The organism is Nordella sp. HKS 07 (genome assembly GCF_011046735.1).
Classification (GTDB): domain Bacteria; phylum Pseudomonadota; class Alphaproteobacteria; order Rhizobiales; family Aestuariivirgaceae; genus Taklimakanibacter.
This window is the reverse complement of record NZ_CP049258.1, coordinates 678,631-733,338: the sequence shown is the minus strand read 5'-3', so window position 1 is coordinate 733,338 and position 54,708 is coordinate 678,631. Positions and strand designations below refer to the sequence as shown.

60 protein-coding genes and 1 other RNA gene (2 of these 61 cut by a window edge) are annotated in these 54,708 nt (G+C 62.8%); 40 read left to right on the top strand and 21 right to left on the bottom strand.

The window, feature by feature from the left end; translation table 11 throughout:
• The 4 genes in view from G5V57_RS03540 to G5V57_RS03525 are tightly spaced (at most 38 nt apart) and all read right to left on the bottom strand, a layout consistent with a single transcriptional unit that may run on beyond the window.
• Nucleotides 1-217, bottom strand: partial view of a GNAT family N-acetyltransferase gene (locus tag G5V57_RS03540; RefSeq protein WP_165166218.1) — the 5' portion only. 212 nt of this gene lie to the left of the window's left edge; 217 of the gene's 429 nt are visible here — the first part of the coding sequence; its start codon is at nt 215-217; the stop codon falls past the left edge of the window.
• 5 nt (nt 218-222) lie between these two features.
• A complete protein-coding gene (locus G5V57_RS03535) occupies nt 223-1,002 on the bottom strand; it encodes an SDR family NAD(P)-dependent oxidoreductase (protein WP_165166217.1) in 780 nt (259 codons plus the stop codon).
• 16 nt (nt 1,003-1,018) lie between these two features.
• A complete protein-coding gene (locus G5V57_RS03530) occupies nt 1,019-1,771 on the bottom strand; it encodes an SDR family oxidoreductase (protein ID WP_165166216.1) in 753 nt (250 codons plus the stop codon).
• A 38-nt stretch (nt 1,772-1,809) separates the two neighbouring features.
• Nucleotides 1,810-2,955, bottom strand: a complete 1,146-nt coding sequence (locus tag G5V57_RS03525; protein WP_165166215.1) for an MFS transporter — start codon at nt 2,953-2,955, stop codon at nt 1,810-1,812.
• A 194-nt stretch (nt 2,956-3,149) separates the two neighbouring features.
• Between G5V57_RS03525 and G5V57_RS03520 the strand changes: the two genes are divergently transcribed.
• Nucleotides 3,150-3,887, top strand: coding sequence for a matrixin family metalloprotease (locus G5V57_RS03520; RefSeq protein WP_165166214.1), 738 nt, complete (start codon nt 3,150-3,152; stop codon nt 3,885-3,887).
• A 12-nt stretch (nt 3,888-3,899) separates the two neighbouring features.
• Here the strand turns inward: G5V57_RS03520 and G5V57_RS03515 are convergent, their stop codons facing one another.
• Both G5V57_RS03515 and G5V57_RS03510 read right to left on the bottom strand, forming a co-directional pair.
• On the bottom strand, nt 3,900-4,244 hold the full coding sequence (locus tag G5V57_RS03515) for a cupin domain-containing protein (protein ID WP_165166213.1): 345 nt from the start codon (nt 4,242-4,244) through the stop codon (nt 3,900-3,902).
• Between the two features lie 4 nt (nt 4,245-4,248).
• Complete coding sequence (locus tag G5V57_RS03510) at nt 4,249-6,147, bottom strand: propionyl-CoA synthetase (protein WP_165166212.1); 1,899 nt, start codon at nt 6,145-6,147, stop codon at nt 4,249-4,251.
• A gap of 128 nt (nt 6,148-6,275) precedes the next feature.
• Between G5V57_RS03510 and G5V57_RS03505 the strand changes: the two genes are divergently transcribed.
• Complete coding sequence (locus G5V57_RS03505; protein WP_246737509.1) at nt 6,276-7,079, top strand: inositol monophosphatase family protein; 804 nt, start codon at nt 6,276-6,278, stop codon at nt 7,077-7,079.
• A 242-nt stretch (nt 7,080-7,321) separates the two neighbouring features.
• On the opposite strand, the gene rpsU is transcribed toward G5V57_RS03505, so the two are convergent.
• From rpsU to G5V57_RS03485, 4 genes are all read right to left on the bottom strand, one after another.
• A complete protein-coding gene (rpsU, locus tag G5V57_RS03500) occupies nt 7,322-7,555 on the bottom strand; it encodes a 30S ribosomal protein S21 (RefSeq protein ID WP_137856333.1) in 234 nt (77 codons plus the stop codon).
• Between the two features lie 117 nt (nt 7,556-7,672).
• The gene (locus G5V57_RS03495; RefSeq protein WP_165166211.1) at nt 7,673-8,767 is read right to left on the bottom strand and encodes a 5-(carboxyamino)imidazole ribonucleotide synthase; all 1,095 of its coding nucleotides are present in this window, start codon (nt 8,765-8,767) and stop codon (nt 7,673-7,675) included.
• Nucleotides 8,767-9,258 carry a 5-(carboxyamino)imidazole ribonucleotide mutase gene (gene purE / locus G5V57_RS03490; RefSeq protein WP_165166210.1) on the bottom strand — a complete coding sequence of 164 codons (492 nt, stop codon included), beginning with the start codon at nt 9,256-9,258 and terminating at the stop codon, nt 8,767-8,769. The genes G5V57_RS03495 and purE overlap by 1 nt, the downstream gene beginning before the upstream one ends.
• Entirely contained in the window at nt 9,255-9,500 is a 246-nt protein-coding gene (locus tag G5V57_RS03485; protein WP_371744723.1) for a YdcH family protein, read from the bottom strand. Before G5V57_RS03485 ends, purE begins: the two co-directional genes overlap by 4 nt.
• A gap of 80 nt (nt 9,501-9,580) precedes the next feature.
• On the opposite strand from G5V57_RS03485, the gene G5V57_RS03480 reads away from it, so the two are divergent.
• Complete coding sequence (locus G5V57_RS03480) at nt 9,581-9,757, top strand: YdcH family protein (RefSeq protein WP_165166209.1); 177 nt, start codon at nt 9,581-9,583, stop codon at nt 9,755-9,757.
• Nucleotides 9,758-10,005: 248 nt separating this feature from the next.
• Here G5V57_RS03480 and G5V57_RS35105 read toward each other — a convergent pair whose 3' ends face one another.
• From G5V57_RS35105 to tkt, 4 genes are all read right to left on the bottom strand, one after another.
• Nucleotides 10,006-11,052: a cupin domain-containing protein gene (locus G5V57_RS35105; RefSeq protein WP_371744722.1), complete on the bottom strand. Its 1,047-nt coding sequence runs from the start codon at nt 11,050-11,052 to the stop codon at nt 10,006-10,008.
• 71 nt (nt 11,053-11,123) lie between these two features.
• Nucleotides 11,124-12,143 carry a class I fructose-bisphosphate aldolase gene (locus tag G5V57_RS03470; protein WP_165166208.1) on the bottom strand — a complete coding sequence of 340 codons (1,020 nt, stop codon included), beginning with the start codon at nt 12,141-12,143 and terminating at the stop codon, nt 11,124-11,126.
• Nucleotides 12,144-12,145: 2 nt separating this feature from the next.
• Complete coding sequence (gene pgk / locus G5V57_RS03465; RefSeq protein ID WP_165166207.1) at nt 12,146-13,345, bottom strand: phosphoglycerate kinase; 1,200 nt, start codon at nt 13,343-13,345, stop codon at nt 12,146-12,148.
• A gap of 84 nt (nt 13,346-13,429) precedes the next feature.
• On the bottom strand, nt 13,430-15,466 hold the full coding sequence (gene tkt / locus G5V57_RS03460; RefSeq protein WP_165166206.1) for a transketolase: 2,037 nt from the start codon (nt 15,464-15,466) through the stop codon (nt 13,430-13,432).
• Nucleotides 15,467-15,633: 167 nt separating this feature from the next.
• Between tkt and G5V57_RS03455 the strand changes: the two genes are divergently transcribed.
• On the top strand, nt 15,634-15,918 hold the full coding sequence (locus G5V57_RS03455; RefSeq protein ID WP_165166205.1) for a DUF4164 family protein: 285 nt from the start codon (nt 15,634-15,636) through the stop codon (nt 15,916-15,918).
• A gap of 6 nt (nt 15,919-15,924) precedes the next feature.
• Complete coding sequence (locus G5V57_RS03450) at nt 15,925-16,278, top strand: cell division protein ZapA (RefSeq protein ID WP_165166204.1); 354 nt, start codon at nt 15,925-15,927, stop codon at nt 16,276-16,278.
• A gap of 30 nt (nt 16,279-16,308) precedes the next feature.
• On the opposite strand, the gene G5V57_RS03445 is transcribed toward G5V57_RS03450, so the two are convergent.
• Nucleotides 16,309-16,881, bottom strand: coding sequence for an ABATE domain-containing protein (locus G5V57_RS03445; protein ID WP_165166203.1), 573 nt, complete (start codon nt 16,879-16,881; stop codon nt 16,309-16,311).
• Between the two features lie 69 nt (nt 16,882-16,950).
• Here G5V57_RS03445 and G5V57_RS03440 point away from each other — a divergent pair, with 69 nt between their 5' ends.
• The 4 genes from G5V57_RS03440 (at nt 16,951) to G5V57_RS03425 (ending at nt 19,526) form a co-directional block, all read left to right on the top strand.
• Nucleotides 16,951-17,664 (top strand): 3-keto-5-aminohexanoate cleavage protein, encoded by a 714-nt coding sequence (locus G5V57_RS03440; protein WP_165166202.1) that lies wholly within the window; start codon nt 16,951-16,953, stop codon nt 17,662-17,664.
• 73 nt (nt 17,665-17,737) lie between these two features.
• Nucleotides 17,738-17,896: non-coding RNA, 6S RNA (gene ssrS / locus G5V57_RS03435), on the top strand.
• Nucleotides 17,897-18,098: 202 nt separating this feature from the next.
• Nucleotides 18,099-18,698: a 5-formyltetrahydrofolate cyclo-ligase gene (locus tag G5V57_RS03430; protein WP_165166201.1), complete on the top strand. Its 600-nt coding sequence runs from the start codon at nt 18,099-18,101 to the stop codon at nt 18,696-18,698.
• A 6-nt stretch (nt 18,699-18,704) separates the two neighbouring features.
• On the top strand, nt 18,705-19,526 hold the full coding sequence (locus G5V57_RS03425; RefSeq protein WP_165166200.1) for a TIGR00282 family metallophosphoesterase: 822 nt from the start codon (nt 18,705-18,707) through the stop codon (nt 19,524-19,526).
• A 1-nt stretch (nt 19,527) separates the two neighbouring features.
• Here G5V57_RS03425 and G5V57_RS03420 read toward each other — a convergent pair whose 3' ends face one another.
• A complete protein-coding gene (locus G5V57_RS03420; protein WP_165166199.1) occupies nt 19,528-19,851 on the bottom strand; it encodes a hypothetical protein in 324 nt (107 codons plus the stop codon).
• Nucleotides 19,852-20,020: 169 nt separating this feature from the next.
• Between G5V57_RS03420 and G5V57_RS03415 the strand changes: the two genes are divergently transcribed.
• On the top strand, nt 20,021-20,770 hold the full coding sequence (locus tag G5V57_RS03415) for a YebC/PmpR family DNA-binding transcriptional regulator (RefSeq protein WP_165166198.1): 750 nt from the start codon (nt 20,021-20,023) through the stop codon (nt 20,768-20,770).
• Nucleotides 20,771-20,783: 13 nt separating this feature from the next.
• Here G5V57_RS03415 and G5V57_RS03410 read toward each other — a convergent pair whose 3' ends face one another.
• Nucleotides 20,784-21,632, bottom strand: coding sequence for an alpha/beta fold hydrolase (locus tag G5V57_RS03410; RefSeq protein WP_165166197.1), 849 nt, complete (start codon nt 21,630-21,632; stop codon nt 20,784-20,786).
• Nucleotides 21,633-21,673: 41 nt separating this feature from the next.
• On the opposite strand from G5V57_RS03410, the gene ruvC reads away from it, so the two are divergent.
• The 18 genes from ruvC to glmM all read left to right on the top strand — a co-directional run bounded on the left by ruvC (nt 21,674) and on the right by glmM (nt 37,947).
• Nucleotides 21,674-22,201 carry a crossover junction endodeoxyribonuclease RuvC gene (ruvC, locus tag G5V57_RS03405; RefSeq protein ID WP_371744720.1) on the top strand — a complete coding sequence of 176 codons (528 nt, stop codon included), beginning with the start codon at nt 21,674-21,676 and terminating at the stop codon, nt 22,199-22,201.
• Nucleotides 22,202-22,268: 67 nt separating this feature from the next.
• On the top strand, nt 22,269-22,526 hold the full coding sequence (locus tag G5V57_RS03400; protein ID WP_165166196.1) for a type II toxin-antitoxin system Phd/YefM family antitoxin: 258 nt from the start codon (nt 22,269-22,271) through the stop codon (nt 22,524-22,526).
• A complete protein-coding gene (locus G5V57_RS03395; RefSeq protein ID WP_206530284.1) occupies nt 22,523-22,951 on the top strand; it encodes a type II toxin-antitoxin system VapC family toxin in 429 nt (142 codons plus the stop codon). Before G5V57_RS03400 ends, G5V57_RS03395 begins: the two co-directional genes overlap by 4 nt.
• Nucleotides 22,948-23,565, top strand: coding sequence for a Holliday junction branch migration protein RuvA (gene ruvA, locus G5V57_RS03390; RefSeq protein ID WP_165166194.1), 618 nt, complete (start codon nt 22,948-22,950; stop codon nt 23,563-23,565). Before G5V57_RS03395 ends, ruvA begins: the two co-directional genes overlap by 4 nt.
• A gap of 44 nt (nt 23,566-23,609) precedes the next feature.
• Complete coding sequence (locus tag G5V57_RS03385; RefSeq protein ID WP_165166193.1) at nt 23,610-24,044, top strand: hypothetical protein; 435 nt, start codon at nt 23,610-23,612, stop codon at nt 24,042-24,044.
• The gene (gene ruvB / locus G5V57_RS03380) at nt 24,041-25,093 is read left to right on the top strand and encodes a Holliday junction branch migration DNA helicase RuvB (protein WP_165166192.1); all 1,053 of its coding nucleotides are present in this window, start codon (nt 24,041-24,043) and stop codon (nt 25,091-25,093) included. The genes G5V57_RS03385 and ruvB overlap by 4 nt, the downstream gene beginning before the upstream one ends.
• Entirely contained in the window at nt 25,086-25,529 is a 444-nt protein-coding gene (ybgC, locus tag G5V57_RS03375) for a tol-pal system-associated acyl-CoA thioesterase (protein ID WP_305849380.1), read from the top strand. The genes ruvB and ybgC overlap by 8 nt, the downstream gene beginning before the upstream one ends.
• Nucleotides 25,530-25,736: 207 nt before the next feature.
• A complete protein-coding gene (tolQ, locus tag G5V57_RS03370; RefSeq protein WP_165166191.1) occupies nt 25,737-26,447 on the top strand; it encodes a protein TolQ in 711 nt (236 codons plus the stop codon).
• A 2-nt stretch (nt 26,448-26,449) separates the two neighbouring features.
• Nucleotides 26,450-26,935, top strand: a complete 486-nt coding sequence (gene tolR / locus G5V57_RS03365) for a protein TolR (protein WP_165166190.1) — start codon at nt 26,450-26,452, stop codon at nt 26,933-26,935.
• 3 nt (nt 26,936-26,938) lie between these two features.
• The gene (locus G5V57_RS03360; protein WP_165166189.1) at nt 26,939-27,880 is read left to right on the top strand and encodes an energy transducer TonB; all 942 of its coding nucleotides are present in this window, start codon (nt 26,939-26,941) and stop codon (nt 27,878-27,880) included.
• A gap of 14 nt (nt 27,881-27,894) precedes the next feature.
• Nucleotides 27,895-29,223, top strand: coding sequence for a Tol-Pal system beta propeller repeat protein TolB (gene tolB / locus G5V57_RS03355; RefSeq protein WP_165166188.1), 1,329 nt, complete (start codon nt 27,895-27,897; stop codon nt 29,221-29,223).
• Nucleotides 29,224-29,344: 121 nt separating this feature from the next.
• A complete protein-coding gene (pal, locus tag G5V57_RS03350) occupies nt 29,345-29,845 on the top strand; it encodes a peptidoglycan-associated lipoprotein Pal (RefSeq protein ID WP_165166187.1) in 501 nt (166 codons plus the stop codon).
• A 304-nt stretch (nt 29,846-30,149) separates the two neighbouring features.
• Nucleotides 30,150-30,644 carry a peptidoglycan-associated lipoprotein Pal gene (gene pal / locus G5V57_RS03345; RefSeq protein ID WP_165166186.1) on the top strand — a complete coding sequence of 165 codons (495 nt, stop codon included), beginning with the start codon at nt 30,150-30,152 and terminating at the stop codon, nt 30,642-30,644.
• A 146-nt stretch (nt 30,645-30,790) separates the two neighbouring features.
• Nucleotides 30,791-31,804: a tol-pal system protein YbgF gene (gene ybgF / locus G5V57_RS03340; protein ID WP_165166185.1), complete on the top strand. Its 1,014-nt coding sequence runs from the start codon at nt 30,791-30,793 to the stop codon at nt 31,802-31,804.
• Nucleotides 31,791-33,062, top strand: a complete 1,272-nt coding sequence (gene tilS / locus G5V57_RS03335; protein WP_165166184.1) for a tRNA lysidine(34) synthetase TilS — start codon at nt 31,791-31,793, stop codon at nt 33,060-33,062. Before ybgF ends, tilS begins: the two co-directional genes overlap by 14 nt.
• A 130-nt stretch (nt 33,063-33,192) precedes the next feature.
• Complete coding sequence (ftsH, locus tag G5V57_RS03330; protein WP_165166183.1) at nt 33,193-35,124, top strand: ATP-dependent zinc metalloprotease FtsH; 1,932 nt, start codon at nt 33,193-33,195, stop codon at nt 35,122-35,124.
• Between the two features lie 254 nt (nt 35,125-35,378).
• On the top strand, nt 35,379-36,431 hold the full coding sequence (gene folP, locus G5V57_RS03325) for a dihydropteroate synthase (protein WP_165166182.1): 1,053 nt from the start codon (nt 35,379-35,381) through the stop codon (nt 36,429-36,431).
• Between the two features lie 169 nt (nt 36,432-36,600).
• Nucleotides 36,601-37,947, top strand: a complete 1,347-nt coding sequence (gene glmM, locus G5V57_RS03320; protein ID WP_165166181.1) for a phosphoglucosamine mutase — start codon at nt 36,601-36,603, stop codon at nt 37,945-37,947.
• 5 nt (nt 37,948-37,952) lie between these two features.
• Here the strand turns inward: glmM and G5V57_RS03315 are convergent, their stop codons facing one another.
• A complete protein-coding gene (locus tag G5V57_RS03315; RefSeq protein WP_165166180.1) occupies nt 37,953-38,897 on the bottom strand; it encodes a DMT family transporter in 945 nt (314 codons plus the stop codon).
• A gap of 206 nt (nt 38,898-39,103) precedes the next feature.
• Here G5V57_RS03315 and G5V57_RS03310 point away from each other — a divergent pair, with 206 nt between their 5' ends.
• The 4 genes from G5V57_RS03310 (at nt 39,104) to G5V57_RS03295 (ending at nt 44,517) form a co-directional block, all read left to right on the top strand.
• On the top strand, nt 39,104-39,664 hold the full coding sequence (locus tag G5V57_RS03310; RefSeq protein WP_165166179.1) for a porin family protein: 561 nt from the start codon (nt 39,104-39,106) through the stop codon (nt 39,662-39,664).
• A gap of 237 nt (nt 39,665-39,901) precedes the next feature.
• Nucleotides 39,902-41,029 carry a phosphoserine transaminase gene (locus G5V57_RS03305; protein ID WP_165166178.1) on the top strand — a complete coding sequence of 376 codons (1,128 nt, stop codon included), beginning with the start codon at nt 39,902-39,904 and terminating at the stop codon, nt 41,027-41,029.
• Nucleotides 41,030-41,098: 69 nt separating this feature from the next.
• Nucleotides 41,099-42,685: a phosphoglycerate dehydrogenase gene (serA, locus tag G5V57_RS03300; protein ID WP_246737508.1), complete on the top strand. Its 1,587-nt coding sequence runs from the start codon at nt 41,099-41,101 to the stop codon at nt 42,683-42,685.
• A gap of 158 nt (nt 42,686-42,843) precedes the next feature.
• A complete protein-coding gene (locus G5V57_RS03295) occupies nt 42,844-44,517 on the top strand; it encodes a mucoidy inhibitor MuiA family protein (protein WP_165166177.1) in 1,674 nt (557 codons plus the stop codon).
• Nucleotides 44,518-44,554: 37 nt separating this feature from the next.
• Here the strand turns inward: G5V57_RS03295 and G5V57_RS03290 are convergent, their stop codons facing one another.
• Nucleotides 44,555-44,800, bottom strand: a complete 246-nt coding sequence (locus G5V57_RS03290; protein WP_165166176.1) for a hypothetical protein — start codon at nt 44,798-44,800, stop codon at nt 44,555-44,557.
• Between the two features lie 218 nt (nt 44,801-45,018).
• On the opposite strand from G5V57_RS03290, the gene G5V57_RS03285 reads away from it, so the two are divergent.
• From G5V57_RS03285 to G5V57_RS03250, 8 genes are all read left to right on the top strand, one after another.
• Entirely contained in the window at nt 45,019-46,311 is a 1,293-nt protein-coding gene (locus G5V57_RS03285) for an adenylosuccinate synthase (RefSeq protein WP_165166175.1), read from the top strand.
• A gap of 1 nt (nt 46,312) precedes the next feature.
• A complete protein-coding gene (locus G5V57_RS03280; RefSeq protein ID WP_165166174.1) occupies nt 46,313-47,161 on the top strand; it encodes a hypothetical protein in 849 nt (282 codons plus the stop codon).
• Nucleotides 47,162-47,619: 458 nt separating this feature from the next.
• The gene (locus tag G5V57_RS03275) at nt 47,620-48,381 is read left to right on the top strand and encodes an outer membrane protein (RefSeq protein WP_165166173.1); all 762 of its coding nucleotides are present in this window, start codon (nt 47,620-47,622) and stop codon (nt 48,379-48,381) included.
• 257 nt (nt 48,382-48,638) lie between these two features.
• Nucleotides 48,639-49,028 carry a hypothetical protein gene (locus G5V57_RS03270; RefSeq protein WP_165166172.1) on the top strand — a complete coding sequence of 130 codons (390 nt, stop codon included), beginning with the start codon at nt 48,639-48,641 and terminating at the stop codon, nt 49,026-49,028.
• A gap of 472 nt (nt 49,029-49,500) precedes the next feature.
• On the top strand, nt 49,501-51,315 hold the full coding sequence (gene ftsH / locus G5V57_RS03265; RefSeq protein ID WP_165166171.1) for an ATP-dependent zinc metalloprotease FtsH: 1,815 nt from the start codon (nt 49,501-49,503) through the stop codon (nt 51,313-51,315).
• Nucleotides 51,316-51,459: 144 nt separating this feature from the next.
• The gene (locus tag G5V57_RS03260; protein ID WP_165166170.1) at nt 51,460-52,407 is read left to right on the top strand and encodes a hypothetical protein; all 948 of its coding nucleotides are present in this window, start codon (nt 51,460-51,462) and stop codon (nt 52,405-52,407) included.
• A complete protein-coding gene (locus G5V57_RS03255) occupies nt 52,404-52,655 on the top strand; it encodes an acyl carrier protein (protein ID WP_165166169.1) in 252 nt (83 codons plus the stop codon). The genes G5V57_RS03260 and G5V57_RS03255 overlap by 4 nt, the downstream gene beginning before the upstream one ends.
• 8 nt (nt 52,656-52,663) lie before the next feature.
• Nucleotides 52,664-53,530 carry an alpha/beta fold hydrolase gene (locus G5V57_RS03250; protein ID WP_165166168.1) on the top strand — a complete coding sequence of 289 codons (867 nt, stop codon included), beginning with the start codon at nt 52,664-52,666 and terminating at the stop codon, nt 53,528-53,530.
• 111 nt (nt 53,531-53,641) lie between these two features.
• On the opposite strand, the gene G5V57_RS03245 is transcribed toward G5V57_RS03250, so the two are convergent.
• A complete protein-coding gene (locus G5V57_RS03245) occupies nt 53,642-54,430 on the bottom strand; it encodes a hypothetical protein (protein WP_165166167.1) in 789 nt (262 codons plus the stop codon).
• A gap of 56 nt (nt 54,431-54,486) precedes the next feature.
• Nucleotides 54,487-54,708 carry the 3' portion of a hypothetical protein gene (locus tag G5V57_RS03240; protein ID WP_165166166.1) on the bottom strand. 573 nt of this gene lie beyond the right edge of the window, so the window shows 222 of its 795 coding nt (coding positions 574-795); its start codon lies off the right edge, out of view — the gene reads right to left on this strand; the stop codon is at nt 54,487-54,489.

The window sequence follows — 54,708 nt, the reverse complement described above, 5'->3', positions numbered from 1 at the left end:
GAGCGAAGAGCGAGGCGTTGCGCCGGTCGGCCATGGCGAAGGCGACGAGCCCGTCCTGTTCCTCCGCCACCCAGGCGCCGAGATCGCCCGCCGCCATTTCGGCGAGCGTTCCGTCCGGCGGGATGCCGCGTTCCGCCATCTGCTCCACGCTCATATGGTTCTCGCTGACTGAAATGCGGATCGCCGTCATCGCCGGCAGATCTTCGGGACGCGCCACGCGGATCATGAGCGCACCGGCACGGTGTAGTTGAGCGGCAGTCTGCCGCCATCCGCATAGATCGTCTGACCCGTGATGTAGCTCGCATCGTCCGAGACGAGGAAGGCCGCGATGGCGGCGATCTCCTCCGTCTCGCCGATACGTCCCAAAGGCGTGCGCGACAGAAGGCGGTGGCGCGCCTCGGGATCAGCATTCACTGTCGTCAGCATGTCGGTCATGATCGAGCCGGGGCCGATGGCATTGACGCGGATGCCATGCTCGGCCAAACCCAGCGCCATAACCTTGGTGAGCTGGTTGACGCCGCCCTTGGACGCCGAATAGGGCACTTGCGTCGCGATGGCGAAGACGGCGTTGACCGAAGACATGTTGACGATGGCGCCGGGCTTACGGCCCTCTCTCACCTGCTTCACCATCTGGCGTGCCGCCGCCTGACCCATCAGGAAATTACCTCTTAGATTGACGCGGATCACCCGATCGAAATCGGCTTCGGATATCTCAAGAATGTCACCTGCCGCGGTGATGCCGGCATTGTTGATGAGGATGTCGATCGCACCATGGCGCGTCACGACGATGCCCACGATGCGATTCACATCTTCGGCATCGCCGACATCGCAATGAAGATAGGAAGCACCGTCGCCCAGCGCGTTCGCGGCTTCCGCGCCACGCGCATCGTCGATATCGGTGAGGACGACACGGGCCCCCTCGGCGAGCAGGCGCTCGGCGCAGGCGCGGCCAATGCCTCTCGCCGCGCCGGTGATGATGGCGATCCTGTCCTTCAACTTCATGATGGGCCCAATGCTATCAGGGAAACGTGCCGCCCTTATCGGGGTCGATGATGAGCGAGGCCAGCGTCACGTGGCGCGGCCGCGTCAGCGCAAAAATGCCGGCCTCGACGATGTCACGGTTGGTGACGAGCGAATCCGCCGGGCGCTCCGCCGCCCAGTCCTCGGCATCGAGCGGCGAGATGTCGACGAGATTGGGCGGATAAAGCGCGCTCACCCTGATCGGGCGACCCTTCAATTCCTGTTTGAGGCCCTCGGTCATGCCCGTTTGCCCGTGCTTAGCCGCATGGAAGGCGATCGACTCGCCATGAAGCGGCACATTCGGAAGTCCCGAGATCGAGACGATGTTGAGGATGTCGCCCGCGCCCGAGGCCTCGAGCGGCTTGATGAGGCCGCGGGTAAACAGGAGCGTGCCGGTCACGGCGGAGGAGATGGTGGTGACAATGGAGAAGGCGTCGTGCTCGTCCATCCTGCCGGGCAGCCACTGCGCGCCATTGTTGATGAGAATGTCGATCTTCTCCATCTCGTCGCGCAGCTTCTTGGCGGTGAGCGTCACCTGGCCGGGATCGGCGAGATCGAAGACAAGAGTGCGGGGCCTTTTGCCGGTGCGCAAACCGATCGCCTCGGCGGCGGTGGTCACCTGCTCGGTGTTGCGACCGGTCATGATGACGTCGGCGCCCTGATCGGCGAGGATGACCGCGAAGGCGGCGCCCAGGCCGCGGCCGGCGCCGGTGATCACCACGGTCTTGCCCGTGAAAGCCGACTTGCCCATCGAAGTCCCCTTCTTCTGCCCGTTCGGCCGAGTCTCAGCTAATAGGAATCGGCGGCGCCAGCGGCACGGGCGCAAGCGGCAATGACGAGCGAGGCCAGCACGACGAGTCCAAGCGCCAGAGGCAGCCCGCCCAGCTCGGCGAGCAGGCCGATGAAGGGCGGCCCGGCGAGGAAGCCGGTATAGCCGAGCGTCGTCACCGCGGCGATGCCGCGTCCCGGCGCCTCGGGTTCGAGCCGGCCGCCACCGGCAAAGAGAATGGGCGCGGCATTGCCGAGCCCCATGCCGGTGAAGGCAAGGGCCGCGATGGCAATGACGGGCGAGGGAATGACCAGCGCAATCGCCAATCCCGCCGCCGCCATCAGGGCACTCCAGCGCAAGAGCCGGGTGGCGCCGATTTTCAGGCGAAGCCTGTCGCCGAGAAGGCGTGCCGCCGTCATGCCGGTGGTGAATGCCGCGAAACCCAGGGCCGCCGTGCTGGCCTCGATCATGAAACGCTGCCGGAGCATCAAACCGGACCAGTCTATGATGGCACCCTCCGACATCAGGGTCAGGAAGCAAAGTGCGCCGAGGCCGAGCGATGCGCGGGTGGGCCAGACGAAGATCGCACCCGCGGCGCCCTTGTCGACCGCCGAAGGCAGGTAGAAGGGAATACAGGCAAAGAACAGGGTAAGACCGAGAAAAGTGGTGAGCAGGACCTGGCTCGTTTCGCCGATCACCGTGAGAAGCAGGGCGCCCAGCACGGTTCCAATCAGGGCGCCCAGGCTGTAGGCGGCGTGGACGAAGGACATCGACGGTCGCCGCAGCGCCTTTTCGACCGCGACGCCATGCGCGTTCATCGCGACGTCCATGCCGCCCAGGGCGGCGCCGAAGAGGAGGGCGGCCGGCAGGAAAGTCACGAGGTTCGGCGCCAGCGGCGGCAGGATGAAAGCGAGGCAGAGGGCAATGCCGGTAACCGCCGTGACCTTGGCGCTGCCGAAGCGGCTCGTCATGCCGGCGGCAAGCGGCATGGCGATGATGCCGCCAATCGCGATGGCGAGAAGGGCAAGCCCGAAGATGCCGTTGCCGACAGCGAGCCGGTCCTTGGCCAGCGGAATATGCGGAACCCAGGCGCCGACAATCAGTCCGTAGACGAGGAAGGTGGTCGCGATGGCGCCGCGCGCCCGGCGGATGACTCTAGGTGACATGGCGTGAGGCGCGCCCCGGTACTGGTTCAAGCGAGTTCCCCTATCACTTTGCGCGTCAGGCGGCAAAATGCGGATTGCGCTCGCGCGCAAAGTGTAGAACAAACGTTCACCGCCCAGTGCTACGCGAGGGAATGAAGCGGCATGCCGGGCGCCAATATTGACTATGACAGTGGGTGATTGAGGGAATTCACGGCATGACGCTGCGCAGCCTTGCCGTCGCCGCTCTCCTTCTGATGGCGACGATGTCCGTCCCGTGTGTTGCAGGCGATCAACGGCTTCTGGTTCTGGAAGGATCCTGGGTCAAATGGGGTGCGCCGGAATGGGGCACGGGCGCCACCGTGTCTTATGGATTCGTGGCGACCGAAGTGAAATCGCCCTCGGCACGCAACTGCGCCGCGCTTCTGCCACTCGACGGACTGGAGAAGCGAACAGGTTTGCCGGACAGCCGCCTGCGCGCCGAAACCGCCGCTGCCTTCGCGGCGTGGTCCGGCGTGACCGGCCTCACTTTCATCGCGGCTCCCTCCGCTGCAAAGGCCGATATTCTCATAGGTGTCCAAGGCAAGCCGGCGGGACGAGCGTTTACCAATATCGAACTCGACCAAGGCCCGCTGGCTGCGGCGCCGGTGGCGGAGAGAGGACTGGTCGCCACGGAGCCGGCGGCGCACCCTGCCGCGGCGCATCGCATAAGGTCGATCCGGCAGGCGCTGATCTGTCTCAACCCATCGGCCAGATGGAAGATCGGCTTCGACGGCGATCTCGATGTCTACGATCTGCGCTATACGCTCATGCATGAGATCGGCCATGCTATCGGCCTCGATCATCCGGGTGCGGCGGGCGCAGTCATGGGCTTTCGCTATGACGAGAAGCTCAAAGGGCCGACAGCGAGCGACAGTGAAGCGGCGCAGAAGCTTTATGGACCGCGCTTGAGATAGCCTGGCAGCGGATTACTCGAGCCATTCGGTGATGAATTTGCCGCTCGAATGGAGGTCGATCGTCTCGAGCGCACCGGGACCGACGTTGGCGAACTTATGTGGCGTGTGCGCCGGCGCGATGAGGATCTCGCCTGCCGTCGCGATGATCTCCTGATCGCCCAGCGTGAAGCGGCCGGTGCCCTGGCGTACGATGAAAGTCTCGGCATAGGGATGGGTGTGCAGGCGCGGCCCGCCACCCGGCCCAGCGATATAGTTGAAGATGATGCAAATATCGCCGCCATGGTCTCCTAGTTGCACTTCGCCCTGCCAGCGTTTTGGATGCTCGGCCCAGTCTTCGCGCTTGATCAGCTTCGTCATGGGATCACGCGAGGCCCTTCGTCTTGAGCGCCTTGGTGATCTCGTCGAGGATCGCCGGGTCGTCGATGGTCGCCGGCATCTTCCATTCTTCGCGGTCGGCGATCTTGCGCATGGTGGCGCGCAGGATCTTGCCGGAGCGCGTCTTGGGCAGACGCGCGACGATCATCACCGTCTTGAAGCTCGCAACCGGGCCGATCTCCTCGCGGATACGCCGCACGCATTCGGCCTCGATCTCCTTTCCCGCGCGCGCCACCCCCGCCTTGAGCACGACGAAGCCCACCGGCACCTGACCCTTCAACTGATCGGCGATGCCGATGACGGCGCATTCGGCAACATTGGGATGGCCGGCGAGCACTTCCTCCATGCCGCCGGTCGAGAGACGATGGCCCGCCGTATTGATGATGTCGTCGGTGCGCGCCATGATGTAGAGATAACCGTCCTCGTCCATGTAACCGGCGTCGGCGGTTTCGTAATAGCCAGGGAAATGCTCGAGATAGCTCGACCGGAAGCGCGCGTCGTTGCCCCACAGGGTCGGCAGGCAGCCGGGCGGCAGCGGTGTCCTGACGCAGATGGCGCCGAGCGTGCCGCGTTTCACCTCATGACCGCCTTCATCGAGCACGCGCACGTCATAGCCGGGCATCGGAACGGTGGGGGAGCCGTACTTGACCGGCAATTGGCCAAGTCCGACCGGATTGGCCGCGATCGGCCAGCCGGTCTCCGTCTGCCACCAGTGATCTATAACCGGAACCTTGAGCCGATCCTCGGCCCATTTGACCGTGTCGGGATCGGCACGCTCGCCGGCGAGGAAGAGCGTGCGGAACTGCGACAGATCATATTTGCCGATGAAGCTGCCGTCCGGATCCTCCTTCTTGATGGCGCGGAAGGCGGTCGGTGCGGTAAACAGCGCCTTGACGCCATGCTCGGCGATGACGCGCCAGAACGTGCCGGCATCCGGCGTGCCGACAGGCTTGCCTTCGAAGAGGACGGCGGTGGCGCCGTGAAGAAGGGGCGCATAGACGATATAGGAATGGCCGACGACCCAGCCGACATCCGAGGCGGCCCAGAAGGTCTCGCCCGGGGCTATGCCATAGATGTTCGGCATCGACCATTTGAGCGCCACCAAATGCCCGCCATTGTCGCGCACCACGCCCTTGGGCTGGCCGGTGGTGCCTGACGTGTAGAGCACATAGAGTGGATCGGTGGCCTTCACCGGCACGCAATCCGCCTTGCGTTTCGCCTTGCGGGTCTCCGCCAGGCGCTCCGCCCAGTCCTGATCGCGGCCTTGTGTCAACGCAGCGACAAGCTCGGGCCGCTGCCAGACGAGGCCATGTGCCGGCTTGTGCGTGGCGAGCTCGATCGCTTTGTCGACAAGCGGCTTATAGGCGACCACGCGGCCGGGCTCGAGGCCGCAGGAGGCCGACATGATGAGCTTCGGCTTGGCGTCATTGATGCGGGTGGCAAGCTCGGCCGGTGCGAAGCCGCCGAACACGACCGAATGGACGGCGCCGATGCGGGCGCAGGCGAGCATGGCGAAGGCCGCCTGCGGGATCATCGGCATGTAGAGGAGAACGCGGTCGCCCTTGGCGATCCCGAGATCCTGGAGGAGGGCGGCGAGAGCAGCGACCTCGTCCCGAAGCTCGGAATAGGTGAACGACTGCTTCTTGCCGGTCAGCGGGCTGTCATAGATGAGGGCGGTGCGCGCGCCATTGCCGGCTTCGACATGGCGGTCGATGGCGTTCCAGCAGGTGTTGCATTCGGCGCCGACGAACCAGCGATCGAGACCGTCGACCTTGGCATAGACATGGTCCCAGGGCTTGATCCAGTCGATGTCGCGCGCCGCTTCGGCCCAGAAGGCTTTCGGATCGGACAACCAGCGCTGATAGGTCTTCTCGTAAGTGCTCATCGAAATCCCTGACGTTGCCGGAGCTTAGTCTTGGATATTGAGGCTCCTGGGACAACAGGAAAATGGTCTGGTTTTACCGCGGCGGACTTGCTAGGACACTGGCCTCTTCCATCAGGCAGGAATTCATCGTGGCCCAGTCGGCTAATCTCACCGTCATGATCGCGGCCGTGCGCAAGGCGGCGCGTGGCGTCCAGCGCGATTTCGGCGAAATCGCCAATCTCCAGGTTTCGGTAAAGGGGCCGGGCAATTACGTCACCGCCGCAGACAAACGCTGCGAGAAGGTGTTGCGCGACGAGCTCGAAAAGGCGAGGCCGGGCTATAGTTTCCTGATGGAGGAATCCGGCAGCGTGGCGGGCAGAGACGCCGATCACCGCTGGATCATCGATCCGATCGACGGCACCACGAATTTCATCCACTCGATCCCGTTCTTCGCACTGTCGGTGGCGCTCGAGCGCAAGGGCGATCTCCTTTGTGCCGTCACCTACAATCCGATCACCGATGAGCTGTTCACGGCCGAGCGCGGGCACGGCGCCTTCCTCAATAATCGCCGCCTGCGCGTCGCGGCGCGCAAGACGCTCGCCGACAGCGTCCTTGCCTGGGGCATTCCGTCTATCGGCGAGGCCGACCGGCACGACCAGTTCCAGCGCGAGTTGACGCGCCTACAGCCCAAGGTCGCGGCCATCCGCCAGATGGGTTCGGCGGCGCTCGAGCTTGCTTATGTCGCGGCAGGCCGTATCGACGTCATGCAGGGCCGGGGTCTCGAGCCCTGGGATACTGCGGCAGGCATTCTGATGGTGCGCGAGGCGGGCGGCATCGCCACCTCGGCGGAAGGCGAGAGGACGCCCTTCGAGACCGGAACTGTGCTGGCCGGCAATTCTGAGCTCGTGCCGCTGGTCAAGGCCGAGATCGGCAAGGCGCGCCAGGCGGTTTGAGCGCTGTTCAGGGACATGGTGGACACTTTCCGCGCCCGGCGCGGAAAGGATGAGGTTCCTAAACAAGCGCGGGATGCGAAAAAGTGGACACCGGTTTTTCGCAAGAATCCCGCGCTAATATATTTGAATCGATCACGTTTATGAGTTTGGATTGACTCAATCCAAACTCATCGTGATCTACGCCGCAAATGCGAAAGGCCGGGACATGCCCGGCCTCGTTCCTCACCGCCTTGACGGCGTGATTACGGCTTGACGATTTTCTTAGGCGCCGGGAGCAAGCCTTCGCGCTGCAGACGCTTGCGCGCCAACTTGCGGGCGCGGCGGACGGCTTCCGCCTTCTCGCGGGCCTTCTTCTCGGAGGGCTTTTCGTAATGGCCGCGGAGCTTCATCTCGCGGAAAATGCCCTCACGCTGCATCTTCTTCTTAAGGGCCTTGAGCGCCTGGTCGACATTGTTGTCGCGAACGATAACTTGCACGAGATTTGACCTCGGTTCCTTTAGAATGCGGTTGTGTCCAGAAATGCGGTCCAGAATAATCCAGGCCGTCCGAAAGGGCTTCCCCTATCGAATTGGCGGGCGAAATAGCACAGGGTTTTAGCCCTGTCGAGGGGTTAGCCGGTTAATATGGCCCATTTTCCGGCCTGGGCGGCCCTCCGCCTTGCCGTAGAGATGGAGCCCGGAATGGGGCTTCCGCGCCAGATTCCGCCAATTTTCGGCGTCCTCGCCCAGGAGGTTGGTCATGATGACGTCGCTATGGCGTTCGGGATCGCCCAAGGGCCAGCCGGCCACTGCCCTTATGTGCTGCTCGAATTGCGATACGACACAGGCATCCATGGTCCAGTGGCCCGAATTGTGGACGCGCGGCGCGATTTCGTTGACGATCAGCCTTTCGGCACCCTGACTGCGGGCGAAGAACAGTTCCACCCCGATGACGCCGACATAATCGAGCGCCGCTGTGATCCGGGCGGCGATCTCGCGGGCCGCCGCCGCGGTTTCGGTGGCGATAGCCGCCGGCACGATCGACTGATGCAGGATATGATTCGCATGCCGGTTTTCCGGTACGTCATAGACGGCGATCGCGCCGTCCCAGCCGCGCGCGGCGATGACGGAGACTTCCTTCTCGAACGCGACAAACCCTTCGAGGATGGCGGGGCGAGCGCCGATCTGTGTCCAGGCCGCAGCGAGCGCGGTATCGGCCTTGATCGCGGTTTGTCCCTTGCCGTCATAGCCGAAACGGCGGGTCTTCAGGATGGCGGGAAGGCCAATGCGGGCGACCGCCCGCTCCAGCCCCGCTTCGTCGTCGACGGCGGCAAAAGGCGCCGTCTCAAGCCCAATGCGGGTGAGGAAAGTCTTCTCGATGAGCCGATCCTGGCTGGTGGCGAGCGCTTCCGCACCCGGCGCCAGTGGCTTGAGGCGGCCGAGAATAGCGGCCGTTTCGGCCGGCACATTTTCGAACTCGTAGGTCACCACATCGATCACGGACGCAAAGGCTTCGAGCGCGTCGCGGTCGTCATAGGCCGCACAGGTATGGGCGGCGGCGACCTGGAAGGCCGGGCTGTCGGCCTCTGGCGCATAGATGTGGCAGCGCAGGCCGAGGCGGGCCGCGGCGAGCGCGAGCATGCGGCCAAGCTGGCCACCGCCCAGAATGCCGATGACGGAATTGGGCGGCAAGGGACGGTCAAGCCGCATCAGGCGCCATCCCTCGGGGCTTCTGCAACGGCAGCAGTCTGCTTGGAACGCCAGGTTTCCAACCGCGAGGCCAAGGCCTTGTCGTTGAGCGCCAATATGGCGGCCGCCAGGAGGGCGGCATTGACAGCGCCTGCCTTGCCGATCGCGAGGGTTCCCACAGGGATGCCGGCCGGCATCTGGACGATGGAATAGAGGCTGTCCTGGCCCTTGAGCGCGCGGCTCTCGACCGGCACGCCCAGCACCGGCAAGGGGGTCATGGCGGCGGTCATGCCGGGGAGATGTGCGGCACCGCCGGCGCCGGCGATGATGACGCTGAAGCCTTCCGCTTTGGCGCCCTTGGCGAAGGCGTAGAGCCGCTCGGGCGTCCGGTGGGCGGAGACGATGCGTGCTTCATGCGTGACGCCGAGCTCGGCCAGTGTGTCGGCCGCATATTTCATGGTGGTCGGCCAGTCGGACTGGCTGCCCATGATGATCGCGACTTTTCCGCTCATGCGATGATGTCCGGGATCAGCTTGTCCTCGACCTTCTGGATCTCGTCTTTGATCTGCAATTTCATTTTCTTCAGTCGGCGCAGCTGCAGCTGGTCCCCGGTGCCGGAGGCCTCTAGAGACGATATGGCGGCATCCAGGTCGCGATGTTGCTGGCGCAGCGTCATCAGCCTTGTCTGCAGAAGATTTTCTTCAGTCCCGTCGATCATCCGGCGCCTACCCCGTTTGCGCACCGATTTTTCCACACTCACCTATGCCCTTGTACGGGGTTCGACAAGTCCCCAAGTCTATGTCACACTCATATGGTCAATCACAGGAGGCTTTGATGAGCGTTCAAGCGCATCTCGGTGAACTGGCGGCAAAACACAAGGCTCTGGAAGCGGAGCTCGAGGACGCGATGTCCCACCCAGCTACTTCCGACGCAGAAATTGCCGAGCTGAAGCGCAAGAAACTCCGGATCAAAGACGAGATGACCAAACTGTCCGGCCAGAGGACGCACTAGATCACGATGAGTTTGGATTGAGTCAATCCAAACTCATAAACGTGATCGGTTCTTATATGTTAGCGCGGGATTCGTACGAAAAACCGGTGCCCACTTTTTCGCATCCCGCGCTTACCGGTCGGTAAGTCCGAAACGGTAACACTTTCGTTACTTCAGGCCGCGAGGCCTGAAGTAACACGAAAGACATGCTGGATTTTCCAAAGTTTCAAAATTGACGCCGAGCTATTTTTGGGCGCGTGAAGCCGGGGCTATGAGCTTCTGCTCTTCTCACGCAACCGATCGGGCAAGCCGTCATGCGGACCCGGGGGAGCCTGACGCTCGATCCTCCAGTGCCGCTCGCCGATCTCGGCATTGCGGCGGGGATGCATCGGATAATGGAGCCGGCTCCGGCTGCGTGTCGCCTCGCCGACGACCACCAGCCGCACGTCCCGGTCAGTGTTGTTGAGAAATGTGTGGGCAAGTCCGGTGCCGGCGGGAAAGGACGCGCCGTCGCCGGGCCTCAGCCGCTTCAGATAGCCGTCGGCCCACAGATCGGGCTCGCCCTCGACAACGAAGACAAATTCCTCCTCATCGGCCTCGGCATGCGGCCACGAGGCGCGCCGACCGGGCTTAAGTCGTTCATGATGGATGCCGAGGCGCATCAAGCCGTGTTTCTCGCCGAAGGATGCGCTGATCGTATGGAGTTCATCGGAGCCGTTGTAGCGAGTGTCGTCCGCACCTTCGATGTCGCGCCAATAGTCCACGAAGGCGGAAAAATCGACAGGGCAGGCCGACACCAATTGATCGGCCGGAGCCGTGTCATGGGGCAGTCCGTCATGAGGCCCCAAGGGGCGCACCGGATCGATTTTCCAGTGACGCATGCCGATTTCTTCATTGCGGCGCGGATCGAGAGGAAAGTGAATACGGCTTCTCTCGCGCGACGCCTCGCCGATCACCAGTAATCTGATCTCACGCTCCGTGTTGTTCAGAAAGGTGTGCGCAAGTCCCGTACCGGCGGGAAAGGACACGCCCATATCCGGCTTCAACCGCTTCACATGGCCATCGGCCCAAAGATCCGGCTCGCCTTCGAGAACGAAAACGAACTCCTCTTCGTCGGCTTCAGCGTGAGGCCAGGAGAGGCGCCGGCCCGGCGGCAGCCTTTCGTGATGGACGCCGAGACGCATCAGGCCGTGGGTCTCGCAGAACGAAGCGCTGAAGGATTGACGCTCGTCGGAGCCCGAATAATGCTGGTCTTCACTGCCCTCGATGTCGCGCCAATGGGCCACGAAGGTCGAAAAATCGATGGGGCCGGTCATGCGGAGATCTCCCTCAAGAGTTCATCGCACAATACCGGCCCCAAGAACAGGCAACAGTCAGCAGCCCGAGATCAGGCCGCCTTTTCCAGCTTCTGCGACCACTTGCCGGAAGCCGCGAGCGCATTCATCTCGGCGCGGTGGTTGAAGGCCTTCTGGGCGGCGGCGACATTCTCCGCCTTGCCCTTCCAGGTCTTGAGGGCGGCGGCCTGCAAAGCGCGGCCGTAGGAGAAGGTGAGCTTCCAAGGCAGGTTGCCGATCGCGTTCATGTAGTGGAGATGCGCCGTCGCGTCCTCATCCGACTGGCCACCCGACAGGAAAGCGATGCCCGGCACGGCGGCAGGCACGCAGCGCTTCAGGACCGTGACCGTCTTCTCTGCCACTTCCTCGCGCGACGCCTGCTTGGCGCAATCCTTGCCCGAGACGACCATGTTCGGCTTGAGAATGGTGCCTTCGAGCACGACGCCGGCATAATAAAGCTCGCGATAGAGCTCGTTCAGCGCCCATTCGCTCACCTTCATGCAGGTATCGATGTCGTGGCTTCCCTCCATCAGAACTTCCGGCTCGACGATGGGAACGAGGCCGCCTTCCTGGCAGAGCGCCGCGTAGCGCGCCAAGGCATGGGCATTGGCATGGATGGAGTTGTGCGTGGGCAAGCCCTGTCCGATATCGATCACGGCGCGCCACTTTGCGAACTGGGCGCCCAAGCCGACATACTCCTTGATGCGATCACGCAGGCCGTCGAGCCCTTCCGTCACCGTCTCCTTGGGCGAGGTCGCCAAGGGCTTGGCGCCGGCATCGAGCTTGATGCCCGGAATAGCCCCCGTCGACTTGATAAGGTCGACCAGCGGCGTGCCGTTCTTGCCCTTCTGGCGGATCGTCTCGTCGAACAGAATGACGCCCGAAATATACTTCGACATGCCGTCCTTGGCGGAGAACAGCATCTCGCGATAGTCGCGGCGATTTTCCTCCGTCGACGGCAGATTGATCGAATCGAAGCGCTTCTTGATCGATCCGGTGCTTTCATCGGCGGCCAGGATGCCCTTGCCGGGCGTCACTATCGCTTCGGCGACTTTTGCAAGTTTTTCGCTCATCTTTACGCTCCTCTCAAAGCCTTAACACCTGGCAGCGGCTTGCCTTCCAGCCATTCGAGGAAGGCGCCCCCTGCCGTTGAAATATAGCTGAAATCGTCAGCGGCTTTCGCCTGGTTGAGGGCGGCGACGGTGTCGCCGCCGCCGGCAATCGAGACGAGCCTGCCCTCCCGGGTCAGCTTGGCCGCATGGCGCGCCGCCTCGTTGGTGGCCTTATCGAAGGGTTCGATCTCGAAGGCGCCAAGCGGCCCGTTCCAGACGAGAGTGCCGGCCTTGTCGAAAGCGGTCTTGATGGCGCTTATGCTCTTCGGCCCGGCATCGAGGATCATCTCGTCGGCGGCGACGCCGGTGATATCGACGACACGGGATGGCGCGCCGGCCTTGAATTCCTTGGCGACGACGGCATCGACGGGCAGCAATATCTCGCAGGACTTCGCCTTCGCGGTGGCGAGGATGTCCTTCGCCGTCTGCGCGAGGTCATGCTCGCAGAGCGACTTGCCGACTGGATGGCCAAGAGCCGCGAGGAAGGTGTTGGCCATGCCGCCGCCGATCACGATCACATTGGCGACGCCCGACAGATTGCCGAGGAGTTCGAGCTTGGTCGAGACCTTGGCACCGCCGACCACGGCGACGAGAGGCCGCTTCGGCTTCTCGAGTGCGGCCTCGAGCGCCCTGAGCTCGGCCTCCATGGCGCGTCCGGCATAAGCCGGCAGGAGATGGGCGACACCCTCGGTCGAGGCGTGAGCGCGATGGGCCGCCGAAAATGCGTCATTCACGTAAGCATCGCCCAGGCTCGCGAATGTCTTGGAAAGAGCGGTGTCGTTTTTCTCTTCGCCCGCGTGGTAGCGGGTGTTCTCCATGAGGAGGCACTGGCCGGGCTTTGCATTACTCGCGGCTTCAACCGCTTTGCCATCCAGCCAGTCGGTGAAGACGAAAGTGACCGGACGCCCCAGCGCCTTCTCCAGCGCCGCCGCCACCGGCTGCAGCGACATTTCCGGCACGACCTTGCCCTTGGGCCGATCGAAATGGGCGAGCAGGATCACCGCCGCACCCTTATCGAGAAGTTCCTTGACGGTCGGCACGATGCGCTCGATGCGCGTCGCGTCGCGCACCACGCCCTTCTCGATCGGCACATTGAGATCGACGCGGACAACGATACGCTTGTTCTTCGCGTCGAGCTGATCGAGTGTCTTGAAAGCAGGCATTAACACAAGGCTCCCTGACAGTATTCCACCGCTGTCCGACCCCACCCTCCCCGCAAGGGGAGGGAAGGAGGGCGAACGCAGCCCTCAGCGCGTCTTCTTCTTGACCGCCTGCAGCACATGCTTGGCGGTAATACCGAAATGCGGGTAGAGCTTTTCGATCGGGCCCGAGGCGCCGAAACCGGTCATGCCGACGAAGATGCCGTCGAGGCCGATGAAGCGGTCCCAGTTGTTGCGCAAGGCCGCTTCGATTCCGATGCGGATCTTCTCCGTGCCCAGCACCTTGTCCTTGTAGGCCTTGCTCTGCTTCTCGAAGAGATCCATCGAAGGCACCGAGACGACCCGGGCCGGGATGCCGGCCTTGTCGAGAAGGGCCTTGGCATCGATGGCGATCTCAACTTCGGAACCGGAGGCGAAGATGACGGCCTTCGACTTCTTTGCGCTCGGCGCGATCTCATACGCTCCTTGGGCGCACAGATTCTTCGCCGAATAGGTCATGCGCGCCGGCCTGAGCTTCTGGCGGGTGAGCGCCAGGATGCTCGGGGTCTTCTCGGCCTTGAGCGCCAGCTGCCAGCATTCCGCCGTCTCCACCGCATCGCAGGGGCGGAAGACATGGAGATTGGGGATGGCGCGCAAGGCGGCCAGATGCTCGACCGGCTGATGGGTCGGCCCGTCCTCGCCGAGACCAATGGAGTCATGCGTCATCACATAGATCACGCGGATCCCCATGAGCGCCGACAGGCGGATGGACGGCCGGCAATAATCGGTGAAGACCAGGAAAGTGCCGCCATAGGGAATGACGCCACCATGCAGCGCCATGCCATTCATGGCCGCCGCCATGCCGTGCTCGCGGATGCCGTAATAGACATAGCGCCCGCCATAGTCGGCGGCGTTGAGGGCCTTGAGGTCTTTTGACTTGGTATTGTTGGAGCCGGTGAGGTCGGCCGAGCCGCCGATCGTCTCGGGCACCACCGCATTGATGACGTCGAGAGCGTTCTGCGAGGCATTGCGGGTGGCGAGCGCCGGCGGCTCCTGCGCCAGCTTCTTCTTGTAGTCGGCGATGGTGTCGTCGAAATTCGCCGGCAGGGCGCCCGCGATGGCGCGCTTGAAGTCGCTCTTCGAAGAGCTAGCGGCCAGGCGCTTTTCCCAGGCTTCGCGCTCGGCGCGGCCGCGCTTGCCTGCGGCGCGCCAGAAATCGATGATGTCGGCCGGAATCTCGAAAGGCGGATGGTCCCAGCCCAGCGTCTTGCGGGCGGCGGCCACTTCGTCGGCGCCGAGGGGCGAACCGTGCGTGGCGGCGGTGCCCTGCTTGTTGGGGGCGCCGTAGCCGATGATCGTTTTGCAGGCGATGAGAGACGGCTTGTCGCTGGACTGGGCCGCTTCGAGGGCAGCCGCGATCGCCGCGCTGTCATGACCGTCGATGATCGTGGTGTTCCAGCCCGAGGCGGCGAAGCGGGCGAGCTGGTCGGTCGAATCCGCCATCGAGACCTTGCCGTCGATCGAGATGCCGTTGTCGTCCCAGAGCACGATCAGATGGTTGAGCTTGAGATGGCCGGCCAGCGTGATGGCTTCCTGCGAGACGCCTTCCATAAGGCAGCCGTCCCCGGACAGTACATAGGTCTTGTGATTGACGAGATCGCCGCCGAAGCGGGCGTTGAGATGGCGCTCGGCGATCGCCATGCCGACCGCATTGGCGATGCCCTGGCCCAGGGGGCCGGTGGTCGTCTCGATGCCCTCGGCATGGCCATATTCGGGATGGCCGGCGGTCTTCGAGCCGAGCTGGCGGAAATTCTTGAGCTGGTCCAGCGGCATGTCCTTGTAACCGAGCAGGAACAGCAGCGAATAGAGCAGCATGGAGCCGTGGCCGGCGGAAAGCACGAAGCGGTCGCGATCCGGCCAGTGCGGGTCGGCGGCATCGAATTTGACGAAGCGCGAGAATAGCACGGTGGCGATGTCGGCCGCTCCCATGGGCAGGCCCGGATGACCGGAATTGGCCTTCTGGACGGCGTCCATGCTCAAAGCGCGGATGGCATTGGCATAGGTCCGGAGCTTGAGGCGCTCTTCATCCGAAATGAGGGTGGCGCTTAGGGAAGTCGCGGCCTGCGCGGCCGTGTCGGAGGTCATTGGGCTGCTCGCTCTCGGTGAATTCGGGGGGCCAGAGATAGCACCCAAGCCCCTTGAGTCAACCTCTGTGAACAAGATCGGAACCGGTTGCGCCGATGGGCCGCTGAGCTTAACTTAAGAGTCGCGCCGGAAGGGATTCGCAGAGGCCGGCCAGCAGTTGGGATGAAATGGCGGATACGCGCAAGCTCGACGAGGCATTGAATTTGTTCGACGCGGCGCTCAGGCAGTTCGAGGCCGCTGTCGCGCGGCAGAACGAGCGCAAGTCGCACGAAGAGTCGCTTGAAGCGGCGGCGGAGGCGCTGCGGCTCGACCGTTCGCGGCTCGCCCAGGAGCTCGACGGTGTGCGCGCCAAGGCCAATGACCTTGTTTCCACCAATCAGAAGGCGGTCGGCAAGATAGATGCGGCGATGTCGCGCATCCGTGCCGTTCTCCACAGCAACAGTGGAGGGTAAAGCCCGATGGCGCAAGTGATCGTCACGGTCAATGACCGCCCCTATACGATGCAGTGCCCGGATGGCGAGGAAGAGCAACTGCGCGAGCTCGCCAAGCTGCTCGATACTGAGGTGTCGCGCATCAAGAGCAATGTCGGCGCGGTGGGCGACATCCGACTCCTGGTGATGGCGGGGCTCATGGTCGCCGACCGGCTCTCCGAATCGGTCAGGCGTATCGAGGAGCTCGAGGACCAGTTGCGCAGCGCCCGCGAAGCCCGCAACGTCACGGCGCAGCAGGCCCGCGAAATGGAAGCGAAGTTCGCCGAGCGCATGGAAATCGCGGCGCAGCGCCTGCAGGGCCTGGCCGCCAAGATACCCTAGATCACGATCATCCTTTCGACCTGGCGCGCTTCAAGCGCGCAGCCGCTTACGATATGCGGCTTTTTTCACCTTGTTGCCGCAGCCGTTCATGGCGCACCAGCGCCTCCTGCCCGCGCGCGACAGGTCGAGGAAGAGGACCGAGCAGTGATCGTCGGCGCATTTGCGCACGCGGCCCATCATTTCGCCTGACAGGAGCTCGATCGCATCGCGCGTCACCATGGCGAGCACCGCGTCATAGGGCGTGTCGGATTCCCATCGGCTCGGGCCCCCAATAGCCGCGAGCTGCGGAACAAGCGGTGCTGCGCGTGCCGCGCTATTCAAGAGAGCGAGATCGGCCGGGTCGGGCTCGCTCTGGGCCAGCGCGGCGAGAACAAGCCGATAAAGCGCCTCGCGCAAGCGCCGGGCGCCGTCGAGTTCCACGGAGGTGACCGTGATGGTGTGGGGCAGGAGACCCGCCGCCATGCACCAGCGGCCGAAATCGGCTTCACTTTGCCAGCGATCGAAGGCCATATGGTCGCGATCGCCGACGGTTGCGATGAAATCGAGGCACAGGCGACCGGAGCGGAAGCGGAATTTCCAGTCCGATGGATGGATGTCGACCATGGGTACTTGTTTAACTGGTTCCACGTTGCTAGTCTAGCACCGGTTTAACCGGTGCCCACGGGAGGATCCATGCTGCAAGCCTGTCTCAACGGCGCGCGCAGCCGCCGCGACCATCCGCATATCCCGGTCACTGCCGATGACCTGGCGCGCGACGCCGCGCGCGTCGTGGCCCTTGGCGTGGCTGAGCTGCATGTGCATCCGCGCGACGCGCAAGGTCTCGAAACGCTCGACCCTGAGGCCACGGCTGCGGCGCTTGCGGCGATCCGCCGGGCGGTGCCCGGCATTCCAGTAGGCCTGACGACGCGTGAAGGCATCCGGGTCGATCCGCGCCGCGGCTTCTCCGAGATGGAGGCCTGGCAGGTGCTGCCCGATTACGTATCGGTCAATCTGAGTGAGGCAGATGCCAGTGACGTCATTGATCTGATGCTGGCAAAGAATATCGGCGTCGAAGCCGGACTCGCGACGGCCGCCGATGCGCGCAAATTCGTGTCGCTTGCATCTGCGAAAGACTGCCTGCGCATTCTGGTCGAGATCGATTTCGAGAAGACTGTGGCGAACGCGCTCGCGCTGTCCGACGAGATGATCGGCATCATCAAAGAGAAGCGGATTGATCTCCCGATCCTTCTCCATGGTTTCGATGAGACGATGTGGCCGCTCTACCGCAAGTCGCGCACGCTCGGCGTCGATGCGCGTCTCGGTTTCGAAGACGGCCTGACGCTTCCCGACGGGCGCATCGCGACCGGCAATCCGGCGATCATCGCCGCCGCGCGTGAATTGACTTGAGGGCGGCATGGGACAGTGGACTCTTTGCCGCCGGTCCTGGATTTCAGGACGGCTTGCGCTTAGATTAGGAGTCGGCGAGCTGCCCGGTACGTGAGGAGATCATTTCCCTAGGGCCTATACGATTCTCGCGGGAGCTGTCCCTAGGCTTGGCCGTGGCCTTGCCCACACGGCGCCCACCTACACTTGTAGGTACCCGGGATCGTCATTCTCCCACGGCCATGGCGGCCCGCCACTCGATATTTGATTGGCGCAGGATCTGTTCGGATGGCTGGATTCAGCTTATCCAGGTCATGCGCTCGTTCACGTTCACATCTGCCGATTCGATCGGACATGATGAAGGTGATCGGAACTAATAAGTAAGGCGCGTGATTGGACGGAATACGGGTGTCCGCTTTTCCTGATCACGCGCCGGTGACTTCGAAGCGAGGGATGACATGCAAGCTGCAAAGCGCTCCGGCGATCTTCTGGACCAAAAGCGCCGGGCGCGGACGGTTGCCAATGCGGCGCGCGCGCAGGCTCACAAGACGCTCAGCGACCGCGCCGGTCTCATGCTCGCGCAGCACGAACTGCCGATAGCGCGCAAGGGCGACATGGCGACCCTCTCGGGCTTCTACCCCTATCAGGCCGAAATCAACGTGCTTCCGCTCCTCGCGCGTCTCGTGAGCGAAGGCTGGCAGACGGCATTACCGGTGGTCATGGCGAAAGGCGAACCCCTGACCTTCCGCGCCTGGGCGCCGGGAGAGCCCACAGGACGCGGTATCTGGGACATCCCGGTCCCGATTGAAACCGCGCTCGAGCTTCAACCCGACGTGCTTCTGGTGCCGATGCTCGCGTTCGACCGGCGCGGCTATCGGCTGGGCTATGGCGGGGGCTTCTATGACCGCACGCTGGCCGAACTGCGCAAGCTCAAGCCGGTGACGGCGATCGGTGTGGCCTATGCCGAGCAGGAAATGGACGAGGTTCCCGTAGCACCCTATGACGAGCCGCTCGATTGGGTCATGACCGAGCGCGGCGTCATCGAGCCAAAGCGCTGATCCTCCATGCGGCTGTTGTTTCTAGGTGATGTCGTCGGCCGTTGCGGCCGGGAGGCGGTGGCGCGCGTGCTGCCGCAGCTGCGGGCGCGCCATGCGCCGGATCTCGTGGTGGTCAATGGCGAGAATGCCGCGCATGGCTTCGGCATCACCGAGGACATCTATAACGGCCTCGTCGATGCCGGCGCCGATGTGGTGACGCTCGGCAATCATTCCTTCGATCAGCGCGAGGCGCTCATCTTCATCGAGCGCGTTCCGAATATGCTCCGTCCCCTGAATTATCCACCCGGTGTGCCGGGCAAGGGCGTCGGCCTGTTCGTCACCAGGAGCGGCAAGCGCGTGCTGGTCATGAACATCATGGGACGGGTGATGATTGAACCGCAGCTCGATGATCCGTTCCGCGCGGTCGACCGCGAGCTCGAATTGTGCGCGCTCGGGCGCGACTGCGATGCGGTGATCATCGATTTTCATGCCGAGGCGACGTCGGAGAAGATGGCGTTCGGACATTATGTCGACGGGCGCGCCAGTCTCGTCGTCGGCACCCATACGCATGTGCCGACCGCCGACCATCACATCCTCAGGAACGGCACCGCCTATATGAGCGATGCCGGCATGTGCGGTGACTATGACTCGGTTATCGGAATGGCGAAGGAAGAGCCGTTGCAGCGCTTCACGCGCAAACTGCCGATCGAGCGCATGCGCCCGGCCGAAGGCGAGGCGACGGTCTCAGGCGTCGCGGTCGAGACCGACGACGTGACCGGTCTCGCCCTCAAGATTGCGCCGGTCCGGATCGGCGGACGCCTTTCCGAAGCGCAGATCGACTTCTGGTAGCTTAAACGGCCTTCGCCTTGGCGATGCGGGCAGGCTGGCCGGCACGAGCCTCATGCGCCAGCTGGGTCATGACATTCACCGCCTGGGCCCATTCAGTTTGAGCACTCGCGGTATCGCCGCGTCCAAGCGCGTCGCTGCCGGCCCTGATATGTGTCTCGGCGCCCTGCGAGAGGTCGCTCAGCGTCGCGATGGCGGCGAAGGCGCGGCCCGAGGGGGCGGCGTTTGCCAGCGAACGCACTTTCTTCAAAGCCGCGGAACAGGCGGCCCCAGCGAGGCCTTCCGCCGCAAATACAATCTGTCCAGCTGAACCGGGGTTGATCTTCATGATACGCTCCTCGTTACTAACCCTTTGCCTCAAATTGAGCGAACCGACTTAAGGACGGGTTAAGTGCACAGAGACGGTATTTTACGATGGATTTACTATGCCGGACCGCTTGTTAATCTTGTGCGGAGGGGGCTATAACGCCCCCGATAAGGGACATATTCGAGGATCCATGGCAGGTCATTCCCAGTTCAAGAACATCATGCACCGGAAGGGTAAGCAGGATGCCATCCGGTCTCGGTTGTTTTCCAAGCTTGCCCGCGAAGTGACGGTGGCGGCGAAGAGTGGTCTGCCCGACCCCGAGAAAAATCCACGCCTCAGGCTCGCGGTGCAGAATGCCCGTGCCGAGAATATGCCGAGGGACAATATCGAACGCGCCATCAAGAAGGCGATGGGCGGCGATGCCGAGACCTATGAAGCGATCCGCTATGAGGGCTACGGTCCGGGCGGCGTCGCCATCATCGTCGAGGCGCTGACCGATAACCGCAATCGCGCGGCTAGCAATGTGCGTTCGCTCTTCGCCAAGTATAGCGGCAATCTCGGGGAAACGGGTTCCGTCGCCTTCATGTTCAACCGTATGGGTGAAATCACCTACAAGGCGGCGGCGGGTTCGGCCGATGCCGTCATGGAAGCGGGCATCGAGGCGGGCGCCGACGATGTGCAGTCGGACGAGAACGGCCATCTCATCCTGTGTGCCTTCGAGAGCATCGGCGAAGTGACGTCCACGCTCTCCACCAAGCTCGGCAATGCCGAGACGGTAAAGGTGGTGTGGAAGCCGCAGACCGTGACTCCGGTCGATGAAGAGACGGCGACAACGCTGATGAAGCTCATCGACGCGCTCGACGAGGATGACGACGTGCAGAACGTCTTCACCAATTTCGAAGTCTCCGACGACGTGATGAAGAAGCTCACCGCCGCCTGAGGCGACGCGTCAGCTATTTCAGAAACTCCAATACGGCTTGATTGAACAGCTGCGGATTCTGCAGCATGGCGAAATGGCTCACTCCCGGCAGGATCACCAGCTTGGCGCCGGGAATGGCCTTGGCCATCTCCACGTCATGCTCCTGGCGGATCGCCTCGTCGTGCTCGCCATCGGCGATGGCGACGGGGGCGGTGATCTTGGCCAGCTGCTCCGGCTTGTAGTCGGGCTGCGTCGCCCACATCTGGCTGATGGCGGCGACGAAATCGTTATAGTCCTTGGGCGTCTTCGACAGGCGCTCATAGTCCTGGCCGGCAATCTCGATGTATTTCGAGAAGGTCGGGTCCTTGTCGATATTCGGCTTGAGGCCGGCCACATTGGTGTTGGCGCCGAAGGCGAAGAGCCGGTCGAGGCGGTCGGGATAGTTCATCGCGATATCGAGACCGATGATGCCGCCGTCGCTCCAGCCGACGATCGAGGCCTTGTCGATCTTGAGATGATCCATCAGGCCGATGACGTCCTTGGCCATCAAGCCGTAGCTGTAGGGATCGGCATTGCGGGTCGACTGGCCGTGGCCGCGGCTGTCCATGGCGATGACGCGATACTGCTTCGCGAGCTCGGGCACCTGGCCGCCGAAATATTCCATGTTGCCAAGCCCGCCATGCAGCAGGATGAGGGGCGAGCCGTCGCCCCAGATGGCGTAATGGACGGTGATGCCGTTGATCGGCGCATCGCCGCTTTCGGTGGCGGGCGGCAAGGGCTGCGGCTTGGGCAGCGTCTTCCACAACTCCTCGGCGTTGAGCGGCAGAATCGCCAGGAAGCTGGCGATGAAGGCAAGCACGCATGTACGAAGAAATCTGCGCATGACAGTTCCCCATGAAGCTGCGGCGTTTACGAAAGGATGCTATGCCCGAGCCTATGGCCCTGTCCACCGTTCGAATCATCGGCATCGATCCCGGCCTCCGGCGCACCGGTTGGGGGCTGATCGTCTGTGAGGGCTCCAGGCTTTCTCATGTCGCCGACGGCGTCCTCACCAGCGACCAGACGCTGACCCTCGCCGAGCGGCTGGTACAGCTCAAGGTGCAGCTGGCGCAGGTGGTGGCCGAATGGCAGCCGGATGAGGCGGCGGTCGAGGAGACCTTCGTCAATACAGATCCGCGCGCCACGCTGAAGCTCGGCCAGGCGCGCGGCATAGCCCTTCTGGTGCCGGCTGAAGCGGGGATTCCGGTCGCCGAATATGCGCCGAACCAGGTTAAAAAGACGGTGGTTGGCGCCGGCCATGCCGAGAAGGAGCAGATCCACCATATGGTGAAGGTGCTGCTGCCCAGGGCCCAGCCCAAGTCGGCGGACGCCGCAGACGCCTTGGCGATCGCCATCTGCCATGCGCATCACCGCGGCGCGCAAAGCTTGGCGAAGCGGCTGGCGCGTTCTTGACTTGTTCACGGTGGCGTGCTAAATGTAGGCACGTTTCTACAATTTAACACCGGATGGAGGAGTTGCCATGACCATCACGACTTTGACCAGCCGGGAATTCAACCAGGACACGAGCCGAGCCAAGAAGGCGGCCCAAAAGGGGCCGGTGTTCATCACCGATCGCGGCAAGCCCGCGCATGTACTGCTCAGTATCGAGGAATATCGACGGCTGTCCAGCAAAGGACGCAGCATCGTCGATATGCTGGCCATGCCGCCTGGCACTGGCGAATTCGAGTTCGATCCGCCGCGTATCGTCATAGAAGTCAAGCCGGCCGATCTCGACTGATGTTCGTGCTCGATACCAACGCCATCTCAGAATTGCGCAAAGCACAATTCGGCAAAGCCGATCTTCGCTTTGTCGAATGGGCCGACAGTGTTTCTTCATCCGATCTCTATGTTTCGGCAATCACCATCATGGAACTTGAAATTGGCGCTTATCAGATGGAACGTAAGGATGTCACGCAAGGCGCCGCTTTGCGGGGCTGGCTAGAGAAGCAGGTACTTCCAAGCTTCGGTGGAAGGATATTGCCTGTGGATGTGGACGTCGCCCGGTGTTGCGCTCGTCTCCATGTTTTCGATCGGAAAAATGAACGCGATGCTTTGATAGCCGCTACTGCCCTAGTTCACAAAATGACAGTCGTCACGCGCAATATTGCGGATTTTGCCTCGACGGGCGTTGCGCTCGTCAATCCCTGGGATCACGCTTCATGATCAGCAAGCTCAAAGGCCGCATCGACGCCTATGGACCGGACTGGGTCATCATCGACGTGAACGGCGTCGGCTATCACTGTTTCTGCTCGACCAAGACGCTGTCCGCATTGCCGGCCGTCGGCGAGTTCGGCGAACTCCACACCGAGATGCTGGTAAGTCAGGACATGATCCGCCTCGTCGGCTTCGCCACACAAGGCGAGCGCGAATGGTTCAAGCTCTTGCAGACGGTGCAGGGCGTCGGCACCAAAGTGGCGCTGGCGCTGCTCTCGACGCTGTCGACCTCGGATCTCGCGCAAGCCATAGCGCTCCAAGACAAGGCAATGGTGGCGCGGGCGCCCGGCGTCGGACCCAAGGTGGCGCAGCGGATCGTCAGTGAGCTGAAGGACAAGGCGCCGGCCTTCGCGCCGGCCGATCCGGCATTGGCGAAATTGCAGGCCGAGATCGGCGGGCCCAGGCCAACCGCGGCCTCGGATGCGGTCTCCGCTCTCGTCAATCTCGGCTATGGCCAGAGCCAGGCGGGAGCGGCGGTGAGTGCCGCCATGCGTAAAGCCGGCGATGAGGCGCCGACCGAGCAATTGATCCGCCTCGCGCTCAAGGAGCTGGCACTGGCATGAGTGGGTTTGGCGAGCGCGCGCTACGGTCATCAGGCCGAGGAGAGATGCCAAAGAGCGAAGGCGCCCTTCCGTATTGGGCAAGGGCGATCGTCACCATCCTGATTGCCGCCATTGTCGGCCCGCTCATCGGTACGGCGCTCATGTTTTTCCTATCCGGTGTTCCAGGTGGTCTGTTGCCCGAAGGTATCGTGGCCGAAGTGAAAGGAAGCCCTGTTATTTTTGGAGTCTTCCTCGGCTACGTGGTTGGCGGGATTCAGGCGCTCGTCTGTGGTGTCGTGTTCGCGGCCTATGGATGGTCTTCTGGAAGATTGCCGGCAAAGGTTGCTCTCATGGCAGCGGTGCCACTCGCTTTGATCTTTAATTTCATCTTTTTTGGAATGACGCTTGGCGGCATCGTGTCGAGCATGATCATTCACGTCGTTCCAGCCTTCGCCGTCTGGTGGCTGGTCAAAGCCTATTGGCAGAAAGCAGAAGCATGAACGCGGCGTCCGACCGTCTCATTGGCCGCGACCAGCGTCCCGAGGACCAGCTCGACACACATCTGCGTCCGCAGATGCTCAAGGAATTCGTCGGCCAGTCGAAGGCGAAGCAGAATCTGCATGTCTTCATCGAGGCGGCGAAGGGGCGCAACGAGGCGCTCGACCATGTCCTCTTCGCGGGCCCGCCGGGTCTCGGCAAGACGACGCTGGCGCAGATCGTGGCGCGCGAGCTCGGCGTGAATTTCCGCGCCACGTCGGGACCCGTCATCGCCAAGGCGGGCGATCTCGCCGCACTCCTCACCAATCTCGAAGAGCGCGACGTGCTCTTCATCGACGAAATCCACCGGCTCAATCCGGCGGTCGAGGAAGTGCTCTATCCGGCGATGGAGGATTTCCAGCTCGACCTCATTATCGGCGAAGGGCCGGCGGCGCGCTCGGTGCGCATCGACCTGGCAAAATTCACGCTCATCGGGGCCACCACCCGCACCGGCCTTCTCACCACGCCGCTGCGCGACCGTTTCGGCATTCCGGTGCGGCTCGATTTCTACACCGAAGAGGAACTGCTCGACATCGTCCGGCGCGGCGCGCGCGTGCTGCAGGTGACCATGGTGGAAGAGGGAGCGCGTGAGATCGCGCGGCGCTCGCGCGGCACGCCGCGCATCGCCGGAAGGCTGCTGCGGCGGGTGCGCGATTTCGCTTCCGTCGCCGGGAGCGATACGATCGACGCCAAGGTCGCCGACAAGGCCTTGCGCAATCTCGAGGTCGATACGCGCGGGCTCGACGCGCTCGACCATCGCTATCTGTCCTGTATCGCCGTCAACTTCGGCGGCGGGCCGGTAGGGGTCGAAACCATTGCCGCTTCGCTTTCGGAAGCGCGCGATGCGATCGAGGAAGTGATCGAGCCGTTCCTCATCCAGCTGGGCTTCGTCAACCGGACGCCGCGCGGCCGTCTCTTGACGCCGCATGCCTTCCGGCATCTGGGGCTGCAGGTGCCGCAGCGGCCGGAGATCACACAAGGCATCCTGCCTCTGGAGAACGGCGATGACTGAGTGGCCGGATCTCGCCGGGCGTATCGAGGGGAACCGCCATGTGCTGGCGGTCCGTGTTTATTACGAGGACACGGACTTCTCGGGCGCCGTCTATCACGCCAATTACCTCAAATTCTGCGAGCGCGGCCGCTCCGACTGCCTGAGGCTCCTCGGCATCCACCATCACGAGATGCATTGGCATGAAACCCAGGGTCGTATGGGGTTCGTGGTACGCCGCATGGTCTGCGATTTCCTCAAGCCGGCCAGGATCGACGATCTGCTCGAAGTCGAAACGCGCTTCCGCGAGATGGGTGGTGCGCGCATGGAACTCAACCAGAAGGTGTTGCGTAGCGGCGAAACTCTATTTTCAGCCGATGTGACGGTGGCTCTGGTCGACGCGCAGGGGCGACCCAAGCGTTTCCCCAAGGACATGGCGGCAGCGCTCAAGACGATCTGACGCAAGCCCTTGTGTCCCAGGGAACCCTCTTTCGTAACCGTACCTTAACCATAGCTTGCTGTTCTCTGTTCCGCCCGATATGCGGTTCCAGCGGCAAAAAAGCCCGCAACGCCGCAGTTTGGACAGATTTAACCTTATCTACCTCGCTCGCTTCACCAGAAGCCTGGGCGGGGATGTGGATTCCGGCGGTGGGAAAGAAAGCAAAGCATGGAAGTTGACACTGTACAGAACGTGGCCCAAGGGGCGGGACAGCTTTCCCTCTGGCATCTGATCTGGAATGCGGGCTTTGTGGTCCAATTGGTGATGCTGGGCCTCGCCGCCGCATCGGTCTGGTCCTGGGCGATCATTTTCGAGAAGTTCTTCGTGTATCGCCGCACCCAGGGGCAGAGCGAACAGTTCGAGCAGAACTTCTGGTCCGGCCAGTCGCTCGAGGATCTCTATATGGCGCTCGGCTCGCGCAATAACAGCGGGCTCGCGGCCATTTTCATGGCGGCGATGCGCGAATGGAAAAGGAGCCAGGGAGCCGCCTCGCGGGCCGGCTTCCAGGGCGTCCAGAAGCGCATCGAGAAGGTGATGGACGTCCAGATCCAGAAGGAGATGGGCTATCTCGAATCCAGGCTTCTGTTCCTGGCGACGGTCGGATCGGCGGCGCCCTTCATCGGCCTCTTCGGCACCGTCTGGGGCATCATGACCAGCTTCCAGGCCATCGCCAATTCGCAGAACACCAATCTGGCAGTCGTCGCCCCGGGCATCGCCGAGGCGCTGATCGCGACCGCACTCGGCCTCCTTGCTGCCATACCGGCGACAATCTTCTACAATAAGTTTGCCGCCGACGCTGCTAAGATCGGGGCCAGACTGGAGAATTTCGCAGACGAATTTTCCGCGATCATCTCGCGGCAGCTGGACGAGCGGGTGTAGAAATGGGTGCTTCGGCAGGCGGAACAAGCGGTGGATATACGAGGCGCGGCAGCCGCCGGCGCTCGTCCTTCTCGGCTATCAGCGAAATCAACGTGACGCCGCTCGTCGACGTCATGCTGGTGCTGCTCATCGTGTTCATGGTCGCCGCCCCCCTGATGACGGTCGGCGTTCCGGTCGACCTGCCGCAGACCAAGGCCAAGCCGATGCAGGGCGACACCGAGCCGATCACCGTGTCGCTCGACGCCGCCGGCCAGGTGTTCCTGCAAGAGACGCCGATCGATCAGGAGACCCTGGTCGCGAAGCTCGAGGCGATTGCCAAGAACGGCTATGAGGAGCGCATCTTCGTGCGCGCCGACACCACTGTGAATTACGGCCTCGTGATGAAGGTCATGGGCGAGCTCAACGCCGCCGGCTTCAAGAAGATCGGTCTCGTCACATCGTCCGAGCCGACGGCACCCGAAAAGTCACAGAAGAAGGCGCAGAAATAGGGCATGCGGCGCAGCCTCACGATATCGCTTATGGCGCATGCGGCGATCCTCGCCGCCGCCTTCGTCGTGCTGCCCAATCCAGACGAGTTCAAGGTCACCGATCAGGACATGATCCCGGTCGACATCGTATCGATCAACGATGTCAGCACGCGCGTGGCCACTGTGAAGTCGGAAGAGAAGAAGCCGGTCGAGAAGCCGGCGCCGAAGCCAGCCGAAGTGATGAAGCCCGTGCAACCGGCGCCTGAAGTCGCTCCGGAAGTCAAGACTGCGGTGAAGGAGGCCTCGGCCCCGCCGGAGCCCAAGCCGCCCGAGCCTAAGGAAAAGCCGAAGCCCGAAGCCAAGCCGGAGCCGGCGCCCAAGCCCGAGGAGATGGCGGAACTTCTGAAGAAGATCGAAGAGAAGCCGGAAGAGAAAAAGCCCGAGCAGAAGCAGGCCGAGGCGAAGCCGGAAAAGAAGCCGGCCGAGAAGCCGCCGGAGAAGAAGCCCGAGAAGAAACTGAAGCCGAAGAAAGAATTCAATCCGGACGATATCGCGGCCTTCCTCAACAAGACCGACGACAAGCGCACCGCACCACAAAAACCGCAGACCGAGACCGGCACGCCGAACCAGGGCGATTTCAACGTATCGGGCGCTGACGCTGACATGTCGGCGACGATCGCCGATGCTATTCAGCAGCGGCTCATTCAGTGCTGGACTGTTCCGCCGGGCGCGCGGGAAGCCCAGATCAGCGTGAAGGTCCGCTTCTCCCTCAATTCGGACGGCACCGTCTCCGGCCTGCCGCAGGTTCTGAACAGCAGCTCAGACCCGCTGTTTTCGACAACCGCGCAATCGGCGCTGTCCGCGGTAATGAACTGCCAACCTTATGACAACCTGCCGCAGGATAGATATGACCTGTGGCGGGACAACACTGTCAATTTCAATCCCAATATGATGTTTCCAAGCTGAGAAATCGAGGCGACATGGCGCAGAGATTTGATATTGCGGCGAAGACCGCCGCAATCATCGCAACCTTGCTGATCACTTTGGTGCTGGCCCCGGCCGCGCGGGCGGTCGAGATCGACGTCAACAAGGGCCAGATCGATCCCCTGCCGATCGCCATCACCGCCTTTGTCGGTGCCTCGCAGGAGGCCGCCCAGTCCGGCGCCGACATTGCCGGCGTCATCGCCAATAATCTCGGCCGGTCGGGCTATTTCCGGCCGTTGCCGCCCGAGTCCTTCATCGAGCAGATCAGCAATTTCGATCAGGAGCCGCGCTTCGGCGACTGGCGCCAGATCCAGGCCAAGGCGCTGGTGACCGGCCAGACTATCATGGAGGGCGGCCGCCTCAAGGCGCAGTTCATCCTGTGGGACACGGGCTCGCAGCAGAAGCTCGCCGGTTTCGAATTCACCACTTCGCCCAAGAACTGGCGCCGGCTCGGCCATCTGATCTCCGACAAGATCTATCAGACGATGACCGGCGTGCCCGGCTATTTCGACACGCGCATCGTCTTCGTTGCGGAGACCGGGCCTAAGGACAAGCGAATCAAGAAACTCTCGATCATGGATCAGGACGGCTTCAATGTGCGCGCCATTTCTGATGGCAAGCAGATCGTGCTGACGCCGCGCTTCTCGCCGAATTCGCTCGAGATCACCTATATGGCGTTCGGCTCGGGGACGCCGCGTGTCTATCTCTACAATATCGAGACGGGGCAGCGCGAGATCGTCGGCGAGTTTCCCAATATGAGCTTCGCGCCGCGCTTCTCGCCCGATGGCCAGCGGGTCATCATGAGCCTGCAGGATGGCGGCAACTCCAACATCTTCGTTCTGGATCTGCGCTCGCGCCAGATGCAGCAGCTCACCAATGTGCCGGCGATCAATACGGCACCTTCGTTTTCGCCCGACGGCAGCCAGATCGTGTTCGAATCTGACCGCGAAGGCACGCAGCAGGTCTATATCATGAATGCGGACGGTTCGAACCAGCGCCGCATCTCCTTCGGTTCGGGCCGCTATGCGACTCCGGTGTGGTCGCCCGACGGCAGATACATCGCCTTTACCAAGCAGGGCGGCGGGCGCTTCGCCATCGGCGTCATGGGGCCGGACGGTAATGGTGAGAGATTGTTAACCGAAGGTTTTCATAATGAAGGTCCGACATGGGCACCGAACAGTCGCGTGATCATGTTCTTCCGCGACGAGCCGGGGGAGAATGGTGGCCCGAGGCTCTATTCGGTCGACGTTTCGGGCTACAACGAACAGCTCGTCAAGACGCCAAGCTTCGCGTCGGATCCGGCGTGGTCGCCTTTGTTGAATTAATTCGCCTGCGGACGAAGTCTGCCAGGAATTCGGGAATTAAGTTGGTTTCGGGCTAGGGGGCCTGATCCGCTTGCGGGGTCGCCGGGAGCGGGCGCCAGCGGCTTAAAGGAGTGGGAAAGTCATGTTGCGTATGAGTGCGGGGTTCAAGGCCGTCGCCTTGTGTTTCTGTTTCCTGGCCCTTGCGGCCTGTTCCAAGAAGAACACGCCCGATCTCGAGGCCAGTAACGGCCTCGGCCAAGCGGCGCTGCCGGGCTCGGAAGGTCAGTTCAAGACCGAAGTCGGCGACACCGTCTTCTTCCTCGTCGACCAGTCGACGCTGACCCCGGAAGGCCAGGAGACCCTGCGCCGTCAAGCCGCGTGGCTCAAGCAGTACTCCGATGTGATGGTGCAGGTCGAAGGCCATGCCGACGAGCGCGGTACGCGCGAATACAACATCTCGTTGTCGGCGCGGCGCGCCACCGCAACACGCGAGTTCCTCATGGCCCAGGGTATCGAGGCGAGCCGCATCTCCTCCATCGCCTATGGCAAGGAGCGTCCGGCGGCGCTGTGCGATGCCGAGCAGTGCTGGTCGCAGAACCGCCGCACCGTCACCGTCATCACCTCCGGCGCCAAGACGAGCTAGGCTCGCCGAGCATCCGACAAGCTACCAAGTGATTTGAGCGAGCGCGGTTTCCGCGCTCGTTTTCTTTTATCGGTTGACTTGTCTCTCTTTTTTCCTAGGTAATTTCGCGGGTGCGGCAATATTGGCCACAGAATCGCCGCGCTGTTACGGTCATAAGCCCCACTGACGGGTGCTTACGGCGCATGCCGGGAAGGGAAAATTAACCCTAAATGAGCACTGTAAGGTAGCAATTTGGTCCTGTGGTGGGTGAGCGGCCCGGATGAGAGGCCGCAATGCACAGGGCGGGACATAGGAGTGGGATATCATGTTGCGTCGTTTGGCGAATTTCAAGATCGCTTTGATTTGCGCCGTTTTTTTGGCTTTGGCCGCGTGCTCGAAGAAGAATCAACCGAACCTGGAAGGCGATGGCGCCGGAACGGCGGTCCCGGGTTCCGAAAAGGACTTCGCCATTAATGTCGGCGACCGAATCTACTTCATCGTCGATACCTCGACGCTGACGCCGGAAGCCCAGGAGACGCTGCGCCGCCAGTCGGCCTGGCTCAAGCAGTATCCGAATGTCACCGTGCAGGTCGAAGGCCATGCCGACGAGCGTGGCACACGCGAATACAACATCTCGCTGTCGGCGCGCCGCGCCACCGCCACCCGCGAGTTCCTGATCGCCCAGGGCGTCCAGGGCAACCGCATCTCCTCGATCGCTTATGGCAAGGAGCGGCCAGTGGCCTTGTGCGACGCCGAACAATGCTATTCCCAGAATCGCCGCGCGGTGACCGTGATCACGGGCGGCGCGGTTTCGGGCTGAGTTGACGGTCCGGGACCTGTTGCCATGAGGCCACAGGTCCCGGATGATTTCCCTTCCCCCCTTATAAAGCCTCATTTTCACCGCCTTTAGAGACCAAGCCCAATAATGGGGTGCTGGGGACGGCTCGGCACAGCAGCGGTTACGCGATGAAGACATTGTTGAAGGTCACCCTTCCTGCAGCCCTCCTGATGGCCATGGCCGTCGGTGGCGCCCCCCTTGCTTCCGCCCAATCGGACGGCGAGCTGGCCGACCGCGTCGGCCGGATGGAAGATCAGTTGCAGCAGTTGATGGGACAGGTCGAGCAACTGACCTTCGAGGTCAGGCGCCTCCAGGGTCAGCGCAAATCGGGCGATCTCGGCGAGCAGCCGGCACAGGCTCAGCCGCGCAAGCGCCAACTGGCCGTCCAGGATCACAGCCTCGACAGTCAGGGCGTCGAACAGGTCGGCGACACGGAATATACCCAGCAGCCGCTGCAGACGATCGGCGACGATCTCCCGGAGGGCCAGACGCAGAAGGCGCCCGGCCCCAAGATCCTCGGCACGATTCCCAGCACGTCCTATCAGCAGGGCAATAACGGCTATCAGACGGATGCCAACAGCGAGTTCCAAGGTCAGGTGCTCGTGCCTCCGGGCGGCGGCACTGAAGGCCAGGTGCTCGTACCGCCGGCCAGCGTCGAAAATGGCGGCGGCCAAGTTCTGGTTCCCCCGGCCCATGGCGACGGCGGCAATGATCTCGTGCCCGAAAAGGTCGAGACGGTGGCGCTCGGCGCTGCGGCCTCGGCCGATCCCGAAGTCATTTATGAGCGCTCCTATGAGAGCCTGTTGCGGCGCCAGTTCGGCGACGCCGAAGTCGGTTTCCGCGGCTTTCTCGAGCAGCATCGCGACCACAGCCTTGCCGGCAACGCACAATATTGGCTGGGCGAGACCTATTATGTGCAGGGCGATTACAAGCAGGCGGCGCAAGCCTTCCTGTCCGGCTATCGCGACTTCCCGAAGAGCCGCAAGGCGGCCGACAGCCTCCTCAAGCTCGGCCTCTCGCTGAACAGGCTCGGCCAGAAGGAGCAGGCCTGTGCCGCCTATATGCAGGTGAGCTCGCAGTTCCCGAAGGCGGCCGAGGCCAAGAAGCGGGCGCAGTCGGAGATCAAGCGTGCCGGCTGCTGAGGCAGCCTCGCCGATCAGCCAAGACGCCGCGAAAGCGCTTCTCGAAAGCCTGTCCTTCCATGCCCATGTCGCGCTCGCCGTTTCGGGCGGCAGCGATTCGACGGCCCTCATGTGGCTCGTGGCGCGCTGGTCCAACACGCTCGCGCATCCGCCCAGGATCACCGTTCTCACCGTCGATCACGGCTTGCGGCCGGAGGCGGCGGGCGAATGCCGGACCGTCACAGGCTGGGCGCAGGCGCTCGGCCTCGATGCCCGCATCCTCAGCTGGACTGGCGGCAAACCCCGCAGCGCGCTCCAGGCCAAAGCGCGCGAGATCCGCTATGGACTGATGCGCGACTGGTGCCTGGCGCAGGGGGCCAGCATGCTGGTAACCGCACATACACGTGAGGACCAGGCCGAGACCTTCCTCATGCGGCTGGCGCGCGGCAGCGGAATCAGAGGGCTCGCCGGCATGCGCACCGACGAGGCCGGGCCGGTCGTTCTCGAGCGACCCTTGCTGCATACGAGCCGGGCCGAGCTCAGGGCGACGCTCGCCGCCGCCGCTCATCCCTGGATCGAGGATCCAAGCAACCAGGACGAGCGCTTCGAGCGGGTGCGCCTGCGCAAGGCGATGCCGCTCCTGGCCGAGTTCGGCCTTACCCCCGAAGCCGTGGCACGCTCGGCGGCCCGCCTCGAGCGGGCGCTGCATCCGATCGAGGAACTGGCCCGCGACTTCATGGCGCGCCATGTGGAGCTCAGACCGGAAGGTTTCGCCATGGTTGCGCTCGCCGCCTTCCGCAAGCTCGATGAGGAAGTGGCCATCCAGCTTCTCGAACGGCTGCTCGGGCGTCTGGGGGGTGGCGATGAGCCGCCGCGGCTCATGGCGGTCGAGGCCCTTCATCACAGGCTGCGGCAAAGCGGCAGCGAGGCGCGGACCCTCGCCGGCTGCCGTATCGCCCTGCGCCAGCGGCACCTGCTGATCGGGCGGGAGGCCGGCCGGATCAGCCGGACGCCGGTGCTTCTGGCTCCAGGCCAGAGCGTCCTGTGGGACAACCGGTTCAAGATCAGTGTCGGCCAGGCCTGCCGCGACGTCGTTATCCTGCCGGTGCTTGGCCTGAAAGTGCCGCGCAACCCGGCCATCCCGGCTTTCGTGCAGGATGGGCTGCCGGCCCTCCTCCAGGCGGGAGAGATCGCCGCCGTTCCATCCATCGGCTATCTGGGACAAACCGTCTCGCCCGGGTTGCAAGCGCAGGCGGAATTTCAGAAAATTGACCTTTAATGCAAGTGCGGATTGCCGCTACGCTTGGCAATCCTGGCCCGCATCCCTATGTTAGATTTAACTTTTGGGCGGCAGGATCGGCCCAAGTCTTCGGTCTTGCGCCCTGGTGCGCCCCTTAGAGAGGAACCACGTGAATAATTTCCGCAACTTCGCCGTCTGGATCGTCATCGCGATCCTGCTGTTTGCCCTGTTCAGCCTGTTCCAGGGCCAGGCCTCGCGCTCCAACAGCAAGGACATCGACTATTCGACGTTCCTCAGCAAGGTGAGTGCGGGTGAGGTGCAGACCGTCACCATCACCGAAGCCGGCTTCGGCAGCTCCTATCTCACCGGCAAGCTCAGCAACAACGATACGTTCGCGACATACGCGCCTGCCGATGACGGTTTGATCACGCTGCTCAAGGAGAAGAACGTCACATTCAACGCCAAGCCGGCGCAGAGCGACTCGTTCCTCTCCAATGCTCTGCTCTACTGGCTGCCGACGCTGCTCCTCATCGGCGTGTGGGTGTTCTTCATCCGCCAGATGCAATCGGGCGGCGGCAAGGCCATGGGCTTCGGCAAGTCCAAGGCCAAGCTCCTCACCGAACGCCACGGCCGCGTGACCTTCGAGGACGTGGCGGGCGTCAACGAGGCGAAGGAAGACCTGCAGGAGATCGTCGAATTCCTGAAGGATCCGCATAAGTTCCAGCGTCTCGGCGGCAAGATTCCGAAGGGCGCGCTGCTGGTCGGCCCTCCGGGCACCGGCAAGACGTTGCTGGCGCGCGCCATCGCGGGCGAGGCGAATGTTCCCTTCTTCACCATCTCGGGCTCCGACTTCGTCGAAATGTTCGTCGGCGTCGGTGCGTCGCGGGTGCGCGACATGTTCGAGCAGGCGAAGAAGAACGCCCCTTGCATCATCTTCATCGATGAAATCGACGCGGTCGGCCGGCATCGTGGCGCCGGCCTCGGCGGCGGCAATGACGAGCGCGAGCAGACGCTCAACCAGCTGCTCGTCGAAATGGATGGCTTCGAGGCCAATGAAGGCGTGATCCTGGTCGCCGCCACCAACCGGCCCGACGTGCTCGACCCGGCGCTGCTGCGCCCCGGCCGCTTCGACCGCCAGATCACCGTTCCCAATCCCGACATCATCGGGCGCGAACAGATCCTGCGCGTGCATATGCGCAATGTGCCGCTGGCGCCGGATATCGATCCCAAGGTGCTGGCGCGCGGAACGCCTGGTTTCTCGGGCGCCGATCTCGCCAATCTCGTCAATGAGGCGGCCTTGCTGGCGGCCCGGCGCAACAAGCGCCTCGTTACCCAGCATGAATTCGAAGACGCCAAGGACAAGGTCATGATGGGCGCCGAGCGCCGCTCGCTGGTGATGAGCGAGGAGGAACGTCGCAACACCGCCTATCACGAAGCCGGCCATGCCATTGTCGGTCTCTCGGTGCCCTATGATCCGCTCCACAAGGTCACGATCATCCCGCGCGGGCGTGCGCTCGGCGTCACCATGAACCTTCCCGAGGGCGACCGCTATTCGCGTACCCGCGAATGGTGCGAGGCGCGGCTCGCGGTGCTGTTCGGCGGCCGCGAGGCGGAACTGATCCTCGGCGGCGAGAAGAACGTCACCAACGGCGCCACCGGCGACATCCAGATGGCGACGCAGCTGGCGCGCGCCATGATCACGGAGTGGGGCATGTCCGACAAGCTCGGCCGCGTGCGCTACAACGGCAATGAGCAGGAGGTCTTCCTCGGCCATTCGGTGACCCAGACAAAGAACCTGTCAGACGAGACCGCCTCGCTGATCGATGCCGAAATCCGCAAGCTCATCGAGGATGGCGAGCGCAAGGCGCGCGAGATCCTGACAAACGGCACCGACAAGCTGCATGCGCTGGCCAAGGCGCTGCTCGAATTCGAGACGCTGTCGGGCGATGAGGTGAAGCTCGTCCTCAAGGGCGAGAAGATCCAGCGCGACGATCAGAGCGGCGGACACAAGAAGCCGGACAAGGCATCCTCGGTCCCGGTCACCGGGCGTCCGAAAAGCGGTCCGGCAACTGGCGAAATGGAGCCGCAGCCGCAGGGCTGAGGCAATCGGTCGATGCCTTCATCCCTCTCCCCGCTGCAGCGCGGAGAGGGCAGGGGCCCGACGCGAAGCGGCGGGAAGGGTGAGGGGCATGCGCTTCGAAGAGCATTCTATTTCAGATCCACTTCTCTTCTCTCGCTGCAGAACCACTTTCCGTTCGCAACTCGCGGATCTCAGGGCTTGCCCCTCACTCCTCCCATTGCTCGGCAATGGGGCCCTCCCTCTCCCTGCTGATGCGGGGCGAGGGTAAGTCGTACATGACCCTCTATCTGCGACCACTCAGCCTTCTCTATGGACCCGATGCGCGCCGGGCGATCGCGGCTGGCCAGGGCGGCGCGCTTGGCGGTTCGGATTTCATCGCCTTCACGCAAGCCGAGCTCATCGAGCGCGATGGCGCGCATGTCAGGCGAAGCGTCATTCCCTACGCCGAAGCGCGCAACCACGGCGAACGGCTCGCCTTGATCGAAAGCCCGCGCCCCGATTTCGCCGGCCTGGCGATGGGTCGGCCGAAGCTCATGGGCATCGTCAATGTCACCCCTGATTCTTTCTCCGATGGCGGCGAACTGGCAACCACTGTGGAGGCTGTCGCCCATGGTCTCGGGCTTGCCGGCGAAGGCGCCGACATTCTCGATATCGGCGGAGAATCGACCCGTCCCGGCTCCGACGCAGTCACGGCCGACCAGGAGATTGCGCGCATCCTGCCCGTCATCGGGGCCCTGGCGAAAGGCGGGCACTGCGTGTCAGTCGATACGCGCAAGCCGCAGGTCATGCGCCGCACCGCGGCGGTCGGTGCCGCAATCATTAATGACGTCTCCGCCCTATCGTACGATTCGGACAGTCTCAAAGCCGCGGCGGATGTCGATCTGCCGGTGGTCATCATGCATTCTCAGGGCGATCCGAAGACGATGCAGGTCAATCCCGTCTATGACGATGTGACGCTCGATGTCTTCGATATGCTGGCCGGCCGCATCGCCGCGTGTGAGGCGGCAGGGATACCCCGCCGGCTCATCGCAATCGATCCCGGTATCGGCTTCGGCAAGACCTTCCGCCACAATCTGACGCTGCTCAACGAGCTGACACTGTTCCACGGGCTGGGCGCCGTTCTCCTGGTCGGACTGTCGCGCAAGGCCTTCACCGGCGCGCTGACGGCTGAGAAGAATGCGGGCCAGCGGGTATTCGGTTCCGTCGGCGGCGCCCTTCATGCCGCCCTCAACGGCGCCCAGATTCTGCGCGTCCACGATGTCAAGGGGACCCGGCAGGCATTGGCGGTGGCGTTGGCAGCCGCCGATCCGGAGAGCAGCGGACTTTAACCATGAGCGTGGGATGCGAAAAAGCGGGCACCGGTTTTTCGCAAGAATCCCGCGCTAACATATAAGAATCAATCACGTTAATGAGTTTGGATCGCCTCAATCCAAACTCATCGTGATCTAGCAGGATGTGATCTGCTATAGGCTGGGTGAACTGGAGAAAAGGAAAGCCATGTCCCGCAAGTATTTCGGAACCGATGGTGTGCGTGGCGTCGCCAACCGCGCGCCGATGTCGCCCGATATGGTGATGAAGATCGGCCTCGCGGCCGGCAGCGTCTACTCCAAGGGAAGCCATCGCCATCGCGCGGTGATCGGCAAGGATACGCGGCTTTCGGGCTACATGATCGAACAGGCGCTGACCGCCGGTCTGCTCTCGGCCGGTGTCGATGTGTTCCTCTTCGGTCCGCTGCCGACGCCTGCCGTCGCCATGCTGACGAGGTCGTTGCGCGCCGATCTCGGCATCATGATCTCGGCGTCGCACAATCCGTATTACGACAACGGCATCAAGCTGTTCGGGCCGGACGGCTACAAGCTGTCGGATGATCAGGAACTGGCGATCGAGAAGCTGGTCGACACGGCGGACGGCGCGAGCCTCGCGGCCCCCCAGGACAAGCTCGGCCGCGCCAAGCGCATCGAGGACGCGCAGGCCCGCTATATCGAATTCGCCAAGCGCACCTTCCCGAAGGATCTGCGCCTCGAAGGCCTGCGCATTGTCATCGATACCGCCAATGGCGGCGCCTACAAGGTCGCCTCCGCCGCCCTCTGGGAACTCGGCGCCGAGATCATTCCCATCGGCAACGATCCGAACGGATTCAACATCAACGAGAAGTGCGGGTCGACGGCGCCCGAGGCGATGTCGGCCAAGGTGATCGAGACGCGCGCCGATATCGGCATCGCGCTCGACGGTGACGCCGATCGCGTCGTGATCGCCGATGAGCACGGCCGGCTCGTTGATGGCGATCAACTGATGGCCCTGATCGCGACCTCCTGGCACAGGCAGCAGCGTCTTGCCGGTGGCGGGCTCGTCGCCACAATCATGTCCAATCTGGGTCTCGAGCGTCATCTGACCGACCGCAAGCTCACGCTGGCGCGCACCAAGGTGGGCGATCGCTATGTGGTGGAACATATGCGTCAGCATGGGTTCAATATCGGCGGCGAGCAGTCGGGCCATATCGTGATGTCGGATTTCTCGACGACAGGCGACGGACTGTTGGCGGCGCTGCAAGTGCTGGCGGAAGTGGTGCGGACCAGCAAGCCGGTGAGCCAGGTCTGCCATCTGTTCGAGCCAGTGCCGCAAGTGCTCAAGAATGTGCGCTATGGCGACGGCAAGCCGCTCGAGGCGGCGATGGTGAAGCAGGCGATAGCGGACGCGACCTCGATGCTCGGCAAAACCGGCCGTCTGGTGATCCGTCCTTCCGGGACCGAACCCTTGATCCGCGTGATGGCGGAGGGCGATGACGCCGGCCTCGTGGCGAAGATCGTCGATGAAATCTGCACCGTGATCGGCAAGGCGGCGTAACGGGCTTATTCGGTGGATTCCGGTTTGCGCCGGAGCGTCGGAAGGGGAAGGCCGGCCAGCTTCCCCAGCTGCATGCGGCTCGCGGCGATGCCGGCGAGGATGAGCACAAGGCCGAAGCCGACATTCGCCGTCAGGGTCTCGCCGAGGAGCACGGCGCCGAGCCCCAGCGCATAGACGGGCACCAGATAGTTCGAATAGGCGACGAAGCTCACCCCCGCCCGCCGCACAATGGCATAGACCAGCAAGGTGGCAAGCGCGGTCGGCACGATGCCGAGGCCGAGCAGGCAGAGATAGGCAAGCGGGGTCGCGCGGTCGAGGCCGTCGGGCGCATAGAGGGCGGCGAAGATCACGCCCATAGCACCGCCGGTGAGGCAGACGGCGGCGGCCTGTTCCACCGGCCCCTGAAACGGGATGCGGCGGGCAAGGAGGCTGTGCGCGGCATAGCACAGACAGGACAGCAGGATCGCTAACTCGCCGATCAACGCCATGCCCTGGCCCTCGAACCGGAGGAGTTTTTCCGGCCCCAGCACGATCATGAGGCCGATGAAACCGGTGACGAAGCCTGCGGCCTTCATGTGGGTGAGCTTCTCGTCGGGGAGGAAGATATGCGCGAGCACGATGACGAAAAGCGGTATCGCGCCCATCAGCACGCCGGAGAGACCAGAGGAGACGAACTGGGTTCCCCAGGAGACGAGGAAGAAGGGAACCGCATGGCCGATGAAACCCAGCCCGGCGAACCAGAGCCACAGCTTGCCGTCGCGCGGCCATTGCCGCTTTGTCAGCATTACGACGACGCCAAGGAATATCCCAGCAACCGAAAGACGCAGCGCCATGACCCAGGCCGGATCGACCGACGCAACGGCAATCTTCGTCATCGCGAAGGAGGAACCCCACGTCACCACGAGGGCGGCGAGCGCCATCCAGTCTCTTGTCGTTGCGGCGGGTTTCATGACACTGCGATAACTAGCGTCATGGTCAGTGCACGGTCAATGACATGTCCCGATCGGGAACAAATGACCGTGACCTTTTAGCAACAGTTACAATCTGCCTTTTTGCCGCCCAATTCGAGCCCGTCTCTGGTCACAGGACGATCCTACCTAGGAACAATCACGAGGGACGTGAGTTACCGGATGTATCCGGGAGAGGAGAAGTGTCTATGAATTCTTTCAAGCTCGTTTTGCTGGCTTCCGCGATGACGGCGGGTCTCGCCGTCGCCGCGCATGCCGCCGATGTGACGCCGCCGGAACCGGAGACGACCACGCCGGATCAGTATCAGGCGATGGGCTTCTATCTGCGCGGCGATCTCGGCTGGTCGTTCCTCGACTGGGGTGACGACGACAACGCCTTCGCGGTCGGCGGTGGTGTCGGCTATCAGTTCAATGATTATCTGCGTTCAGACGTTCGCGTCGACTGGTCGGGTGACTACAGCGTCGGCGATGGCGCCGATGCCAATCTGACGACCGTGCTCGGCAACATGTATTTCGACTGGCGCAACGATACCGCCTTCACGCCCTATGTCGGCGCCGGTGCCGGCTGGGGCTGGCTCGGCGGCGACGAGAGCGATGATGGCTTCACCTATGCCCTTATGGCCGGTGTGTCCGTCGACATGTCGCAGAGCATCGCGCTCGACTTCGGCTATCGCTATCGCGAGCTGATGCTCGACGGCGAGAATCCGGCCGATCACTCGGCGCTCGCGGGTATCCGCTTCAAGTTCTGAGGCTCGATCGAGAGACCTCGCTTGAACGAAGCGGCGGTGGAGAAATCCACCGCCGTTTTGCTTTTTGCGAAGACCCCACCCGGCGCTTCGCGCCCCCTCTCCACGCTTCGCGTGAGGAGGGAGCAGGGAGCTTTTCTTCACGCAAAGTTGTTGACGAAGGCGCGGGTCTCGGGCAAGAGCGTCGCCGGGACACCTCTCCCCACCGAGAGGCGGACCATCTGTAAGGATGGAGCAGACATGACGACGATCGAGAAACCGGCTGTGCGGCCGGCTAATCCGCATTTTTCTTCCGGCCCGTGCGCGAAAATACCGGGCTGGTCACCAGATCTCCTCTCACAGGCACTGACCGGCCGCTCGCACCGATCGAGCGAAGGCAAGGCGCGCCTCAAGCAGGCGATCACGCTGACGCGCGAGATCCTCGAAGTTCCCGACAGCCATTTGATCGGCATCGTGCCGGCTTCCGACACCGGCGCGGTGGAGATGGCGCTGTGGTCGTTGCTCGGCCCGCGCCCCGTCGATCTTCTCGCCTGGGAAAGCTTCGGCGATGGCTGGGTCAGCGACGTGCTCAAGCAGCTCAAGCTCAAGGACGCGCGCGCCCTCAAAGCCGGCTATGGCGAGCTGCCCGATCTCGGCGCCGTCGATTTCGATCACGATGTCGTCTTCACCTGGAACGGCACGACGTCGGGCGTGTGCGTGCCCGATGCCGACTGGATACCCGCCGACCGCCAGGGCCTCACCATCTGCGACGCGACGTCGGCCGCCTTCGCGCAAGCGCTCGATTTCACCAAGCTCGATGTCACCACCTTCTCCTGGCAGAAGGTGCTGGGCGGTGAGGGCGCTCATGGCATGATCATCCTTTCCCCGCGTGCCGTCGAGCGGCTCGAAAGCTACGTGCCGGCCTGGCCCATCCCCAAGATCTTCCGCATGACACAAGGCGGCAAGCTCATCGCCGGAATCTTCTCAGGAGAGACCATCAACACGCCCTCGATGCTGTGCGTCGAGGATTACCTGGTGGCGCTCAACTGGGCGAAGGGCATAGGCGGGCTCAAAGTGCTGCGCGGCAGGGCCAGCACCAATGCGTCGGTGATCGACAAGTGGATCGCGGAGCGTCCCTTCGCGCATCACCTCGTCAAGGACGAGAAAACGCGCTCCAACACGTCGGTGTGCCTTACCCTCGATGGCGGCGAGAGCGTACCGAAGTCGATGGTGAAGCTGCTCGAAGCCGAGCGCGCCGCCTTCGATATCGGCGCCTATCGCGACGCGCCGCCGGGCTTGCGCATCTGGTGCGGCGCGACCGTCGAGACATCAGATGTCGAGGCGCTGGTCCCCTGGCTCGACTGGGCATACGCCGAAGCCACCCGCTGAGTTCAGCCGCGCGCGATTCAGATCGCGCGCCACTCGTCTTTCAGCCGTCACATATTTTCGGAGGTCATCATGAAACCCCGTGTACTCGTTTCCGACAAGCTGTCCGAAGCCTCGGTCCAGATCTTCCGCGACCGCGGCATCGACGTCGATTACAAGCCCGATCTGGGCAAGGACAAGGATGCGCTGCTCGCGGCGATCGCCGATTACGACGGCCTGGCCATCCGCTCGGCGACGAAAGTGTCGCCGAAACTCATCGCCGCGGCGGCGAAACTCAAGGTGATCGGCCGCGCCGGCATCGGCGTCGACAATGTCGACATACCCGCTGCGACGGCGCGCGGCATCATCGTGATGAACACGCCCTTCGGCAATGCCATCACCACCGCCGAGCATGCGATCTCGCTGATGATGGCGCTGGCGCGTCAGATCCCGGAAGCCAATGCCTCGACCCATGCCGGCAAATGGGAGAAGAACCGCTTCATGGGCGTCGAGCTCTTCAACAAGACGCTGGGCGTGATCGGTTGCGGCAACATCGGCGCCATCGTCGCCGACCGGGCGCTCGGCCTCAGAATGAAGGTCATCGCCTTCGATCCCTTCCTGTCGGCGGAGCGCGCGATCGAGATCGGCGTCGAGAAGGTGGAGCTCGACGACGTCCTGCGCCGCTCGGATTTCATCACGCTGCACACGCCGCTCACCGACAAGACGCGCGGCATCATCGACAAGGCGGCGATCGCAAAGATGAAGAAGGGCGTGCGCATCATCAATTGCGCCCGTGGCGGCCTCGTCGTCGAGGAGGCGCTCAATGAGGCGCTGAAATCCGGCCATGTGGCGGGTGCGGCGCTGGACGTGTTCGAGACCGAACCCGCCACCCAGCATCCGTTCTTCGGGCTCGAGAATGTCGTCGCCACGCCGCATCTCGGCGCCTCGACGGCGGAAGCGCAGGAGAATGTCGCCATCCAGATCGCCGAGCAGATGGCCGACTATCTGATCACCGGCGCGGTCTCCAACGCGCTCAACATGCCCTCGATTTCGGCGGACGAAGCGCCGCGCCTCAGGCCCTTCATCGCCGTCGCTGAAAAGCTCGGCTCTTTCGCCGGCCAGCTCACCGACGAGCCGATCACCGGTATCGTCATCGAATATGCGGGCGAGGTCGGCGACATGAATACGCGCGCCCTCACGTCGGCGGCCCTTGCCGGTGTGCTCAAGCCGATGCTGGGCGATGTGAACATGGTTTCGGCGCCGGTGGTGGCGAAGGAGCGCGGCATCAAGGTGGACGAAGTACGCCAGACCCAGCGCGGCGCCTACGAGACCTATATCCGGCTCACCATCAAGACGGCGAATATGGAGCGCTCGGTGGCGGGAACGGTGTTTTCCGACGGCAAGCCGCGCATCATCCAGATAAAGGGCATCGAGCTCGAATCGGAATTCGGCCCGCACATGCTCTATGTGACCAATATGGACAAGCCGGGATTTATCGGCGCGCTCGGCATGCTGCTCGGCAATGCCGGCGTCAATATCGCGACTTTCCATCTCGGCCGCCAGGCGCAGGGCCAGGACGCCATCTGCCTCGTCCAGATCGACGAGCCGGTGCCGGATGAGGTGCTGGCGGCGGTCGAAAGGCTGGCGCAAGTCAAGCAGGCGAAGCGGCTGGCGTTTTGACCAAAGCATATCATCCCAGCGAAAGCCGGGATGACGAATTTGTGATGGCGTGACGCCGCTGTTGCATGACCGCCCCGGGGCTGACGCGATCTTGCCGCGAATTCGCCGCGACAGCGCGATTGGATGCGCCACCTCAAGGGGAATCACGGAGCACCATCATGCGCGCAGCCGCAGCCGCAATTTTTCTCGCCACCACTTCGCTTACCCCGGTCTTCGCCGCCGACATCACAGCTCTCTCGCGCATCGACAAGGTCACTGTCTTCCCACAAGGGGCGGAGGTGACGCGTATCGTCGATGCGCGCATTGGTAAGGGCGAGCACACTTTGATTTTCGATGGCCTGCCCGCCGAACTTTCGACCGAGACTTTGCGCGTCGAAGGTGTAGGCGGTGAGCGGTTCGAGATCGGATCGGTCGACTCCAAGATCGTGTTCAATACGAGCGACGCGCTCGATGAGACCCGCAAGCGCATCGAGAAGGACATCGAGAACCTGAGCGACGAGCGCGCGGTGCTCGACCAGGCGATCGGCGATGCCGAATATCAGAAGACCCTGATGCAGCAGCTCGCCTCGGCGACGCTCACCCAGAAGCCGCAGGAGGGGGCTACGCGCATCCTCGATGCCGAAGGCTTGAGCGGCGTGCTCGATCTCGTCGGAACCAGGCTGTCGAGCCTCGGCAAGGACATTCTCGAGGCACGCAGCCGGCAGCGCGAGATCGATCGCCTCACCGAGAACCTCAACAAGAAGCTCGCCGATCTTGCGCCACGCAATGATCAGCGCATGCGGGTGAGCGTACATCTCAACGCTCCCGCCGAGGCTGAAGGCACTTTCCGCCTGAGCTATCGTGTGGCGAATGCCGGCTGGCAGCCGATCTATGATGCCCGCCTCGGCGAGATGGGCAAGGACGGCAAGGCCCGGATCGAGCTCGTGCGGCGCGCCGATGTGCTGCAGTGGACAACGGAGAGCTGGGACAATGTGGCGCTCACTTTGTCGACGGCACGTCCGATGGGCGCCACCGCCGCGCCCGATCTGGCGCCAATGGCCATTGAGGGCTTCGTCGAAGGACGGCGCGAAAACTACACCGCGCGCGGAGTCGGTAATGTAACCCCCGAGGCCGCCATCATGGCTCAGGAGGCTCCCGCGGCCGCCCCCATGGATGCGGATGTGAGCCGGGCGGTGCAAAAGCAGGCCAATGTCGAGATCGCCGGCTTCCAGGCGCTCTATGGCATCGATGGCCGGGTCACGGTCGACAATACCAACACGGCCAAGAAGGTGCGCATTTCGACCGACGAGATCGATGCCAAATTGTCGGCCCAGGCGGCGCCAAAGCTCGATCCCAATGCCTATCTCACCGCCGCCTTCACGCTCTCAGGCGAGACGCCGCTGCTGCCGGGCCCGGTGATGCTCTATCGCGACGGCGTTTTCATGGGGCAGGGGGCGCTGCCGATGCTCTCACCCGGCGAGGAGACGAAGCTCGGCTTCGGCGCCGACGATCTCATCAAGGTGAAGCGCATCGAGGTGAAGCGGCGCACCGCGGAGGAAGGATTGCTCACGACCTCGAATGTCGATGAGCGCGCCTTCGATATTACAGCCAAGAACCTGCACCAGGCTGCGATTCCGGTCACCATTCTCGACCAGATGCCCTATTCGACCGACCAGAAGATCACCGTCGAGACGCTATCCGGCATGACGCCGGCGACGGTGAAGGATTTGGAGCGCCGGCGCGGTGTCCTGGCCTGGAGCTTCGACCTGCCGAGCCAGGAGACCAAGGTGATCAAACACGGCTACAAGATCAGCTGGCCGCGCGACATCAAGCTCGGCTTGAATGGAGAGTGAATAGAGAAGGCTTTCTGAGCGCGATGGTGTTGCGGGCCTAGCGATTTTCCTTGGTGGTCACGCCCAGCATGCGCCTCTCGAGGAAGGCGATGCGGACCGCGAGGTCGCTGGTCTCGCTCTGGAAATAGGCGACGATCAGCACCGCGATGACCAGGCTGGCATTGAACTGCCCGATATTCTCGGACAGCCAGGGACCGAAATAGGCGAGAATGGCGGCAAGCACGATGATGACGGCAACCGTTTTCAGCGCCCGAAGTTGAGTTGGATTCTGTTTCTTGGCCATGATCGGGATTTTAGTCCGCGCCGGACCTTCCCTCAAGGCACGGAAGTTCACTTTTGCGCCAGAACCCACAAGGAACTTTTCGATGCACAGCGGCGAAGTGTCCTGTTCCGGGTCTGGCGATGGCGCTTTGCCTTTCCGCCCAGCCCGTGTAAAAGCCTGCAACGGCCCCGGCGCGATGAGCGCAGCGGGGCCGGTTTCATGTCAGGACTGGGAAATTCATGGCGAATGTCGCGGTAGTGGGCGCCCAATGGGGCGATGAGGGCAAGGGCAAGATCGTCGACTGGCTGTCGGAGCGCGCCGATATCGTGGTGCGCTTCCAGGGCGGTCACAATGCCGGCCATACGCTTGTCATCGACGGCGTAACCTACAAGCTTTCGCTGCTCCCCTCCGGCATTGTGCGCAAGGGCAAGCTTTCGGTCATCGGCAATGGCGTCGTCATCGATCCCTGGGCGCTCGCCGCCGAGATCGACAAGCTCCAGGGCCAGGGGGTGACGGTCACCCGCGACAACCTGCGGATTGCCGGAAATGCGACGCTCATCCTGCCGTTGCATCGCGAACTCGACCAGATGCGCGAGGCGGCGGCGGGCGAAGGCAAGATCGGCACGACCGGGCGCGGCATCGGCCCCGCTTATGAGGACAAGGTCGGCCGGCGCTCCATCCGCGTGCATGATCTCGCCAATCTGGCGACGCTGGGGCCCAAGATCGAGCGCCTGCTCACCCACCATAATGCGTTGCGGCGCGGCCTCGGCCAGCCGGAAATCAGGGCCGATGAGCTCGCGAGCCAACTCGCCGAAGTGGCGCCCAAGCTCCTCAGCTATTCCGACGCGGTCTGGCACCTGCTCGACGAGGCGCGGCGCGACGGCAAGCGCATCCTGTTCGAAGGCGCGCAAGGCATCCTGCTCGACATCGATCACGGCACCTATCCTTATGTGACATCCTCCAACACGGTGGCGGGCCAGGCCTCGGCCGGCTCCGGCATGGGGCCATCCTCGATCGGCTATGTGCTCGGCATCGCCAAGGCCTATACGACGCGCGTCGGCTCGGGGCCGTTTCCGACCGAACAGCAGAACGAGATCGGCGAGCTCATCGGCCAGCGCGGCCGCGAATTCGGCACGGTGACGGGGCGCAAGCGCCGCTGCGGCTGGTTCGACGCGGTGCTGGTCAGGCAGACGATCACGGTCTCCGGCATCCATGGCATAGCACTCACCAAGCTCGACGTTCTGGACGGGCTGGAGGAGATCAAGGTCTGTGTCGCCTATGAGCTCGACGGCAAGCGCATCGACCGCCTGCCGGCCGCCGAAGAGGCGCAGAAGAATGTCGTGCCGGTCTATGAGACGCTCGAAGGCTGGCAAGAGACGACGGCAGGGGCGCGTTCCTGGGCCGATCTGCCGGCGCAGGCGATCAAATATGTGAAGTATCTCGAAGAGCTGATCGGCTGCCCGGTGGCGCTGCTCTCGACGTCGCCTGAACGCGACGACACGATCCTGATGAAGGACCCGTTCGAGGACTGATATGATCCGGCGCCTGATCCTCCTCGTCGGCGCCGGTCTTCTTTTCATTGTCCTGACGGCCTTCGCGCAACTGGGCGGCATCGTCTTTGTCGCCGGGCTCGTCATGGCCTCGTGGCTGCGCCGCGCCGGGGCGCGCAGATCGCTAGCGGTCCTCATCGCCATCGCCTTCTTCCTCACGGCCTTGCCGCTCGCCAATCTTCTCATCGCGCCGGCGCTCGCTTCGCTCAATGGCCGAGTCGCCTTGCCCTGCCGCGCCGGCTCACCGCCGTCCCATGCCGCTTTGTCGCCGATCTATTGCTTTCTCGGGCGGAACTATGCGCGACCCGAGGTCAAGACTTTGCTCGACGCCATGACGCGCGATCTCGGACAGGCCCATCCGGATCTCGTCGTCGCGACCCTCGGTATCGGCTTTCCCGTCATCGACGGCTTCCCGCTGCCGCCGCATCTTTCCCATGACGACGGACGGCGCATTGATCTCGCTTACTTCTACAAGGACGCGGCGGGCAATCCCGTGCCGCTCGCCGCACCGTCCTGTCTCGGCTATTGGGGCTTTGTGGCGCCGGCCGCCGGTGATGACGCCCTGTGCGCGGACAAGGTGCGCTGGCTGACTTTTCGATGGGACATGGACTGGTTCCAGGCCTTCCTGCGCAAGGACCTCGCGCTCGATGAGGAGAGAACGGCGGCCATGTTGCGCTGGCTGGTGGAGAAGGGGCCCGACTACGGCGTCAGCAAGATCCTGCTCGAGCCGCATTTGGCGGAACGGCTCGGGGTCGCCTCGCCGATGATCCGGTTCCAGGGCTGCCGCGCGGCGCGTCATGACGATCACATTCATGTCGAGGTTGAGCGATAGGCTTTCAATCTCGCAATCCGGGAGTTCGCCATGCAGCCGATCCTGCTCTTCAACCCGTCGCTGGCGCTCAAGATCGTTGTCGCGATCATCACCCTCGTGGCGCTGGTGCTGTTCATTCGCGCCTATTGGAAGAGCGGGAAGCTCTGATCGCCCTGATCGGAGGGCCGTTTAATTCCCTGATCGGGCCAGCCGGGAAACGGGACTCAGAATCGGGAGCAGCAACGATTCGGAGCTTTCCTGTTTTCGTCTTCCGGAATGGCCTCCTTCAATTCCGCAAGGTAACTCAGAAATCGTATTGACGTTTGTAGTCTGCGTTACGTCAGTTTCTTTCCAGAAACAGCAATTTGTGGCAAGAAAGACACATATTGCATGGAACTTTAATGGAAATCGCAAAAGCCGTTGCCGGGAACCGAAGGGAACAGGCAAAGGAGGTTTCTGTTTTCGAAATAGGGACGGCGATGCGTAAGATTTTTGTAGTGACGGCTGGATTGGGTTTTGTGTTTGCGGGAGCGGCACACGCCGCTGACCCTGATTTCGCCTCAGGATATGACTGGACTGGTCTCTATCTTGGCGTGCATGGCGGCTATGCCGACGCCGATTGGGATGGAACGACCGTCTATGATCCGGGCACTGGCCCGATGCCTGAGCTGTGGAACGATCCCGATCAGACCATCGGTGGGGACGGCTGGCTCGGCGGCGCGCAGGTCGGCTTCAACAAGCAGTTCGGCAACATCGTCGTCGGCCTGGAAGCCGACTATTCCTTCGCCGATGTCGACGGCGAGGACGATTTCAGGATGATCGACCCTGCCGCCCCCAACTGGAACGTCAAGGCCAAGCTCGATGAACTCGGCACTGTCCGCGCCAGGGTCGGCTTCGCCCTCGACAACGTTCTGTTCTACGGCACTGGCGGCCTCGCCTACGGCAAGACCGAGGCCGATCTGAAGGTCGCCCACCCTGAAGCGCCAGACACCCTCACTGCGCGCGGTTCGGCCGAGGAAGACCATATCGGCTGGACAGCCGGTGCCGGCGTCGAATGGGGTTTTGCCTCTAATTTCAGCCTCGGCGCGGAGTGGCTCTATATCGATCTCGGAGACGCGGATTACCGGCTTGCCGGCACGAACACTGTCGATCCGGGCAATCCCATCCCGCATACGACCGACAGCTTCCCGGCCGACCTGACCATGAATGTGTTCAGGGCGAAGATCAATTATCGCTTCTAGGCGGCCGTTTCTAATAGTTCTGTATTGCTACGCGGGGGGATTGCAGAAATGCGATCCCCCTGCGGCTTTTGCGTGGGCCCTACACGGAAACTTCGAAAACTTACTCCTTTCGCCGCATCCTCGGTGTTCTCCCGCATCGGATTCTCAAATCTCACATCCGCGCACGGAATGGCCAGCACAGATTTTGCCGTCGCTCGACGTCGTAGGATAGAAACGATATCGTTAGGGCAGTCGGAGGATGACGGGTGGGGGCGGCCATGAAAGCGTTTCTGATCGAAGGCTATGTGCATGCCGTGGGAGGTCTGTGGGCGGTGGTGAAGCTGTTCTGGCCTAGTCTCGGCGCGCTTATCGTTGTGTGCAGCGTCGCAGGCCCTCCCGCCGAAGCGGCCGAGACCTTGCGCGTCTACCGTCTCGACGGCAGCCGGCAATGCGAGGAAAAGACAGGCCGCAGCCTGGCTCGCGACGCGCAAGCCCTGCGCCGCCTCGGCATTGTCATCCGATCGATGAAGAAGCTGCAGCACCCGGGCATGATCACCATCCTGATGTGCGGAGCGCCATCGGCACGCGCCAATACCTACGTCATTCCAGCGGGCGACTGGCGCCGTTATCGCAAACAGCTGAAGAGTTTCCAGCTCTGGCCCAAGTGACGTTCCCGCGCGCTGAAAACCGTGATTTACAGGCGTTTACAGGGAAATACAGGCGTTATTGCAAAGTGGGCCGGCCACCTGAGCAATTTCAATGACTTGGCGGTGCGGTGGTCCGAAATAACAGGTGAAACGGGACCGCAGGCCACTATTTCATCGATCGTCAGACCTTTCGACCGGGTGGAGGCGTTTTGCATGAGAGAGACGTCCCTTCGTTCGCGACGTCAGGACTAGAACCCTTCCGCCATCCTGATATTTCCCGCCTCTCGCGCTTGTGCACAAGAATGCAAATGGGAATCGGTGAGGGGACGCATGATACCCAGACGAGCCCTCCCCGGCCTTCGGCGACCCTCTCCCATTGCTTCGCAACGGGCGAGGGGGAAATGAGGCGACGGCTGCGCGCGGCCGCTCAAGGTGACTCTCCCCGGCCACCTTGTTAAGCTCGCCATTGAGAATAGTTTCAGGAGGCCGCGGCATGGACAAGAAGCAGCAGTTCAATCTGTGGTACGTGGCGCTCGCCTTCGCGGGAATTCTCCTCCTCCAGGGCTGGTGGCAGACCTATCGCACTGTCGAGCCGCTCGCCTATTCGGACTATCTGGCGCTGCTCAAGAAGGGCGAGATCACCGAAGTCACGGTCAGCCAGAACACGATCGAAGGCAAGTTCAAGACACCGCAGAACGGCAAGGAGTTCTTCACCACCACGAGGGTCGAGCCCGACATCGCCAACGACCTCGCGCAGAACAATGTGAAGTTCTCCGGCCAGGTGAGCGACGGCTTCCTGTCCACGCTGCTCTCCTGGATCGTGCCGGTGCTGTTCTTCTTCGCTCTCTACATGTTCTTCTTCCGCCGCATCATCGACAAGCAGGGGCTGGGCGGCATGATGAATGTCGGCAAGTCCAAGGCCAAGGTCTATGTCGAGACAGATACCGGCGTCACCTTCGCCGATGTGGCGGGTGTCGACGAGGCGGAGGCCGAACTCGTCGAGATCGTCTCCTTTCTCAAGGACAAAGAGAAATATGAGCGCCTCGGCGCCACCATCCCGCGCGGCATATTGCTGGTGGGCCCGCCCGGCACCGGCAAGACGCTGATCGCCAGGGCTGTGGCGGGTGAGGCGAAAGTGCCGTTCTTCTCGATCTCGGGCTCGGAATTCGTCGAGATGTTCGTCGGCGTTGGTGCTGCCCGCGTGCGCGATCTCTTCGAGCAGGCGCGCAAGGCCGCACCCTGCATCATCTTCATCGACGAGCTCGACGCGCTCGGCAAAGCGCGCTCAGGTCCCAACTTCGGCGGCAATGACGAGAAGGAGCAGACGCTCAACCAGCTCCTCACCGAGCTCGACGGCTTCGATCCGAGAGAAGGCATCGTGCTGCTGGCCGCCACCAACCGTCCGGAGATCCTCGATCCGGCATTGCTGCGCGCTGGGCGCTTCGACCGGCAGGTGGTTGTAGACCGGCCCGACAAATCTGGCCGCGTCGAGATTCTCAAAATGCATATGAAGAAGATCAAGGCCGACAAGGATGTCGATCTCGAGCAGCTGGCGCAACTGACCACCGGCTTCGCCGGTGCCGATCTCGCCAATCTCATCAATGAGGCGGCGATCTTCGCGACCAGGCGCGGCGCCCCGAGCGTCACCATGGCGGATTTCCTCGCCGCCTTCGAGCGCCTCGTCGCCGGCAGCGAGAAGAAAAGCCGCGTGCTCAATCCGCAAGACAAGAAGCGCGTCGCCTATCACGAAATGGGCCATGCGCTGGCGGCCGCGACCCTTCCGGGGGCGGACCCGGTGCAGAAGATCTCCATCATCCCGCGCTCGATCGGGGCGCTCGGCTATACGATGCAGCGTCCGACCGAGGACAAGTTTCTGATCACGATGCAGGAGTTGAAGAACCGCATGGTGGTGCTGATGGCGGGGCGCGCGGCAGAGGAGCTGATCTTCAAGGAAATCTCGACCGGCGCCGCCGACGATATCACGCGTGCCACCGACATAGCGCGCCAGATCGTGACGCGCTTCGGCATGGTGAAGGAGCTTGGCCAAGCGGTGTTCGAGCGCCAGGGCTCAAGTTATCTCGCCGACAATGTGGTGGGTGTGCGCCAGAAGGATTACTCGGACGAAACGGCGCAGAAGATCGACCTCGCGGTCAAGAAACTGATCGATGAGGCCTATGCGCGGGCCAAGAAGATCCTGACGACACGGGCCAAGGACCTGGAGGCGGGCACACAGATCCTGCTCGAAAAGGAAACGATCACGCCCGAGGATTTCAAGGCACTGCTGCCGGTGAAGGCGGCCGCCGAATAGACACTGTTGCAGCGCCATGATTTGGATGCCATAGACGTGCCCTGTGTCGCGAGGTAATAGGGGTCTGGATTGCTCTCTCTGCATTATCGGGAGTCTCGGCGAGCGGAGTTCAAGGCCGGGGAAGATATATTCTTCAACCAGGAATTGAAAAGCTGGATTGTCTACAAGTCTGAGCTGGTCATCGACCTGCTGCGGGACGATAAGCGGCTCGTGGTGCCGCACACCGTTGCGAACATCAGAATCCTCGAGGCCCGCTACAAGCGGCAATTTCCCAATCTTATATTCGCGGTGAGCTGCATTCCCTTGCTGCTCGAGGGACAGGTTCATCGCGATATCCGGCGCGGCCTGGCCGACCTAATTTCGCGAGGCCGGCCGCGGATCACCGCCGCCATGCCGGATATGATGGCCCGCCATATCGCGCCGCTCGATCGCGAGGCCAATCCCGAATGGTTATCCACAGCGCTCTCGCCGCTCGTATCCGAGCTCTTCGCCCATATGTGCGGCTGCCCAGGCCCTCTCGCGTTTCCCAAGCTGGTCATCACGCGGCTGTTCGATAGCTTCGTCAGCCTTGCGGCTCTGGGCGAGGCCGAGAGGCAACTCGACCAATTGCGCCGGAGCCTCGCCGAGACGGCGCCGGATGTCGATCAGGCGCAGGCGGTGGCCCTTCTCGTGCTCGGGCGCGATTCGCTCCTCGGCACGCTCGCAACCTCCCTGCACGCGGTACTGCAGCAGAATCTGGGCCGGCGCTTCGCCGATATCGAGTTCCCCGAATTTCCGCCCGAAACCGGAGTCGCCATCGCCGAGCGGGTCGCTGCGGCCGAAATTCCGGTCGGCGCGCACAAGATCGCGGCCGGCGACCGGGTGAGGCTGTATTTCCAGCCCATAAGCGACAACGGCGGTGTCAACAAGCAGGCCCTGTTCGGCGCCGGTGTGCATTCCTGCCTCGGCCGTCCGATCTCCCTTGACGTCTGGCGCGCAATGATCGAGACCTTCGGCAGGTTTTCATCTCGGGTGGCCTCGGTTGCCTGTGAGTTCGAGCCGAGCAACATTTTCGTGATGCCGCGCCATCTGAGAACAGAGCATATCCAATGAGTGAGAAAATCGAAGCCGAGCTGCGCAATGTTTTGAATGAGCTGGGGCTTGTTCAAGACGTTGCCGGCGAGGTGGACGAAGATATCGTATTCGCCGACCTCAATGCCGACAGCCTGACGCTGATGGATCTCTGCGTCGCGCTCGAGGAGCGTTATGATTTCATCGTCGAGCCGGCGGATGTGATGAAGCAGGCGACCTTGAGCAATCTGGCGCGCTTCATTGCGACGCGGCGGCCCGAGCGCGCCTGAGTTCTCCCGTGAACGAGCGCAAGACACGGCTCGACGTCACGGTCATGGACAAGCCCGTGGTGATCAGCCTGCGGGAATGGCGCGTTGGACGGCCGAAAGGCCAGGTGATCTGCCTGCACGGTCTTGGCGTGAACGGCGCCGAATATGCGCCCATGGCGATGAGCCTCAACTCGGCCGGTTTCGATGTGCTGGCGCCCGACTGGATCGGCCATGGCGACAGCGATTATCTGAACGACCCCCGTGCCTATGACTGGACCTCCTATGTCAGATGTCTTGCCGCGATCGTTCAACGCTATCATGGGCCGGTGACACATTTTGTCGGAACCTCCTGGGGAGGGGGGATTCTCCTGTTATACCTGCTGTCGCTGAGCGTTCGCCCACGATCAGCGGTCCTCGTCGATGTCCCGGTCAGATCGGCGCCCGAAATACCTCTCTATGGCGAGAAGCTCGCGGTACTCATCGGTCAATCATTCTCTTCTGTGGCCGAGGGCAACGAATTCCTCGCGAAGGTGCGTCCGACACTGACGCGGGTGCCGAAAGAGTTCCAAGCCTATCTGGACCGTGAACGCTATCGCCTTCAGGACGGCCGCTTCGTCTTCAGCTTCGATCCCGAGACCGTGGCGCTGCGGGCGGGAAGTGCTGTCTGGAATTTCGATCATTTCGACAAGCTGAAGCGCCTCAGTTTCGATACGATGTTTCTCTATGGCGCCGCGAGCCCGCTTCGCTGGCCGGCGGAGTATGCGGCTTTTGCGGCCAAGTCGCCTCTTATCACCTATGTGGGCGACATGGCAGGCGGCCACCCGCCGATGCTGCTGTTCGAAGAACAGTTCGGCGTGATCGTGGATTATATCAAGACGAAGAATCCGGCGCGCTAACCGGGTCAAGACGCTCCGGCGCTCTAACTCTTTGATTTACGCATCGGCTCATCCGAGAACCGCTGCGCATGGTCGGGTCAAGCCCGACCACAGGCTTCTCGGGCCGATGCTCTAGAAATCACGTCCCTCGACGAAGAAGCCGTAGAGCGAGGTCAGGATGGTGATGCCGAGGATGACGAGCAGCCAGCCGACGAATATCTGCAACAGCTGGGAGACGACAAAGGCGATGATCGGATCGATCAACGCCAGCGCGAAGTCGAGGGCGAGGAAGGCGATCGCGATGCCAATCGCCAGAGAGAACTGAAACAGGATGACGAAGAAGATCGGCTGCTTGTTGCCGCGCGAGGCCGCCCAGGCGTGAGAGAGCGAGAAGTCGCGCCGGCCGAGCGCCACCGCCGGCAGCTTGACGCTGAGACGATAGATCGAGATCGACGCGAAGACGAGGCCGGCCAGCCCGATGAGGATGGCCGCTATGCTTGTGATGGTCGACAGAGACGCAAAGACCTGCAACAGCAGCACCAGGAGCAGAAAGGCAACGGCGACGATCAAGCCGATGAGCAGGATGTTGCCGAAATAGCGCCAGGTCAAACCGTCGAGGCGGAAGAGCTCGCTGCCGGTGGGGACCTGGTCGAGCAGAATATAACGGTGCCAATTGACAGCGATGGAGGCGAAGGCCAGCATGTTGATGAGGGCAATCACGAGAATGATCGGCATGAAGATGACGGGATGAACGTCGATGCCGCCGGCGACGGCGTAGCCGGAAAATGTAAGAATGCCGATGTTCACGACGGCAAGGACGACATACCACGGCCAGGAGATGCGGAAGGCGTAGCCGATATTGTTGCGCACACTGGTGAGGGCATGCTCGATGCAGAGTCCGGTCGGAAGCTGGCGGGTCATGGCGTGTTCCTGTGGATGTGGAGCTGGTCCGTCATCACGTCGGTGGCCGCGCGGTGTCAGAAATCGCGACCTTCGACGAAGAAGCCGTAAAGCGAGGTCAGGACGGTGATACTGAAGATGGTGATGATCCAGTTCGCCGCGAATTGCAGAGCGAAGGCGATGGCCGCGGCAAGCGTCGGGCTCACCACATGGAAGGCATAGCTTATTGCGCCGATGAGGACGATCGCGCCGAGGAAGAGTGCCACCTCGAACAGCGCCACCAGGAATATCGGCTGGAG

Coding starts and splice junctions, on each gene's coding strand:
- G5V57_RS03385 (WP_165166193.1), top strand. CDS start 23,610: ATGCCAAAGAGCGAAGGCGCCCTTCCGTATTGGGCAAGGGCGATCGTC.
- G5V57_RS03420 (WP_165166199.1), bottom strand. CDS start 19,851: ATGAAGATCAACCCCGGTTCAGCTGGACAGATTGTATTTGCGGCGGAA.
- G5V57_RS03295 (WP_165166177.1), top strand. CDS start 42,844: ATGCGCGCAGCCGCAGCCGCAATTTTTCTCGCCACCACTTCGCTTACC.
- G5V57_RS03255 (WP_165166169.1), top strand. CDS start 52,404: ATGAGTGAGAAAATCGAAGCCGAGCTGCGCAATGTTTTGAATGAGCTG.
- G5V57_RS03530 (WP_165166216.1), bottom strand. CDS start 1,771: ATGGGCAAGTCGGCTTTCACGGGCAAGACCGTGGTGATCACCGGCGCC.
- pal (WP_165166187.1), top strand. CDS start 29,345: ATGTTGCGTATGAGTGCGGGGTTCAAGGCCGTCGCCTTGTGTTTCTGT.
- G5V57_RS03495 (WP_165166211.1), bottom strand. CDS start 8,767: ATGCGGCTTGACCGTCCCTTGCCGCCCAATTCCGTCATCGGCATTCTG.
- G5V57_RS03455 (WP_165166205.1), top strand. CDS start 15,634: ATGGCGGATACGCGCAAGCTCGACGAGGCATTGAATTTGTTCGACGCG.
- G5V57_RS03425 (WP_165166200.1), top strand. CDS start 18,705: ATGCGGCTGTTGTTTCTAGGTGATGTCGTCGGCCGTTGCGGCCGGGAG.
- G5V57_RS03515 (WP_165166213.1), bottom strand. CDS start 4,244: ATGACGAAGCTGATCAAGCGCGAAGACTGGGCCGAGCATCCAAAACGC.
- G5V57_RS03410 (WP_165166197.1), bottom strand. CDS start 21,632: ATGCGCAGATTTCTTCGTACATGCGTGCTTGCCTTCATCGCCAGCTTC.
- ybgC (WP_305849380.1), top strand. CDS start 25,086: ATGACTGAGTGGCCGGATCTCGCCGGGCGTATCGAGGGGAACCGCCAT.
- G5V57_RS03290 (WP_165166176.1), bottom strand. CDS start 44,800: ATGGCCAAGAAACAGAATCCAACTCAACTTCGGGCGCTGAAAACGGTT.
- G5V57_RS03275 (WP_165166173.1), top strand. CDS start 47,620: ATGCGTAAGATTTTTGTAGTGACGGCTGGATTGGGTTTTGTGTTTGCG.
- tkt (WP_165166206.1), bottom strand. CDS start 15,466: ATGACCTCCGACACGGCCGCGCAGGCCGCGACTTCCCTAAGCGCCACC.
- G5V57_RS03245 (WP_165166167.1), bottom strand. CDS start 54,430: ATGACCCGCCAGCTTCCGACCGGACTCTGCATCGAGCATGCCCTCACC.
- G5V57_RS03280 (WP_165166174.1), top strand. CDS start 46,313: ATGATCCGGCGCCTGATCCTCCTCGTCGGCGCCGGTCTTCTTTTCATT.
- pal (WP_165166186.1), top strand. CDS start 30,150: ATGTTGCGTCGTTTGGCGAATTTCAAGATCGCTTTGATTTGCGCCGTT.
- G5V57_RS03270 (WP_165166172.1), top strand. CDS start 48,639: ATGAAAGCGTTTCTGATCGAAGGCTATGTGCATGCCGTGGGAGGTCTG.
- tolQ (WP_165166191.1), top strand. CDS start 25,737: ATGGAAGTTGACACTGTACAGAACGTGGCCCAAGGGGCGGGACAGCTT.
- ybgF (WP_165166185.1), top strand. CDS start 30,791: ATGAAGACATTGTTGAAGGTCACCCTTCCTGCAGCCCTCCTGATGGCC.
- glmM (WP_165166181.1), top strand. CDS start 36,601: ATGTCCCGCAAGTATTTCGGAACCGATGGTGTGCGTGGCGTCGCCAAC.
- G5V57_RS35105 (WP_371744722.1), bottom strand. CDS start 11,052: ATGACCGGCCCCATCGATTTTTCGACCTTCGTGGCCCATTGGCGCGAC.
- folP (WP_165166182.1), top strand. CDS start 35,379: ATGACCCTCTATCTGCGACCACTCAGCCTTCTCTATGGACCCGATGCG.
- pgk (WP_165166207.1), bottom strand. CDS start 13,345: ATGCCTGCTTTCAAGACACTCGATCAGCTCGACGCGAAGAACAAGCGT.
- tolR (WP_165166190.1), top strand. CDS start 26,450: ATGGGTGCTTCGGCAGGCGGAACAAGCGGTGGATATACGAGGCGCGGC.
- ruvA (WP_165166194.1), top strand. CDS start 22,948: ATGATCAGCAAGCTCAAAGGCCGCATCGACGCCTATGGACCGGACTGG.
- G5V57_RS03470 (WP_165166208.1), bottom strand. CDS start 12,143: ATGAGCGAAAAACTTGCAAAAGTCGCCGAAGCGATAGTGACGCCCGGC.
- G5V57_RS03315 (WP_165166180.1), bottom strand. CDS start 38,897: ATGAAACCCGCCGCAACGACAAGAGACTGGATGGCGCTCGCCGCCCTC.
- G5V57_RS03310 (WP_165166179.1), top strand. CDS start 39,104: ATGAATTCTTTCAAGCTCGTTTTGCTGGCTTCCGCGATGACGGCGGGT.
- ruvB (WP_165166192.1), top strand. CDS start 24,041: ATGAACGCGGCGTCCGACCGTCTCATTGGCCGCGACCAGCGTCCCGAG.
- G5V57_RS03535 (WP_165166217.1), bottom strand. CDS start 1,002: ATGAAGTTGAAGGACAGGATCGCCATCATCACCGGCGCGGCGAGAGGC.
- ruvC (WP_371744720.1), top strand. CDS start 21,674: ATGCCCGAGCCTATGGCCCTGTCCACCGTTCGAATCATCGGCATCGAT.
- G5V57_RS03450 (WP_165166204.1), top strand. CDS start 15,925: ATGGCGCAAGTGATCGTCACGGTCAATGACCGCCCCTATACGATGCAG.
- G5V57_RS03525 (WP_165166215.1), bottom strand. CDS start 2,955: ATGTCACCTAGAGTCATCCGCCGGGCGCGCGGCGCCATCGCGACCACC.
- G5V57_RS03285 (WP_165166175.1), top strand. CDS start 45,019: ATGGCGAATGTCGCGGTAGTGGGCGCCCAATGGGGCGATGAGGGCAAG.
- G5V57_RS03430 (WP_165166201.1), top strand. CDS start 18,099: ATGCAAGCTGCAAAGCGCTCCGGCGATCTTCTGGACCAAAAGCGCCGG.
- ftsH (WP_165166171.1), top strand. CDS start 49,501: ATGGACAAGAAGCAGCAGTTCAATCTGTGGTACGTGGCGCTCGCCTTC.
- G5V57_RS03520 (WP_165166214.1), top strand. CDS start 3,150: ATGACGCTGCGCAGCCTTGCCGTCGCCGCTCTCCTTCTGATGGCGACG.
- tolB (WP_165166188.1), top strand. CDS start 27,895: ATGGCGCAGAGATTTGATATTGCGGCGAAGACCGCCGCAATCATCGCA.
- G5V57_RS03360 (WP_165166189.1), top strand. CDS start 26,939: ATGCGGCGCAGCCTCACGATATCGCTTATGGCGCATGCGGCGATCCTC.
- G5V57_RS03480 (WP_165166209.1), top strand. CDS start 9,581: ATGAGCGTTCAAGCGCATCTCGGTGAACTGGCGGCAAAACACAAGGCT.
- serA (WP_246737508.1), top strand. CDS start 41,099: ATGAAACCCCGTGTACTCGTTTCCGACAAGCTGTCCGAAGCCTCGGTC.
- G5V57_RS03415 (WP_165166198.1), top strand. CDS start 20,021: ATGGCAGGTCATTCCCAGTTCAAGAACATCATGCACCGGAAGGGTAAG.
- G5V57_RS03400 (WP_165166196.1), top strand. CDS start 22,269: ATGACCATCACGACTTTGACCAGCCGGGAATTCAACCAGGACACGAGC.
- G5V57_RS03440 (WP_165166202.1), top strand. CDS start 16,951: ATGCTGCAAGCCTGTCTCAACGGCGCGCGCAGCCGCCGCGACCATCCG.
- G5V57_RS03510 (WP_165166212.1), bottom strand. CDS start 6,147: ATGAGCACTTACGAGAAGACCTATCAGCGCTGGTTGTCCGATCCGAAA.
- G5V57_RS03305 (WP_165166178.1), top strand. CDS start 39,902: ATGACGACGATCGAGAAACCGGCTGTGCGGCCGGCTAATCCGCATTTT.
- G5V57_RS03445 (WP_165166203.1), bottom strand. CDS start 16,881: ATGGTCGACATCCATCCATCGGACTGGAAATTCCGCTTCCGCTCCGGT.
- purE (WP_165166210.1), bottom strand. CDS start 9,258: ATGAGCGGAAAAGTCGCGATCATCATGGGCAGCCAGTCCGACTGGCCG.